The 55,749-nt window shown below is 69.4% G+C and carries 58 protein-coding genes (1 of these 58 only partly in view); 18 read left to right on the top strand and 40 right to left on the bottom strand.

Annotated elements, in window-relative coordinates; translation table 11 throughout:
* The 6 genes in view from carB to pyrR are tightly spaced (each overlapping or abutting the next) and all read right to left on the bottom strand, a layout consistent with a single transcriptional unit that may run on beyond the window.
* Positions 1 to 1,165, bottom strand: the 5' end (the start) of a protein-coding gene (gene carB, locus JF781_RS17590; protein ID WP_225328446.1) for a carbamoyl-phosphate synthase large subunit. It extends 2,201 nt beyond the left edge of the window; the window shows 1,165 of its 3,366 coding nt (coding positions 1–1,165); the start codon lies at positions 1,163 to 1,165; its stop codon lies beyond the left edge, outside the window.
* A complete protein-coding gene (gene carA / locus JF781_RS17585) occupies positions 1,165 to 2,301 on the bottom strand; it encodes a glutamine-hydrolyzing carbamoyl-phosphate synthase small subunit (protein ID WP_225328447.1) in 1,137 nt (378 codons plus the stop codon). The genes carB and carA overlap by 1 nt, the downstream gene beginning before the upstream one ends.
* On the bottom strand, positions 2,298 to 2,816 hold the full coding sequence (locus tag JF781_RS17580) for a transporter (protein WP_225328448.1): 519 nt from the start codon (positions 2,814 to 2,816) through the stop codon (positions 2,298 to 2,300). Before JF781_RS17580 ends, carA begins: the two co-directional genes overlap by 4 nt.
* On the bottom strand, positions 2,813 to 4,105 hold the full coding sequence (locus JF781_RS17575; RefSeq protein WP_225328449.1) for a dihydroorotase: 1,293 nt from the start codon (positions 4,103 to 4,105) through the stop codon (positions 2,813 to 2,815). Before JF781_RS17575 ends, JF781_RS17580 begins: the two co-directional genes overlap by 4 nt.
* Positions 4,102 to 5,070, bottom strand: coding sequence for an aspartate carbamoyltransferase catalytic subunit (locus tag JF781_RS17570; protein WP_225328450.1), 969 nt, complete (start codon positions 5,068 to 5,070; stop codon positions 4,102 to 4,104). The genes JF781_RS17575 and JF781_RS17570 overlap by 4 nt, the downstream gene beginning before the upstream one ends.
* Positions 5,067 to 5,639, bottom strand: a complete 573-nt coding sequence (pyrR, locus tag JF781_RS17565) for a bifunctional pyr operon transcriptional regulator/uracil phosphoribosyltransferase PyrR (RefSeq protein ID WP_225328451.1) — start codon at positions 5,637 to 5,639, stop codon at positions 5,067 to 5,069. The genes JF781_RS17570 and pyrR overlap by 4 nt, the downstream gene beginning before the upstream one ends.
* Positions 5,640 to 5,936: 297 nt before the next feature.
* On the opposite strand from pyrR, the gene JF781_RS17560 reads away from it, so the two are divergent.
* On the top strand, positions 5,937 to 7,151 hold the full coding sequence (locus tag JF781_RS17560; RefSeq protein ID WP_225328452.1) for a serine hydrolase: 1,215 nt from the start codon (positions 5,937 to 5,939) through the stop codon (positions 7,149 to 7,151).
* A 13-nt stretch (positions 7,152 to 7,164) separates the two neighbouring features.
* A complete protein-coding gene (locus JF781_RS17555; RefSeq protein WP_225328453.1) occupies positions 7,165 to 7,704 on the top strand; it encodes a GNAT family N-acetyltransferase in 540 nt (179 codons plus the stop codon).
* Here the strand turns inward: JF781_RS17555 and JF781_RS17550 are convergent, their stop codons facing one another.
* The 6 genes from JF781_RS17550 to JF781_RS17525 are packed head-to-tail and all read right to left on the bottom strand — an operon-like array spanning position 7,705 to position 14,412.
* A complete protein-coding gene (locus JF781_RS17550; protein ID WP_225328454.1) occupies positions 7,705 to 10,407 on the bottom strand; it encodes a fumarate reductase/succinate dehydrogenase flavoprotein subunit in 2,703 nt (900 codons plus the stop codon).
* The gene (locus JF781_RS17545) at positions 10,404 to 11,153 is read right to left on the bottom strand and encodes an ABC transporter ATP-binding protein (protein ID WP_225328455.1); all 750 of its coding nucleotides are present in this window, start codon (positions 11,151 to 11,153) and stop codon (positions 10,404 to 10,406) included. Before JF781_RS17545 ends, JF781_RS17550 begins: the two co-directional genes overlap by 4 nt.
* Complete coding sequence (locus tag JF781_RS17540) at positions 11,150 to 12,007, bottom strand: ABC transporter permease (RefSeq protein WP_225328456.1); 858 nt, start codon at positions 12,005 to 12,007, stop codon at positions 11,150 to 11,152. The genes JF781_RS17545 and JF781_RS17540 overlap by 4 nt, the downstream gene beginning before the upstream one ends.
* Positions 12,004 to 13,401, bottom strand: coding sequence for an ABC transporter substrate-binding protein (locus JF781_RS17535; protein ID WP_225328457.1), 1,398 nt, complete (start codon positions 13,399 to 13,401; stop codon positions 12,004 to 12,006). Before JF781_RS17535 ends, JF781_RS17540 begins: the two co-directional genes overlap by 4 nt.
* A 25-nt stretch (positions 13,402 to 13,426) precedes the next feature.
* A complete protein-coding gene (locus tag JF781_RS17530) occupies positions 13,427 to 13,657 on the bottom strand; it encodes a ferredoxin family protein (protein ID WP_008258228.1) in 231 nt (76 codons plus the stop codon).
* Complete coding sequence (locus tag JF781_RS17525) at positions 13,654 to 14,412, bottom strand: GntR family transcriptional regulator (protein ID WP_225328458.1); 759 nt, start codon at positions 14,410 to 14,412, stop codon at positions 13,654 to 13,656. The genes JF781_RS17530 and JF781_RS17525 overlap by 4 nt, the downstream gene beginning before the upstream one ends.
* Before the next feature lie 228 nt (positions 14,413 to 14,640).
* On the opposite strand from JF781_RS17525, the gene JF781_RS17520 reads away from it, so the two are divergent.
* Complete coding sequence (locus tag JF781_RS17520) at positions 14,641 to 15,441, top strand: hypothetical protein (protein ID WP_225328459.1); 801 nt, start codon at positions 14,641 to 14,643, stop codon at positions 15,439 to 15,441.
* A 4-nt stretch (positions 15,442 to 15,445) separates the two neighbouring features.
* Here the strand turns inward: JF781_RS17520 and JF781_RS17515 are convergent, their stop codons facing one another.
* From JF781_RS17515 to JF781_RS17490, 6 genes are all read right to left on the bottom strand, one after another.
* The gene (locus tag JF781_RS17515) at positions 15,446 to 18,307 is read right to left on the bottom strand and encodes an aminotransferase class I/II-fold pyridoxal phosphate-dependent enzyme (RefSeq protein WP_225328460.1); all 2,862 of its coding nucleotides are present in this window, start codon (positions 18,305 to 18,307) and stop codon (positions 15,446 to 15,448) included.
* A 96-nt stretch (positions 18,308 to 18,403) separates the two neighbouring features.
* Positions 18,404 to 18,805 carry an antitermination protein NusB gene (locus JF781_RS17510; protein ID WP_225328461.1) on the bottom strand — a complete coding sequence of 134 codons (402 nt, stop codon included), beginning with the start codon at positions 18,803 to 18,805 and terminating at the stop codon, positions 18,404 to 18,406.
* A complete protein-coding gene (gene nusB / locus JF781_RS17505) occupies positions 18,802 to 19,311 on the bottom strand; it encodes a transcription antitermination factor NusB (RefSeq protein WP_225328462.1) in 510 nt (169 codons plus the stop codon). The genes JF781_RS17510 and nusB overlap by 4 nt, the downstream gene beginning before the upstream one ends.
* Positions 19,308 to 19,871 (bottom strand): elongation factor P, encoded by a 564-nt coding sequence (gene efp, locus JF781_RS17500; protein WP_225328463.1) that lies wholly within the window; start codon positions 19,869 to 19,871, stop codon positions 19,308 to 19,310. The genes nusB and efp overlap by 4 nt, the downstream gene beginning before the upstream one ends.
* 125 nt (positions 19,872 to 19,996) lie before the next feature.
* Entirely contained in the window at positions 19,997 to 20,230 is a 234-nt protein-coding gene (locus tag JF781_RS17495) for a hypothetical protein (RefSeq protein WP_225328464.1), read from the bottom strand.
* Positions 20,231 to 20,265: 35 nt separating this feature from the next.
* On the bottom strand, positions 20,266 to 21,384 hold the full coding sequence (locus JF781_RS17490; protein ID WP_225328465.1) for a Xaa-Pro peptidase family protein: 1,119 nt from the start codon (positions 21,382 to 21,384) through the stop codon (positions 20,266 to 20,268).
* A 33-nt stretch (positions 21,385 to 21,417) separates the two neighbouring features.
* On the opposite strand from JF781_RS17490, the gene JF781_RS17485 reads away from it, so the two are divergent.
* The gene (locus JF781_RS17485; RefSeq protein WP_225328466.1) at positions 21,418 to 22,101 is read left to right on the top strand and encodes a B-4DMT family transporter; all 684 of its coding nucleotides are present in this window, start codon (positions 21,418 to 21,420) and stop codon (positions 22,099 to 22,101) included.
* On the opposite strand, the gene aroQ is transcribed toward JF781_RS17485, so the two are convergent.
* From aroQ to aroC, 4 genes are read right to left on the bottom strand one after another with little or no spacing between them, the layout of a single operon-like run.
* The gene (aroQ, locus tag JF781_RS17480) at positions 22,098 to 22,556 is read right to left on the bottom strand and encodes a type II 3-dehydroquinate dehydratase (RefSeq protein WP_225328467.1); all 459 of its coding nucleotides are present in this window, start codon (positions 22,554 to 22,556) and stop codon (positions 22,098 to 22,100) included. The two genes, JF781_RS17485 and aroQ, sit on opposite strands and share 4 nt — an antisense overlap.
* Positions 22,553 to 23,641: a 3-dehydroquinate synthase gene (gene aroB / locus JF781_RS17475; RefSeq protein ID WP_225328468.1), complete on the bottom strand. Its 1,089-nt coding sequence runs from the start codon at positions 23,639 to 23,641 to the stop codon at positions 22,553 to 22,555. The genes aroQ and aroB overlap by 4 nt, the downstream gene beginning before the upstream one ends.
* 31 nt (positions 23,642 to 23,672) lie before the next feature.
* On the bottom strand, positions 23,673 to 24,197 hold the full coding sequence (locus tag JF781_RS17470) for a shikimate kinase (RefSeq protein WP_225328469.1): 525 nt from the start codon (positions 24,195 to 24,197) through the stop codon (positions 23,673 to 23,675).
* Positions 24,197 to 25,402 (bottom strand): chorismate synthase, encoded by a 1,206-nt coding sequence (gene aroC / locus JF781_RS17465; RefSeq protein ID WP_225328496.1) that lies wholly within the window; start codon positions 25,400 to 25,402, stop codon positions 24,197 to 24,199. The genes JF781_RS17470 and aroC overlap by 1 nt, the downstream gene beginning before the upstream one ends.
* 145 nt (positions 25,403 to 25,547) lie before the next feature.
* On the opposite strand from aroC, the gene JF781_RS17460 reads away from it, so the two are divergent.
* On the top strand, positions 25,548 to 26,639 hold the full coding sequence (locus JF781_RS17460; RefSeq protein WP_225328470.1) for an LLM class flavin-dependent oxidoreductase: 1,092 nt from the start codon (positions 25,548 to 25,550) through the stop codon (positions 26,637 to 26,639).
* A gap of 5 nt (positions 26,640 to 26,644) precedes the next feature.
* On the opposite strand, the gene JF781_RS17455 is transcribed toward JF781_RS17460, so the two are convergent.
* The 6 genes from JF781_RS17455 to JF781_RS17430 all read right to left on the bottom strand — a co-directional run bounded on the left by JF781_RS17455 (position 26,645) and on the right by JF781_RS17430 (position 32,888).
* Complete coding sequence (locus JF781_RS17455; protein WP_225328471.1) at positions 26,645 to 27,073, bottom strand: A24 family peptidase; 429 nt, start codon at positions 27,071 to 27,073, stop codon at positions 26,645 to 26,647.
* Between the two features lie 10 nt (positions 27,074 to 27,083).
* Positions 27,084 to 27,911, bottom strand: a complete 828-nt coding sequence (locus JF781_RS17450; protein WP_225328497.1) for a shikimate dehydrogenase — start codon at positions 27,909 to 27,911, stop codon at positions 27,084 to 27,086.
* Positions 27,898 to 29,142: an endolytic transglycosylase MltG gene (mltG, locus tag JF781_RS17445; protein ID WP_225328472.1), complete on the bottom strand. Its 1,245-nt coding sequence runs from the start codon at positions 29,140 to 29,142 to the stop codon at positions 27,898 to 27,900. Before mltG ends, JF781_RS17450 begins: the two co-directional genes overlap by 14 nt.
* Positions 29,135 to 29,653 (bottom strand): Holliday junction resolvase RuvX, encoded by a 519-nt coding sequence (gene ruvX / locus JF781_RS17440; RefSeq protein WP_225328473.1) that lies wholly within the window; start codon positions 29,651 to 29,653, stop codon positions 29,135 to 29,137. Before ruvX ends, mltG begins: the two co-directional genes overlap by 8 nt.
* Positions 29,654 to 32,368 carry an alanine--tRNA ligase gene (gene alaS / locus JF781_RS17435; RefSeq protein ID WP_225328474.1) on the bottom strand — a complete coding sequence of 905 codons (2,715 nt, stop codon included), beginning with the start codon at positions 32,366 to 32,368 and terminating at the stop codon, positions 29,654 to 29,656.
* 130 nt (positions 32,369 to 32,498) lie between these two features.
* The gene (locus JF781_RS17430) at positions 32,499 to 32,888 is read right to left on the bottom strand and encodes a secondary thiamine-phosphate synthase enzyme YjbQ (RefSeq protein WP_225328498.1); all 390 of its coding nucleotides are present in this window, start codon (positions 32,886 to 32,888) and stop codon (positions 32,499 to 32,501) included.
* Between the two features lie 165 nt (positions 32,889 to 33,053).
* On the opposite strand from JF781_RS17430, the gene JF781_RS17425 reads away from it, so the two are divergent.
* Positions 33,054 to 33,674, top strand: a complete 621-nt coding sequence (locus tag JF781_RS17425) for a putative quinol monooxygenase (protein ID WP_225328499.1) — start codon at positions 33,054 to 33,056, stop codon at positions 33,672 to 33,674.
* Positions 33,675 to 33,827: 153 nt separating this feature from the next.
* Complete coding sequence (locus JF781_RS17420; RefSeq protein ID WP_225328475.1) at positions 33,828 to 34,451, top strand: hypothetical protein; 624 nt, start codon at positions 33,828 to 33,830, stop codon at positions 34,449 to 34,451.
* A 16-nt stretch (positions 34,452 to 34,467) separates the two neighbouring features.
* On the opposite strand, the gene JF781_RS17415 is transcribed toward JF781_RS17420, so the two are convergent.
* Together JF781_RS17415 and JF781_RS17410 are read right to left on the bottom strand one after the other, a co-directional pair.
* Entirely contained in the window at positions 34,468 to 34,803 is a 336-nt protein-coding gene (locus JF781_RS17415) for a hypothetical protein (RefSeq protein WP_225328476.1), read from the bottom strand.
* A gap of 7 nt (positions 34,804 to 34,810) precedes the next feature.
* Positions 34,811 to 36,166, bottom strand: coding sequence for a replication-associated recombination protein A (locus JF781_RS17410; protein WP_225328477.1), 1,356 nt, complete (start codon positions 36,164 to 36,166; stop codon positions 34,811 to 34,813).
* Positions 36,167 to 36,284: 118 nt separating this feature from the next.
* Between JF781_RS17410 and JF781_RS17405 the strand changes: the two genes are divergently transcribed.
* Positions 36,285 to 37,250, top strand: coding sequence for a hypothetical protein (locus JF781_RS17405; RefSeq protein WP_225328478.1), 966 nt, complete (start codon positions 36,285 to 36,287; stop codon positions 37,248 to 37,250).
* Between the two features lie 55 nt (positions 37,251 to 37,305).
* Positions 37,306 to 39,963 (top strand): circularly permuted type 2 ATP-grasp protein, encoded by a 2,658-nt coding sequence (locus tag JF781_RS17400; RefSeq protein ID WP_225328479.1) that lies wholly within the window; start codon positions 37,306 to 37,308, stop codon positions 39,961 to 39,963.
* 68 nt (positions 39,964 to 40,031) lie between these two features.
* On the opposite strand, the gene JF781_RS17395 is transcribed toward JF781_RS17400, so the two are convergent.
* From JF781_RS17395 to JF781_RS17385, 3 genes are read right to left on the bottom strand one after another with little or no spacing between them, the layout of a single operon-like run.
* Positions 40,032 to 40,700 carry a DUF6629 family protein gene (locus JF781_RS17395; RefSeq protein WP_225328480.1) on the bottom strand — a complete coding sequence of 223 codons (669 nt, stop codon included), beginning with the start codon at positions 40,698 to 40,700 and terminating at the stop codon, positions 40,032 to 40,034.
* Between the two features lie 14 nt (positions 40,701 to 40,714).
* A complete protein-coding gene (locus JF781_RS17390; protein WP_225328481.1) occupies positions 40,715 to 41,770 on the bottom strand; it encodes a putative zinc-binding metallopeptidase in 1,056 nt (351 codons plus the stop codon).
* Positions 41,763 to 42,716, bottom strand: coding sequence for a transglutaminase family protein (locus JF781_RS17385; RefSeq protein WP_225328500.1), 954 nt, complete (start codon positions 42,714 to 42,716; stop codon positions 41,763 to 41,765). The genes JF781_RS17390 and JF781_RS17385 overlap by 8 nt, the downstream gene beginning before the upstream one ends.
* A gap of 87 nt (positions 42,717 to 42,803) precedes the next feature.
* On the opposite strand from JF781_RS17385, the gene JF781_RS17380 reads away from it, so the two are divergent.
* Positions 42,804 to 43,193 carry an MmcQ/YjbR family DNA-binding protein gene (locus JF781_RS17380; RefSeq protein ID WP_008258269.1) on the top strand — a complete coding sequence of 130 codons (390 nt, stop codon included), beginning with the start codon at positions 42,804 to 42,806 and terminating at the stop codon, positions 43,191 to 43,193.
* 3 nt (positions 43,194 to 43,196) lie between these two features.
* Here the strand turns inward: JF781_RS17380 and JF781_RS17375 are convergent, their stop codons facing one another.
* Genes JF781_RS17375 through aspS form a run of 3 tightly spaced genes read right to left on the bottom strand, consistent with a single transcriptional unit; the run spans position 43,197 to position 46,492 of the window.
* The gene (locus JF781_RS17375; RefSeq protein WP_225328482.1) at positions 43,197 to 44,264 is read right to left on the bottom strand and encodes an aromatic acid exporter family protein; all 1,068 of its coding nucleotides are present in this window, start codon (positions 44,262 to 44,264) and stop codon (positions 43,197 to 43,199) included.
* Between the two features lie 3 nt (positions 44,265 to 44,267).
* Positions 44,268 to 44,702: a nitroreductase family deazaflavin-dependent oxidoreductase gene (locus JF781_RS17370; RefSeq protein WP_225328483.1), complete on the bottom strand. Its 435-nt coding sequence runs from the start codon at positions 44,700 to 44,702 to the stop codon at positions 44,268 to 44,270.
* The gene (aspS, locus tag JF781_RS17365; RefSeq protein WP_225328484.1) at positions 44,699 to 46,492 is read right to left on the bottom strand and encodes an aspartate--tRNA ligase; all 1,794 of its coding nucleotides are present in this window, start codon (positions 46,490 to 46,492) and stop codon (positions 44,699 to 44,701) included. The genes JF781_RS17370 and aspS overlap by 4 nt, the downstream gene beginning before the upstream one ends.
* 44 nt (positions 46,493 to 46,536) lie before the next feature.
* Here aspS and JF781_RS17360 point away from each other — a divergent pair, with 44 nt between their 5' ends.
* From JF781_RS17360 to JF781_RS17350, 3 genes are read left to right on the top strand one after another with little or no spacing between them, the layout of a single operon-like run.
* The gene (locus tag JF781_RS17360) at positions 46,537 to 47,424 is read left to right on the top strand and encodes an oxidoreductase (RefSeq protein ID WP_225328501.1); all 888 of its coding nucleotides are present in this window, start codon (positions 46,537 to 46,539) and stop codon (positions 47,422 to 47,424) included.
* Between the two features lie 9 nt (positions 47,425 to 47,433).
* Positions 47,434 to 47,931, top strand: coding sequence for an SRPBCC family protein (locus JF781_RS17355; RefSeq protein WP_225328485.1), 498 nt, complete (start codon positions 47,434 to 47,436; stop codon positions 47,929 to 47,931).
* Between the two features lie 9 nt (positions 47,932 to 47,940).
* The gene (locus tag JF781_RS17350) at positions 47,941 to 48,819 is read left to right on the top strand and encodes a neutral zinc metallopeptidase (protein WP_225328486.1); all 879 of its coding nucleotides are present in this window, start codon (positions 47,941 to 47,943) and stop codon (positions 48,817 to 48,819) included.
* 110 nt (positions 48,820 to 48,929) lie between these two features.
* On the opposite strand, the gene JF781_RS17345 is transcribed toward JF781_RS17350, so the two are convergent.
* Together JF781_RS17345 and JF781_RS17340 are read right to left on the bottom strand one after the other, a co-directional pair.
* The gene (locus tag JF781_RS17345; RefSeq protein ID WP_225328487.1) at positions 48,930 to 49,811 is read right to left on the bottom strand and encodes a dihydrodipicolinate synthase family protein; all 882 of its coding nucleotides are present in this window, start codon (positions 49,809 to 49,811) and stop codon (positions 48,930 to 48,932) included.
* A 36-nt stretch (positions 49,812 to 49,847) separates the two neighbouring features.
* Positions 49,848 to 50,645 (bottom strand): aldolase, encoded by a 798-nt coding sequence (locus JF781_RS17340; protein ID WP_225328488.1) that lies wholly within the window; start codon positions 50,643 to 50,645, stop codon positions 49,848 to 49,850.
* A 76-nt stretch (positions 50,646 to 50,721) separates the two neighbouring features.
* Here JF781_RS17340 and JF781_RS17335 point away from each other — a divergent pair, with 76 nt between their 5' ends.
* Positions 50,722 to 51,246: a helix-turn-helix domain-containing protein gene (locus JF781_RS17335; RefSeq protein WP_225328489.1), complete on the top strand. Its 525-nt coding sequence runs from the start codon at positions 50,722 to 50,724 to the stop codon at positions 51,244 to 51,246.
* Here JF781_RS17335 and JF781_RS17330 read toward each other — a convergent pair.
* Positions 51,221 to 51,664, bottom strand: coding sequence for a hypothetical protein (locus JF781_RS17330; RefSeq protein WP_225328490.1), 444 nt, complete (start codon positions 51,662 to 51,664; stop codon positions 51,221 to 51,223). The two genes, JF781_RS17335 and JF781_RS17330, sit on opposite strands and share 26 nt — an antisense overlap.
* A gap of 101 nt (positions 51,665 to 51,765) precedes the next feature.
* Here JF781_RS17330 and JF781_RS17325 point away from each other — a divergent pair, with 101 nt between their 5' ends.
* The gene (locus JF781_RS17325) at positions 51,766 to 53,349 is read left to right on the top strand and encodes a metallophosphoesterase family protein (RefSeq protein ID WP_225328491.1); all 1,584 of its coding nucleotides are present in this window, start codon (positions 51,766 to 51,768) and stop codon (positions 53,347 to 53,349) included.
* Position 53,350: 1 nt separating this feature from the next.
* Here JF781_RS17325 and JF781_RS17320 read toward each other — a convergent pair whose 3' ends face one another.
* Positions 53,351 to 54,376 carry an Rv2578c family radical SAM protein gene (locus JF781_RS17320; protein WP_225328492.1) on the bottom strand — a complete coding sequence of 342 codons (1,026 nt, stop codon included), beginning with the start codon at positions 54,374 to 54,376 and terminating at the stop codon, positions 53,351 to 53,353.
* 143 nt (positions 54,377 to 54,519) lie between these two features.
* Here JF781_RS17320 and JF781_RS17315 point away from each other — a divergent pair, with 143 nt between their 5' ends.
* From JF781_RS17315 to JF781_RS17305, 3 genes are all read left to right on the top strand, one after another.
* Positions 54,520 to 54,819 carry a hypothetical protein gene (locus JF781_RS17315; RefSeq protein ID WP_225328493.1) on the top strand — a complete coding sequence of 100 codons (300 nt, stop codon included), beginning with the start codon at positions 54,520 to 54,522 and terminating at the stop codon, positions 54,817 to 54,819.
* Positions 54,820 to 54,891: 72 nt separating this feature from the next.
* Positions 54,892 to 55,386, top strand: coding sequence for an SRPBCC family protein (locus JF781_RS17310; protein ID WP_225328494.1), 495 nt, complete (start codon positions 54,892 to 54,894; stop codon positions 55,384 to 55,386).
* Positions 55,387 to 55,408: 22 nt separating this feature from the next.
* Positions 55,409 to 55,633, top strand: a complete 225-nt coding sequence (locus JF781_RS17305; RefSeq protein WP_225328495.1) for a deoxyribodipyrimidine photolyase — start codon at positions 55,409 to 55,411, stop codon at positions 55,631 to 55,633.
* Positions 55,634 to 55,749: the final 116 nt, after the last annotated feature.

Here is a 55,749-nt window from a genome sequence, read left to right as displayed (position 1 = left end):
TTGCCTCACCGACGGATTTCATCGTGGTGGTCAGGGTGGGATCGGCGCCCGGGAACTTCTCGAAGGCGAACCGCGGCGCCTTGACCACCACGTAGTCCAGGGTGGGCTCGAAGCAGGCCGGGGTTTCCTTGGTGATGTCGTTGACGATCTCGTCGAGGGTGTAGCCGATGGCCAGCTTGGCGGCGATCTTGGCGATCGGGAAGCCGGTGGCCTTGGACGCCAGCGCGCTTGACCGCGACACCCGGGGATTCATCTCGATGACGATCAGCCGGCCGTCGGCCGGGTTGACCGCGAACTGGATGTTGCAGCCCCCGGTGTCCACGCCGACCTCGCGCAGGATCGCGATGCCGAGATCGCGCATCCGCTGGTATTCGCGGTCGGTCAGCGTCATGGCCGGCGCGACGGTGACCGAGTCGCCGGTGTGCACGCCCATCGGGTCGAAGTTCTCGATCGAGCACACCACGACCACGTTGTCGTTGCCGTCGCGCATCAGCTCGAGCTCGAATTCCTTCCAGCCGTAGATCGATTCCTCGATGAGCACGTTGGCGCTGGGGCTCTCGGCCAGCCCGGCGCCGGCCATCCGGTCGACCTCCTCGACGGATCGCGCCATCCCCGATCCCAGGCCGCCCATGGTGAAGCTGGGCCGCACTACCACCGGCAGGCCCAGCTCCTCGACCGTCTCGCGGACCTCTTCCATGGTGAAACACACTCGGCTGCGGGCGGATTCACCGCCCACCTTGGCGACGATGTCCTTGAACATCTGCCGGTCCTCGCCGCGCTGGATGGCGTCGAAGTCGGCGCCGATGAGCTCCACGCCGTGGCGCTCGAGCGCCCCGTTCTCGTAGAGCGCGACCGCGGTGTTGAGCGCGGTCTGCCCGCCCAGGGTGGCCAGCAGGGCGTCGATCTTGTTGCCCCGCTCGGCCTGTTGCGCGATCACCCGTTCGACGAAGGCGGGGGTGATGGGCTCGACGTAGGTGTGGTCGGCGTACTCGGGGTCCGTCATGATGGTGGCCGGGTTGGAGTTGACCAGGCTGACCTGCAGCCCCTCGGCGCGCAGCACCCGGCAGGCCTGGGTGCCCGAGTAGTCGAACTCGCAGGCCTGCCCGATCACGATCGGACCCGAACCGATCACCAGCACGTGACGCAAGTCGGTACGACGCGGCACTACCGCCCCTTTCCGCGGTTTGGGGCCGCCATCAACTCGATGAATTGGTCGAACAGGTAATTCGCGTCGTGAGGGCCGGCGGCGGCCTCCGGATGGTATTGAACCGAAAAGGCCTGTCCGTCGGCGAGTTTGACGCCCTCGACGACTCCGTCGTTGGCGCAGGTGTGGCTGACGATCGCTTGGCCGAACGGCGTGTCGAACGACTGGCCGGCCTCCCCCTCGAGCGCGAAGCCGTGGTTCTGTGCGGTCACCGCCACCCGCCCGGTGGCGTGGTCCATGACCGGGATGTTGATACCGCGGTGGCCGAACACCATCTTGTAGGTGGACAGGCCCAGCGCCCGGCCCAGGATCTGGTTGCCGAAACAGATGCCGAACAACGGGATTCCGGCCCCCAGCACCTCGCGGGTGACCGCCACGATGTGATCGGCGGTGGCGGGGTCGCCCGGGCCGTTGGACAGGAACACTCCGTCCGGATTGATGTCGGCGATCTGCTCGTAGGTCGCCGACGACGCCAGCACGTGGCTGCGAATGCCGCGCCGGGCGAAATTGCGCGGCGTGTTGGTCTTGATGCCCAGGTCCAGCGCGGCCACCGTAAACCGGGGTGTCCCTTCGGGTTCCACGATGTAGGTGTCCGGCGTGCTGACCTCGCCGGCCAAGTCGGCGCCCAGCATGGACTGCTGTCCCGTTACCCGCTGCAACAACTCGTCCGGGTCGGCGAGCGCGTCGCCGGAGAACACGCCCGCCTTCATCGAGCCGCGGGTGCGCAGATGCCGGACCACCGCCCGGGTGTCGATGCCGGCGATCCCCACGATGTGCTGGCGGATCAGCTCGTCCTCCAGGGTTCCGGTGGCCCGCCAGTTGGATGGGCGCGGCGAGGGATCGCGCACCGCGTAGCCGGCGACCCAGATCTTGTCACCGCGGCTCTCGGCGTCCTCGTCGTTCCACCCGGTGTTGCCGATCTGCGGCGCCGTGGCCACCACGATCTGCCGGTGGTAACTGGGATCGGTCAGCGTCTCCTGGTAGCCGGACATGCCGGTGGAAAACACGGCCTCGCCCAGCGCTTGACCGATCTTGCCGAACGGCGTGCCGGTGAAGACGCGGCCGTCTTCGAGTACCAATAGGGCCTTACTGCTCACGCGACCTCATTCTCCTGGCCATCCCGTCGTTCCTCTAGCCACTCGTCGTAGTCGTGGCGCTCATTCGCCCGGAAACCGGTGTCGATCTCGACGCCCGACGGCAGCCGCCAGCGGATCGCCAGTATGCCGATCCGGGCCGGCCGCACCGCCATGCCGCGCTCCATGCGGATGGCAGTGATCGAGTCCTGTGGAATCCAAATCGGTTGGGCCCGCAGGCGTTCCACCATGATGCCCCCGGCGTAGCGGGTCAGCACCGCTTTGCTGCGGTAACCGAGATCGCCTGCCGCGATTCGCTCGCTCCAGCCCGGCGCCATCATGGAACCGCAATAGTGGCCGCGGGTGGTGATGCTCGCCGCACCGACCTGGTCCGGGATCTGCGGTAGGTCGCCGATCAGCTCCGCCTGCCGCTGCGCGCGGCGCTGCCAGCTGCGCATCATCAGCTGGATCACCACCGTGATCACCACCACCAGCACCGCCGCGAAGATCAGCGACCCCACCAGCGTGCCCGAATTCATGCCGGGCACTTCCCGTCTCGGCAGGTGACCTTGCCGCGCAGCAGGGTCGCGGTCACGGTGGCGGGCAAGGTCATCGCTTCGTAGGGCGTGTTGGCCGACCGGCTGGCCAGGTCGGGCCCGGCGACGGTCCAGGTGGCGTCGGGGTCCACCACGGTCAGGTTGGCCGGCTCCCCCACCTCCAGCGGCCGGCCGTGATCGGGCAGGCGCGCGATGCGCGCGGGGTTTTCGCTCATCACCCGGGCGAGGCCACGCCAGGTCAGCAGCCCGGGGATGACCATCGTCTGCACCACGATCGACAGCGCCGTCTGCAGCCCCAGCATGCCGGGCCGCGCCGCGGAGAACTCCACGCACTTCTCGTGCTCGGCGTGCGGGGCGTGATCGGTGGCCACGCAGTCGATGACGCCGTCGGCCAGCGCCTGGCGCAGCGCCACCGCGTCGGCCGCTTCGCGCAGCGGCGGGTTGACGCGGTTGCGCCCGTCGTAGCTGGCCAGCCGGCTGTCGTCGAGCATCAGGTGGTGCGGGGTGACCTCGGCGGTGATCGAAATCCCTTGATCCTTGGCCCATTTCACGATCTCGACGGTGCCCGCGGTGGAGGCGTGGCAGATGTGCACCCGGGCGCCGGCGTCGCGGGCCAGCAGCGCGTCCCGGGCGACGATGGATTCCTCGGCCGCCCGCGGCCATCCGGACAGGCCCAGCCGGGCGGCGGTGGGGCCCTCGTGGGCGACGGCGCCGACGGTCAGCCGGGGCTCCTCGGCGTGCTGGGCGACGAGCACGCCCAGGCCGGTGGCGTACTCGAGGGCGCGGCGCATCACCAGCGGATCGTGCACGCAAATGCCGTCGTCGGAGAACATCCGCACCTGCGCGGCCCCGTTCGCCATCATGCCCATCTCGGTGAGCTCTTTGCCGGCCAGTCCGACGGTGACGGCGCCCACCGGGTGCACGTCGACCAGGCCGACCTGCTGGCCCCGATGCCAGACGTGGTCGGTGACCACCGGGCTGTCGGCGACCGGGTTGGTGTTGGCCATCGCGAACACCGCCGTGTATCCGCCCAAAGCCGCAGCGGCCGAACCGGTTTCGATGTCCTCGGCGTATTCTCGGCCCGGCTCGCGCAGGTGGGTGTGCAGGTCGACGAACCCCGGGAGCAGCACCTGGCCCGTCGCGTCGATGACGTCGGCTGAGTCGGGGATCTTCAGGCCCGGGCCGATCTCGGCGATCTGACCGTCATCCACCAACACGTCGACGCGGTCGCCTTCGCCGTACAGCCGAACCCCGCGCAGCAAAACGCTCATGCGGCCCCCTCGTTTCCGGCCGACTCGGCACCCACGAGCACATGGAACAGCACCGCCATCCGCACATGCACACCGTTGGAAACCTGTTGCAGCACCGCCGATTGCGACGAGTCGGCCACCGATGATGCGATCTCCATGCCGCGCAGCATCGGTCCGGGGTGCAGCACCACGGCGTGGCCGGGCAGCATCGCCTGGCGACGATCGGAAAGCCCGTACAGCGACGAGTATTCGCGCACCGACGGGAAGAAGCCGCCGTTCATCCGCTCGGCCTGCACGCGCAGCATCAGCACCGCGTCGGCGGCGGGCAGCTCGGCGTCGAAGTCGTTGGACACGGTGACCGGCCAGCCCTCGACGCCGACCGGCAGCAGCGTCGGCGGTGCCACCAGGACCACCTCGGCGCCCAAGGTGTGCAGCAACATGACGTTGGAACGAGCCACCCGGCTGTGCAGGACGTCGCCGACGATCACGACGCGCCGGCCATCGATGCCGCCGAGCCGCTGGCGGATGGTGAGCGCGTCCAGCAGCGCCTGCGTCGGGTGCTCGTGAGTGCCGTCCCCGGCGTTGATCACCGAGGGGCCGGAATCAGCGGAATCGCCTTCGGCGCATGTCCATTCGGCAAGCAGATGCGCGGCGCCCGACGCCGGATGTCGGATGATCAGCGCGTCCGCCCCGGCAGCCCGCAGCGTCAGTGCGGTGTCGCGCAGGGACTCGCCCTTGCCCACCGACGATCCGGTGGCACTGACGTTGATCACGTCGGCGCTCATCCACTTGCCGGCCACCTCAAAGGACACCCGGGTGCGGGTCGAGTTCTCGTAGAACATCGTCACGATGGTGCGGCCGCGCAGCGTCGGCAGTTTCTTGATCTCGCGGCCCACCAGCGCCTGGGCGAAGCGGTCGGCGTCGTCGAGGATGGCGGTCGCGTCGTCGAGGCTCAGGTCGCCGGCGGCGAGCAGGTGGCGCGTCATCGCGAGATCACCACCCCGTCGTCACCGTCGTTCTCCCTCAACAACACGTGCACGCTCTCGCCGCGTGAGGTGGGAACGTTCTTGCCCACGTAATCGGCGCGCAGCGGCAGTTCGCGATGGCCGCGGTCGACCAGCACCGCCAGCTGCACCACCCGGGGGCGGCCGACGTCGCGCAGCGCGTCCAGGGCGGAGCGCACCGAGCGGCCGGAGTAGAGCACGTCGTCGACCAGGATCACCAACGCGTCGTCGATGCCGCCGGCCGGGATCGAGGTTGCTTCCAGCGGCCGCGGTGGTTTTTGCATCAGGTCGTCGCGGTACAGGGTGATGTCCAGCGCGCCGTGGCCGACCTCGACGCCGCTGTATTCGCCGATGTTGCCGGCCAGACGCTTGGCCAGGATCACGCCGCGTGTGGGGATGCCCAGTAGCACGACCCGCGGCGCGTCGGGACCGTCGAGGGCCGTCTTTTCGATGATCTGGTGTGCGATACGGGAAATGGTGCGGCCCACGTCGGCCGCCGACATCAATTCCCGGGAATCACTGCCTGAGCGCGTGTCGCCCGCAGCACCCATACGAAACTTGACCTCCTTCTCCGCCTCACGGGACGGATCGTTAAAGGATGTCGACTGCACGGCAGCGTAGCACTTATTTCGGGGGCGGCGGCGCCAGGCGTGTGTGGCGCGCATCGCTTCGCCTCGTGCTCGTCACACCCGCCCCATGCGTCTCTCCCGGGAAGGACAGGATGTGTGCCCGCCTCACAGCGACAAGTCGCCGAGTGACGGTGGGACGGACGTGGACGGTCCTTGGGCACCCCTTCCGCGCGCAACGGCGCCAATCGGCTTTCGGCGCCGGCCCGCTAACCTGACCGAGTGAATCGCAGGACCCTGGATGGTAACGCGGCCTCCGTCCGCGAAGTGTGCGACGCCGGCCTGCTCGCCGGCGCCGTGACGGTGGTGTGGCAGCGCGGAGAACTGCTGCAGGTCAACGAGATCGGCTATCGCGACGTCGACGCGGGCCTGCCGATGCAGCGCGACACGCTGTTTCGCATCGCGTCGATGACCAAGCCGGTGACCGTCGCCACGATCATGAGCCTGGTCGACGAGGGCAAGCTGACGCTCAAGGATCCGATCGTGCGCTGGGCGCCGGAGCTGGCCGACGTGCGGGTGCTCGACGATCCGCACGGCCCGCTGGACCGCACCCACCCGGTGAACCGCGCCATCCTGATCGAGGACCTGCTCACCCACACCAGCGGCCTGGCGTACGGATTCTCGGTGTCCGGGCCGATCGCCAAGGCCTACATGCGGCTGCCGTTCAATCAGGGCCCGGACGCCTGGCTGGCCGAACTCGCCAAGCTGCCGCTGGTGCACCAACCCGGCGACCGGGTCACCTACAGCCATTCCATCGACCTGCTGGGCGTCATCGCTTCCCGCATCGAGGGCAAGCCGTTCCATCAGGTTCTCGACGAACGGATCCTGGGTCCGGCGGGCATGACCGACACCGGGTTCTTCGTCACCCCCGAGGCCCGGCGCCGCGCGGCGACCATGTACCGGCTGACCAACGAGCACCAGCTGCAGCACGGGGTGATGGGCCCGCCGCACCTGACGCCGCCGTCGTTCTGCAACGCCGGCGGCGGGTTGTGGTCGAGCGCCGACGATTACCTGCGTTTCGTGCGGATGCTGCTCGACGGCGGAACGATCGACGGCGTGCGGGTGCTCTCGGAGGAGTCCGTCCGGCTGATGCGCACCGACCGCCTGACCGACGAGCAGAAGCGGCACAACTTCCTCGGCGCGCCGTATTGGGTGGGCCGCGGCTTCGGGCTGAACCTGTCGGTGGTGACCGATCCGGCAAGGAGCACACCGCTGTTCGGGCCCGGCGGCGTCGGCACGTTCAGCTGGCCGGGCGCCTACGGGACCTGGTGGCAGGCGGACCCCACCGCGGATCTGATCCTGATCTACCTCATCCAGAACCTGCCGGACCTGACCGTCGACGCGGCCACGGCCGTCGCCGGCAACACGTCGCTGGCCAAACTCCGCACCGCCCAACCGAGATTTGTCCGCAACACGTATCGCGCGCTCGGCCTCTAAAGGGCGCACCGCCATGGCCGATTACCCACCCGACCGCATCAACGGGCCGCGGCTGACGCTGCGCCCGCCCACGCTCGACGACGCCGGGCCGCTGTACCAGCGGGTCGCGCGCGATCCACAGGTCACCAAATATCTGCTGTGGGCGCCGCATCCCGACGTGGCCGCGACGCGGCGGGTGATCACCGAAAAACTCAACGCCGGCGCCGACGAGAAGACCTGGGTGATCGAGCTGCGGCACCGCGGCGAGGTCGTCGGGCTGGCCAGCTGCCGGCGCGCGGCGCCGCACTCGGTCGAGATCGGCTACTGCCTGGGCCGGCGGTGGTGGGGCAAGGGTCTGATGTCCGAGGTGCTCGGCATGCTGCTCACCGCGCTCGACGCCGATCGCGAGGTGTATCGCGTCTGGGCCACCTGCAGCGTCGACAACGAACGTTCGGCGCGACTGCTCGAGCACGCCGGTTTCTTCCTGGAGGGGCGGCTGGCCCGGCACGCCGTCTACCCCACCATGGGGCCCGAGCCGCAGGACAGTCTGCTCTACGCCAAGATCCTGCGCTGACTAGTCGTTCGCCGGTGAGCCGTCGTGTCCCAGCGCCCGGCGCGCGTAGGCGCGCACGTCGGCGTCGCTGTCCTTGAGCGCGATCCCCAGGGCGTCCCGCGCGGCGGGTTCGGCCGCCCAGCGCGTCAGGCTGAGCACCGCCGCCTTGCGCACGTCCAGATGCGCGTCGCTGAGCGCCTCGGACAGCTGCGGAACCGCGAAGTCCGCCGCCGCGCCGGCCAGCGCCCGCGCCGCGCCTTCGCGCACCTGCCACGCCGGGGCCCGTAGCGCCAGCTTGACGGCGCTGTAATCGTCTTGGCCGCAACCTATCTCGCCCAACGCGGCGAGGCCGGCGGCACGGACCAACGGGTCCGTGTCGGCGACCAGCCCGCGCACGGCCTCGGCTCCGCCCCTTAGCGTCGCCAGCCCGGCGGCCGCGGCGATCCGGACCTCCCGGTTCTGGTCGGCGGCAGCGGCGACGACGCCGTGCACGTCGTCGACGGACACCAGCGCGCGCACGGCCTCGATACGCACCCGATGATCGGCGTCGGCGAGGGCCCGACGGTATTGGGCGCCGTCACCGGAGCGGCGTGCCGCCAGGACGTACAGCGCCGCCGCCCGCACCACGCGGTCGGCCGAATCCAGGTATTCCCCAGCCTTTTCGGGCTCGGGGAGCACCTCGACCAGCTCGCGGATCCCGTCGGCGCCGGTGCGGCGGACGGCGGCGTCGTCGTCGCCCAGCGCGGCCAACAGGGCGGGCGCATACCCGTCGGGGATGTGCTCGGTCAATGTTGCCACCGCCGTGCGGCGCACGCCGGGATCGGAGTCGGCGAGGTAGCGCGCCAGGTCGGTGACCGTCGGTTCCTCGAGCGCCAGCACCTCGGCGATGCGGGGCGAGGGAGGTTCGAACGCCGTTGTGGCCGAGGCGATCCGGGACACCGCCGTGGCCGGGGCCTGGCCGCCGATCAGCGGCGGCTCCTCCACCGGGTACACGGTCTGGTCGGTGGGCGGCAGCCCGTCCAGCTCGGGGACCGGCACGAAATACGGCGCCACCGGCCGTTTGAGGAACACCATCTCACCGCCGGGGCTCTTGCGCAGGTTGAGGTGGTAGCCCCATTGGTTGTCGTCGCGGCCGGGTAGATCGGCGCGGTCGTGGTAGAGGCCCCAGCGCGATTCGGTGCGGGTGTGCGAGGACCGGGCGGCCATCTCGGCGCAGTCCCGGATGAACGACACCTCCACCGCGCGCATCAGCTCGTGCGGGTTGCGGGCGCCCATCTCGGCGATCTCATCGCTCATCCGGTCGAAGGTGCGGATCGCGAGCGACAATTTGGCCGCCGTCTTCGGCGGGGCGACATAGTCGTTGACGAAGCGGCGCAGCTTGTATTCGACCTGGGGCTGCGGCGGGCCGTCCGGGTGGCGCAGCGGCCGGTAGATCAACTCGTGCGCCTCGCGCACCTGGTCCTCCGGAAGACGTTGCGGCGCAGCCACGTCGGCCAGAGTGGCCGCGGCGTGCGTGCCGGCCAGGTCGCCGAACACGAACGCCCCGATCATGTAGTTGTGCGGGACGCAGGCCATGTCTCCCGCGGCGTACAGGCCGGGCACCGTGGTGCGGGCCTGCTCGTCGACCCACACGCCGGAGGCGGAATGCCCACTGCACAAACCGATCTCGGAGATATGCATCTCGATGTCGTGGGTGCGGTAGTCGTGGCCGCGATTGGCGTGGAACGTGCCGCGGGTGGGCCGTTCGGTGGTGTGCAGGATGTTTTCCAGCGCGGTCAGCGTCTCATCGGCGAGGTGCGTCACCTTGAGATAGATGGGTCCGCGCGCGGAGTCGATCTCGCTTTTGACCTCGGCCATCATCTGCCCCGACCAGTAGTCGGAGTCCACGAACCGCTCGCCGAGCGCGTTGACCTGGTATCCGCCAAAGGGATTGGCCACGTACGCGCACGCCGGGCCGTTGTAGTCCTTGATCAACGGGTTGACCTGGAAGCATTCGATCCCGGACAGCTCGGCACCCGCGTGGTAGGCCATCGAGTACCCGTCGCCGGCGTTGGTCGGATTCTCGTATGTGCCGTACAGATAGCCCGAGGCGGGCAGCCCGAGCCGGCCGCACGCCCCGGTCGCCAGGATCACCGCCTTGGCGCCGACGGTGACGAACTCGCCGGTGCGCGTGTTGAGCGCCGCGGCGCCCACCGCACGGCCGCCGTCCACCAGCACCCGCACCGGCATCAGCCGGTTCTCGATCCGGATCTTCTCGCGCATCGACCGTTGCCGAAGCACCCGGTACAGCGCCTTTTTCACGTCCTTGCCCTCGGGCATGGGCAGCACGTACGAACCCGAGCGGTGCACCCGGCGCACGGCGTACTCACCGTGCTCGTTCTTCTCGAACTTCACCCCGTAGCGCTCCAGCCGCTGCACCATCGCGAACCCGCGGGTGGCGGTCTGATACACCGTGCGCTGGTTGACGATTCCGTCGTTGGCGCGGGTGATCTCGGCGACGTAGTCCTCGGGCTCGGCCTTGCCGGGGATCACCGCGTTGTTGACCCCGTCCATGCCCATCGCCAGGGCGCCGGAGTGCCGCACATGGGCCTTCTCCAGCAACAGCACCTGCGCGCCGTTCTCGGCCGCGGACAGCGCCGCCATGGTGCCGGCGGTGCCGCCGCCGATGACCAGGACGTCACAGTCGAGCCGGACCGGTGCCGCCGGGTCGGGAATCTGCATCATGGGACCTCCGCGTGGTTCAGCGCGGCGATGATCTGCGCGCGCAATTCCTGCTGCGGCCGGTCGCTGCGCGGATCCGGCACCTCGATCGAGGCTCGCAGTGGCTCACCGGCGCGGCCCAGCACCACGATGCGGTCGCCGAGCGCCAGCGCCTCGTCGACGTCGTGGGTGACGAACACGATCGTGGTCGGGTGGGTGCGCCAGGTGTCGATCAGCAAGCGCTGCATGGCCGCCCGCGTCTGGGTGTCCAGCGCGCCGAACGGCTCGTCCATCATCACCGCGCGGGGCGCGCCGGCCAGGCCCCGCGCGAGCTGGACGCGCTGGCGCATCCCGCCGGACAGGCTCTTGGGCAGGTAGTCGCCGAAGCCGGTGAGACCGAGTTCGTCGATCCAGCGTTCGGCGGCGGCGCGCCGGCCGGACCGGGGTTCGCCGCGCAGGCGCAGCGCCAGTTCGATGTTGGACCGCACGGTGCGCCAGGGCAGCAAAGCGTTGTCCTGGAACACCATTCCCCGGTCGCCCGAGGTGGTGTGGACGGCGCCGCCGTCGGCCAGCACGCGGCCGCCGTCGGGTGAGAGCAGGCCGGCCAGGGCGCGCAGCACCGTCGACTTGCCGCAGCCCGACGGCCCGGTCAGCACCAGGATCTCCCCCGGCCGCACCACCAGGCTCAGCTCGTCGATCACCGGAGGACCGTTGTAGGACAACCGAACCCGGTCCAGCTCGAGGGTCATCCCGGTTTTCGTCGCGGTCATCGTGCTCCCTCCTGTGCGCGGGGCAGCCAGCGGGTCACGCGGCGGCCCACCACCTCGACGGCCGCCGACGTCACGAACCCCAGCACGCCGATGGTGATGATGCCGACGAACACCTGCGGGTAGGCCAGCACGGTGTAGTCCTGCCAGGTGCGGTAGCCGACGCCGAGGCGCCCGGAGATCATCTCGGCGGAGATCACGCAGATCCACGCCACGCCCATGCCGACGGACAACCCGCCGAACACACCCGGCAGGATGCCGGGCAGCACCACCTGGGTCAGCACCTGCCAGCGGCCACCACCCAGCGTGCGCACCGAGTCCTCCCACAGCGTGGGCAGTGCGCGCACCGCGTGCCGGGTGGAGACCATGATCGGGAAATAGGCCGCCAGGAACGTGATGAACACGATGCCGGCCTCGTCGGTCGGGAACAGCAGGATGGCCACGGGCACCATCGCGATCGCCGGGATGGGCCGGGCCAGCTCCGCCAGCGGCCCGAAGACGTCGGCGAACAGCCGCGAACGGCCCAGCAGCACACCGGTCGCGACGCCGATGACGGCGGCCAGCCCGAAGCCGGTCAAAATGCGGATCAGCGACTGCGCCAGGTCGAGCCAGTATTCGCCGGTGCCGAGCCGGCGGTGCAGCGCGTTCACGATCTCGGTGACGGTGGGCAGCGTGTCGAACCGCAGCAACAGCCGCACCTTGTCCGCGGTGAGCAACTGCCACACCCCGATCGCGGCTGCCACCGACGCCACCCGCAGCAGCCGGGACTGCCACCGCGCCGTGATGCGCCGCGGCCGCGTCACCGCGGGCGTCGAGACCACGCCAAGGACTTGATCGGCCACCACTTGGGCAGTCATACCGAACCTCCCAGTGCCTCTTGGTAATCCATGACGACGCCGCCCGGGTGGGCGGCGAGGTACCGGTGCGCGCCGGCCGCGGTGCCGAACGGCAGGTAGTTCTGCCCGTCTTTGACCCAGAACGCCTTGTCCGCGAACCAGCGAGTGCCGAGTTCGGCGTCGGGAACGTAGGCCGCGCGGACCTTGGCGCCGTGGCCGACCGCATCCCGCACGGCCTGCAGCAGGCCGGTCGGGGTGGCGATCGTCTGCGTCGCGTCGGCTCCGTCCAGCCACAGCTCGCTGGCCAGCGCGGGGTCGCCGCGCAGCGCCGACGGGTTGGCGGTGCGCGCCCGCGACGCCGCGTAGTCGAGCCCGCGGGCGGTGAACACCGCGCGCAGCGGTTCGTCCACGACGAACTTCGCCACATCGAGGTCGGCGAAGTCGCCGATCGACTTCAGGTACGGCACATCGCTTTTCAACGCCTCGACGAGCGACGGCTTCAGCGTGGTGTCGAACGACGTGCCGCCGGGACCGTTGTAGAGGTACACCACCTCCTGGGGCAGCCCGCTTTCCTCGGCGACGATGCGGGCGGCCTGCAGCGGCTTGTTGTTCAGGAAGTCGGTGGCGTCCAGTTGCGCCTGCAGGAAGGCGCCCAGCACCTCCGGGTGCGCCGACGCGTAGGAGCGGCGCACCACCACGCCGTGCAGGGTGGGCAGGTTCAGCTCGGCCCCGTCGTAGAGCAGTTTGGCCTTGCCCTGGTAGACCAGCAGCCCCGGCCAGGCGACGAATTGCGAAAGCGCTTGCACCTGACCGGATTCCAGCGCCGACGCCCCGACCTGCGGTTGTTGGTTGAGCACCTCGACACCGCAGACACCGCCGCCGCAGGCCCGGCTCAGCGCCCGCACCAGGGTGCCGTGGCCGGCCGACCCGACGCTGGCGGAGACCTTGGTGCCCGCGAGGTCGGTCAGGCCCTTGGCGTGCGAATCCGGGCTCACCACCACCATGTTGAGGGCGCCCTTGGGGTTGTAGCCGGTGATGGAGACGATCTCGGTGCGGGCCAGCGGGTTGGCCTGCGTCTTGGAGCCGTTGATCAGCATCGGATAGTCGCCCATCGAGCCGATGTCGATCTTTTCGGCGAGCATCTGCGCGGTGATCGGGGCGCCGGTGTCGTAATCCTGCCACCGCACCGCGTATTTGGTGCCGGTGCGGGTGGTGATGTTCGCCAGGCGGCGTTCGAGGTAGCCCTGCGCGCGCAGCAGCGTGCCCGCGGTGACGGTGTTGATGGTCTTGGACTGGTACCCCACCACCACGTTGACCACACCGGATGACTGCGACAGGGATTCCAGCGAGCAACCCGAGGTGAGCGCGGCGACCGCGACCATCACCGACGCCGGCCATACGGCGTGACGTTTCATGAAAGATCCTGAGGCTAAACGCTTGTCAGCGAAGGAGATAGGGCATGTTGACGGTGACGGCGCCGGTCGGACAGCGGGCCGCGCAGGGGCCGCAGTACCAGCATTCGTCGACATGCATGAAGGCCTTGCCGGTGTCGGGGTTGATGGCCAGCGCGTCCAGGGGGCAGACCTCCACGCACAGCGTGCAGCCGTCGATGCACAGCGACTCGTCGATCGTCACGGGTACGTCCGCACGCGTGTTGTTGATCAGCGTCATGAGTTGCTCCTCGTTTCGGCTCTGACAAGATTGCCGCGCATGGTGATTCGGTCACCGCGCATCCGGATGTACTCGAGGTCGACGGGTGTGCCGTCCGCGAGGCTGGTGAGGCGCTCCAGCATCAGCAGGGCCGCACCGTCGGGCACCTGCAGCGTGGCCGCCGAATGCGCGTCGGCGGGGATGGCCTCGAGTGCCAGCGTCGCCGAGCCCAGCCGCTGCCCGCTGACGTCCTCGATGAGCGCGAACAAGTCGTCGGTCTCGAGGGGATGGTTCAACACCTGCCCGCCGATGTCCGGGGCGAGGTAGGTGAGGTCCAGGCTGAGCGGCAGGTCGCCGAGGTAGCGCAGCCGCTCGACGAACACCGCCTGCTCCCCCGGCTTCAGCCGCAACCGGCGGGCCACCGACGGCGGCGCGGTGACCGGCATGGCCGCCCGCACCTCGTTGCGCACCACGCCGAGGTCCTTGAACGTCTCCTTCAGGCCCAGCAGCGCGTCGAGCCCGTGGGCGTACTTGCGCTGCGCGACGTGGGTGCCGACCTTGGGCCCCCGGTCGATCAACCCCTCGTGCTTGAGGACGGTCAGCGCTTCACGAACGGTGTTGCGCGAGACCGAGAATTCGGCGGCCAAGTCCAGTTCGGCCGGCAGGCCGTCCGGGTAGGCGTCGGCGTGGATCTGCTGGCGCAACACGTCGGCGACCCGGCGGGCGCGATTGGCCCGCGAGCCCTGAGCATCCCCGACGGGTACTGGTTGCGCCACGCCGCCACGCTAACGCAGCTCAGGGGCCCTTTCCGGCCGACGACGGGGGCCAACGACGGCGGCCGAACGTATTGCGCCGGGCCCCATTCGGGCCCGACCAGCTAAAACCACGGGCCGCCACGCCATTGCGCCACCCGCGCCCACCCGCCGGCCTTGTGATCTTGGTGAGCAGAACCCGACGCGCGCTACCGTGGGCGTGCACAACCAGCGACAACGGAAGATGCCCGCATGACGGACGTTTCGAAACACGCGTTGACCAAGGTGCCGGCGGTCACCCTCGGCTTCTGGGTCATCAAGGTCTTGGCCACGACGTTGGGCGAGACGGGCGGCGACACCGTCACGATGACGCTGAATTGGGGTTACGCGGCCGGCGTCGGGATCTTCGGCGTCGCGCTGGTGGCGCTGGTTGCCGCGCAAATCCTGGCCAAGCGATTCCGCGCGGCCCTGTACTGGGCGACGATCGTGGCCTCGACGACGTTCGGCACCGTGCTGGCCGATTTCGCCGACCGATCGCTGGGCATCGGTTACACGGGCGGATCGCTGCTGCTGCTGGGCTGCCTGCTGGCCGCCCTGGGGCTCTGGCGCGCGACGCAAGGCAGCGTCTCGGTCTCCACCGTCTCGACGCCGAAAGTGGAGGCCTTCTACTGGGCAACCATCACGTTCTCGCAGACGCTGGGAACCGCGCTCGGCGACTGGCTGGCCGATACCCGCGATTTCGGTTACGAGCGCGGCGCGTTGGTATTCGCCGCCGGCCTCACCGTCGTCGCCGCCCTGTACTACTGGACCTCCATTTCTCGCGTCGCCCTGTTCTGGATCGCCTTCATCCTCACCAGGCCGCTGGGCGCGACCGTGGGCGACTTCATCGACAAGCCCGTCGCCGACGGCGGCCTGGCGTGGAGTCGCCCGCTCGCCTCGGCGGTGCTCGCCGCGCTGATCGCGGTATTGGTCGTGGTCATACCGCAGCGTCCCGGCCGCCACCCCGGCCGGCCCAAAGAGGATGCGGCGGAAGCCGAATCGGACACCGGCTGAGCGCTCAGCTGTTGTCGGCCACCGACGGCACCGCCCGGGCGTCGTCGGCGCCGTTGCGCGTCCCGTTCATGCCGGACGCGTCCGCGGGCAGCTCGAACGCCGCGGTCACCGACCCCACGGCGGCCGCCGCGGCGTTGCGTTGCGCTTCCATGCGCGCCAGCGCCGTCTCGGTGAACACCGACAACCCCAAATCCGGGTTGTACCCGTGGATTTCCTTGACGTCGAGCTGCGCGAGGAAGTAGACGATCTCCTTGGAGACCACCTGGCCGGGCACCAGCACCGGGAAGCCCGGCGGGTAGGGCACCACGAACGTGGTCGACACCAGCGTCTTGCCCTCGGCCAGCCGCCGGCCGGCCATGCCGATCAGCACGTGCTCGCGATCGGACTCTTCGTATCCGGCGTAGAACGCCGACCGCATGTCCCCGAAGTTGCATTGATCGACGGGACGGAACGCGACGTCGAACTCGCTGAAGTCGGGCAGGTGCGGCAGATCCTCGGTGATCTCCTCGACATGGCGCTCCTGCAGCGCCCGGTCCGCCACGCTCGCCGCCTTTTCGGTGCGGTCGAAATCGATTGCCACCCTTCGCAACACGTCGAGCAGGTAGTGCACGCTCGACCAGGTGACACCGATCGTGAAGATCAACAACACGCTGTTGATCGACGTCTTGTTGATCTGGATGCCGAACCGCTCCATCAGGATCTTCTCGCGGAAGTCGTAACCGTTCATCCCGGTCGCGCCGACGAACAGGGTCACCCGGGTCGCGTCCAGCACGAACTGGTCGGAGCGCCACGCCTCGTTCCACTCGGCCAGCGCCCCCTGCCTGACCTCGCGGTACGAACTGACCGACGACTCGCGGAATTCCTCTGGCACCAGGTCGGATTCATCGAGGATGCGGAACCACTTGCTGATCAGCCGGTCCTTGCGGACCCGGTGCCGGAAGACCAGCGCCATGTCGTAGACCTGCCGGACCAGTTGGAACCCTTCGATGTCGACCTGCCGGCGCGCCAAGTCCAGCGACGCGAGGAGCTGCTGGTTCGGTGAAGTCGAGGTGTGGGTCAGGAACGCCTCACCGAACGCGTCGCGGGTGAGCGCGTTGAAATCCTGGTCACGGACGTGGATCATCGACGCCTGCCGCAGCGCCGACAGCGATTTGTGCGTGGAGTGCGTCGCGTACACGCGCACCCGCGCGGTGGCCGGGTCGGGCATCAGCTCACGCTCGATCCACTCCGACCGGTCGAGGCCTTGCATCGACGCGGCCCACTTCCGGTATTCCTCAACGTATTCCGGTGACACCAGCATGTGCTCGAGGCGCTCGGCGGCCACCATCGCGGTCCGCTGCCGGGCCCACGGCACCGCCGTCGCGAAGGCGTACCATGCCTCGTCCCACAGGAAGCAGATGTCCGGCTTGATGGCCAGCACCTCCTGCATGACCTGCAGCGGGTTGTAGACGACGCCGTCGAAGGTGCAGTTGGTCAGCAGCAGCATCCGCACGCGGTGCAACTGGCCGGCCGCCTCCAGATCCAGCAGCGTCTGCTTGATGGTGCGCAGCGACACCGCCCCGTAGATCGCGAACTGCGGCAGCGGATACGCGTCCAGGTACAGCGGGTAGGCGCCGGCCAGCACCAGCCCGTAGTGGTGCGACTTGTGGCAGTTGCGGTCGATGAGCACGATGTCGCCGGGGCGGGTCAGCGACTGCACGACGATCTTGTTGGCGGTCGACGTCCCGTTGGTGACGAAGTAGGTGTGGTCGGCGTTCCACGTTTTGGCGGCCTTGTCCATCGCCTTCTTGATGTTGCCGTGCGGGTCGAGCAGCGAGTCCAGACCGCCGGAGGTGGTGGAGGTTTCGGCCATGAAGATGTTGCGGCCGTAGAACTCCCCCATGTCCTGCAGCGACCTGGAGTTGAAGATGCTGGCGCCGCGCGCGACGGGCAGCGCGTGGAACTGGCCGACCGGCGCCGCCGCGTACGCCCGCAGGGCATCGAAAAATGGTGTGGCATAACGGTTTCGCAGACCGGCGAGCACCGTGCTGTGCAGATCGGTGACGTCGTTGAGCCGGTAGAACGTCCGGTCGTAGACATCGGGTTCGCTGTCGTCGCCCGCCGCGATCGACTCGTCGGTGAGCAGGTACAGGTCGATGTGGGGCCGCAGCTCCCTGATCCACTCGCCGCACTCCACCCAGTCGTTGGCGCGGTCGGGAATGACTCCGTCCGCGTCCTCGTTGGGCCCGAGCAACGTGTTCATCAGCGGCAACCGGTCGCGGGAGCGCAGCGGCAGGTCGTCGCGGATGATCGCGGCCTGGATCTCCCCGTTGAGCGCGACCGCGGTGATGGCGTCCTCGACGCTGGGGACCACTAGGATCTCGAACTGCACGTCGTCGGACGGACAACGCAGCGCCCGCAGGCATTCGGCCAGGCTGTCCGGCGCCGTGCTCGGGGCGTCGTCGGCGAGCAACACGGTGTAGAAATGCTGCTGTTTGGCCTGCGCCACCAGCTCCTGGTCATCCAGCGGGGCCGAGGTGTCGAAAAGGCCTGCGCGGTCCCCATATTCGCTCAGCAGCCGCACGGCCAGGGAGACCTCTTCGGTGAGCCGCACCGTGGACAGGCTCTCCAGGTGCGCGCGGAAGACCGCCAGGTTTTCCGCACCCGGGTACAGCCAGTACCGCTCGTAGGCGGCGATGCGATCCATCAGGCGCTTCACCCGGGCGACGTCGTGGGTTTTGTCCAGGCCGGCGAGATCCACCTCGGCGAGGTGACGGCACGCGTCGTCGAGCAGGTTCCAGGTGTCGACACGGGCGTACGACGGGTTGGCCACCGCCGCCAGCGCGGACACTCGAAGTCGTCGCGGCTGGGTGCTGTATCGAATCATGACCTCACCTGTTCTTCTCGGATCGCCGCCGCTGCAGTCCAGCTCGTATTGTCAACCCGCCGCGCCCCGCCCGTGGTCATTTCACCTCAGCATTGGTCAGCGATCCGGTTCTTCGTGGCTATCCCTGTCACTTTCGATCATCCGCCTGTTGCCCCTGGCGCCGTCCGCCCACCGCAGCACGGGCAACTCCCGGCGGCGGGCCGGCAGGTCGGTGACGTCGCTCAGCGCTCGCACCACGCCCTGCGTCAGGCCCATGATCGCGGCCATCACCGGCAGCAGCGGCTGCAGCGGCCGGGCCGCCGAACGCACCGTGCTGATGCGGCGGGCGACGGCCACCCGTTCGGCGCAGTGATAGAGCCAGGCGCCCACCGCGAGCGCGAAGATCGAGAGCACCGAGGCGACGATGGTCCACCCGTAGGCGGCGCACACCACCGCGACCACCACCACCGTCGCAGCCAGCACGGCCGCAACGACCAGGCGCAGCTCCAACCGGCTCATGGCTGCGGTCCGCGGTCCTCCGCTGTGCCTGCGGCGTCGGAACCCACCGCCCCCCGGACGGCCTGGGCGGCCGCCCTGATCTGCGGGGTCACCAGCATGACGTGGCCGAGCACCCCGTTGACGAAGCCCGGAGAGTCGTCGGTGGACAACTCCTTGGCCAGCTGGACGGCTTCGTCGACGGCGACCGGCTCCGGCACGTCGTCGGCGTACAGCAGCTCCCACACCGCGACCCGCAGGATGGCGCGGTCCACGGCGGGCAGCCGGTCCAGCGTCCAGCCCTGCAGGTGCGAGCTGATCAGGTCGTCGATGTGCGCGGCGTGTTCGCCGACGCCCCGCGCCGCCGCGGCCGTATACGGCTGCAGGGGCGCGATTTCGGGGTTCGCCTCGGCCAAACCGGTGCGGACGTCGACAACCTCCGCGGGGCTCAGTCCGCGCGCCTCGGCTTCGAACAGTAGGTCGACGGCGCGCTTGCGAGCCTGATGTCGCCCTTTAACGGGCCGGCTCACGCGTTGACACGTCCCAGGTAGCTGCCGTCACGGGTGTCCACCTTCAGCTTGTCCCCGGTGTTGATGAACAGCGGCACCTGGATCTCCGCCCCGGTTTCCACGGTCGCGGGTTTGGTGCCGGCGCTGGACCGGTCGCCCTGCAGGCCGGGCTCGGTGTGGGTGACCTCCATTTCGACCGACACCGGCAGCTCGAGGTACAGCGGCGCCCCGTCGTGGAACGCCACCTGCACCGGCAGGCCCTCGAGCAGGAACCGGGCGGCGTCGCCGACCAGCGATTCCGGCAGCGGATGCTGTTCGTAGTCCTGGCTATCCATGAACACGAAGTCCGAGCCGTCGCGGTACAGGTAGGTGGCGTCGCGCCGGTCCACGGTCGCGGTCTCCACCTTCACCCCGGCGTTGTAGGTCTTGTCGACGACCTTGCCCGAGAGCACGTTCTTCAGCTTGGTCCGCACGAACGCGGGGCCCTTGCCGGGCTTGACGTGCTGGAACTCGACGATCTGCCACAGCTGGCCGTCGATCACCAGCACCAGTCCATTCTTGAAATCGGCAGTGCTTGCCACGGTTCGGTATGTCTCCTCGGGGATGGACAGTCGGCTACGGAACTGTCTGCGACTTGTCGGCCAGTTTAGAGTGCTCGCCGGTCAAGGCCCGCGGCACGGGGTCGGGGGCCGGCGGGCGGAACGCGTCAGCGGTGGGCCCGCTGGCCGTCGACCCGGGATGGCTCCTCGGACTTCTCATTCGAAGGCAGCGGTTTGATCATCGTCAACAGCGGGACGCGCAGCGTGAGCCCGCTGGCCAACGGCAGGTGCACGGCGAAGTAGACGACGTGCAACTCCACCCGTGTCTCCCGTAGGGGCTGGGCGTACATGTCCCACCGGAAATCCCGCAGGCGCACCAACCCCCGTGCCACCCCGTTCACGCCCCCGACCTTACTCGCGGGCACAACCCCCCGAGCTAGGAGAGGACGGCCAGCTCCTTGGGGAATTTGGTCAGCAGTTCCGGGGCCTGGGCGCGGCCCTTTTCCGGCACCACCAAGGTGTCCTCGATGCGGACACCGCCGCGGCCGGGCAGGTAGACGCCGGGCTCCACGGTCACCACGGAGTCGCCCAGCAAGGTGCCGGTGGACGTGGCGCCGATGCCCGGCGCCTCGTGGATCTCCAGGCCCACGCCATGGCCCAGGCTGTGGCTGAACTGCTCGCCGTAGCCGGCGTCGGCGATCACCTGGCGGGCCGCGGCGTCCACCCCGCGCAGGTCGGCGCCGGCGTGCAACGCCTCCCGGCCGGCCCGCTGCGAGTCGGCGACCAACTGGTAGATCTCCAGCTGCCAGTCGGCGGCCTTGCCGAGCACGAACGTGCGGGTCATGTCGGAGTGGTAACCGCCGACCAGCGCGCCGAAGTCGATCTTGACGAAATCGCCGACCGCCAGCGCCGCGTCGGTGGGGCGATGATGCGGGATCGCCGAGTTCGGCCCCGCGGCCACGATGGTCTCGAACGAGATCCCGTCGGCGCCGTGACCGAGCATCAGGGCCTCCAGCTCCCGGCTGACCTCGCGTTCGGTGCGGCCGGGCCGCAGCCCGCCACGCGCCACCAGGTCGGTGAGCGCGGCGTCGGCGGCCTCGCAGGCCAGGCGCAGCAGAGCGACCTCGCCGGCGTCCTTGACCTCGCGTAACGCCTCGACCGTTCCGGCGGCCTTCACCAGCTCGGTGGGCGCCTTCCGGCCGTCCAGCTCGGCGGCCAGGGCGTCGAATCCATCGACGGTCACCACGTTGCTTTCGAAACCCAGCTTCCGCGCGCCCGCCTCGGCCGCCTGGCCGACCAGATAGCGTCCCAGCGCGCGTTCGATGGCGACTTCCACGTCCGGCGCCTGTTCGGCGGCCTGGGTTCGGTACCGGCCGTCGGTCGCCAACACGGGCCTTCCCTCGTTGAAATCATCGGCGAACACCAGCAACGCGCCGTTCGATCCGGTGAATCCGGAGAGATAACGGACGTTGACCAGGTCCGTGACCAGCAGCGCATCCAGTCCGCTGGTCTCGAGCTGCGCTCTGAGCCTGTCTCGACGCTGTGAATGTGTCACGGGTCTTGACGGTACTCGCTACGCTTTTGGGCCATGAGTAACTGGATGCTGCGCGGATTGGTGTACGCCGCGGCGATGGTCGTCGTTCGATTGTTCCAAGGTGCGCTGATCAACGCGTGGCAGACGCAGGCTGGTCTGTTCAGCGTGGTGCTGCTGCTTCTGTTCGTCATCGGGGTCGCCGTGTGGGGTGTGCTGGACGGCCGGGCCGACGCCACGGCCAACCGCGATCCGGATCGCCGCGGCGATCTGGCGATGACCTGGCTGCTGGCCGGCCTGGTCGCGGGCCTGCTCAGTGGCGCCGTCTCCTGGCTGATCGCGCTGGTGTACACCGGGCTGTACACGGGGGGGTTGATCAACGAGGTGACGACGTTCGCGGCGTTCACCGCGCTGTGCGTCTTCCTGCCCGGCATCATCGGCGTGACCATCGGCCGCTGGCGGGTGGACCGGCAGTTCGAGAAGACGCCGGAGAAGCACCACGGCCTCGGCGAAAAACACGAGCGGGACGGTGACACGGACGTGTTCTCCGCGGTGCGCGCCGACGACGCTCCCACCGGTGAGATTCCCGCGGCCGGCGCCCACGCCGAGGAGCGGACCGCGGCGGTCGCCACGGCCGAGCGCGAGGGCCCCACCGAGACCATCGCCAAGTCCGAGGACGACCCGAAGACCGAGACCATCCCGACCGCCGGCGAGCCCGGCACGGAGCCGAAAAGGGACTAGCCGGCAGCGTTCGGCGCCGCGGCCAGGTAGCGCAGGGCGAGCAGATAGCCCTGCACGCCCAGACCGACGATCACTCCGGTCGCGACCGGGCTGAGGTAGGAGTGTCGCCGAAACTCTTCGCGCGCATGCACATTCGAGATGTGCACCTCGATCAGCGGCGCGCTCAATTCGGCGCACGCGTCGCGCAGCGCCACCGAGGTGTGGGTCAGGCCGCCGGCGTTGAGGATGACCGGTTCTTTCGCGTCGGCCGCCGCGTGGATCCAGTCCAGTAGCTGCGCCTCGTTGTCGCTTTGCCGCACAACGGCTTTGAGGCCGAGCTCGGTGGCTTCCCGTTCGATCAGCGTCGCCAGCTGCTCATGCGTCGTGTCGCCGTACACGTCGGGCTCGCGCCGTCCCAGCCGCCCCAGGTTGGGGCCATTGATCACCTGCACGTTCACGTTCGCCGTCGTGCTCATGAGACCTCCGCGAGTCCGGCGTACGCCGCCGCCAGCAGCGACGGGTCGGGCCCGGCCAGCCGGCCCGGCTTGGCCAGCCCGTCGAGGACCACGAACCGCAGCACACCGGCGCGCGACTTCTTGTCTCCCGCCATGTATTCCAGCAGCTGCGGCAGCGCGTCGGCGTCGTAGCTGACCGGCAGACCGAGCGCGGACAGGATGGTGCGGTGGCGCTGGGCGGTGGCGTCGTCGAGGCGCCCGGCGAGGCGGGCCAGTTCCGCGGCGAAGACCAGGCCCACCGAGACCGCCGCACCGTGCCGCCATTCGTAGCGCTCACGGCGTTCGATCGCGTGCCCCAATGTGTGCCCGTAGTTGAGGATTTCGCGCAGCTCCGACTCCTTCTCGTCGGCGGCGACGACCTCCGCCTTGACGGCGATCGCGCGGCGGATCAGCTCCGCGAGCACCTCGCCCGACGGATCCACCGCGGCCTTCGGGTCGGCCTCGATGAGGTCGAGGATCACCGGGTCGGCGATGAAGCCCGCCTTGACGATTTCGGCCATCCCGGCGACGAGTTCGTTGGGCGGCAACGTCTGCAGCGTCGCGAGGTCGACCAGGACCGCGCGGGGCTGATGGAACGACCCGACCAGGTTCTTGCCCGCGTCGGTGTTGATGCCGGTCTTGCCGCCGACGGCCGCGTCGACCATGCCCAGCAGCGTCGTGGGCACGTGCACGATGTCGACGCCGCGCAGCCAGGTGGCCGCCGCGAAACCCGCGACGTCGGTGGCCGCGCCGCCGCCCAGGCTGACCAATGCGTCCTTGCGCCCAATCCCGATGCGGCCCAACACTTCCCACAAGAAGCCCACGACGGGAAGATCCTTGCCGTCTTCGGCGTCCGGGATTTCGATGCGGTGCGCGTCAACGCCCTTGTCCGCCAACCGGCTTCGGATCACCTCAGCGGTCTCCGCCAGCACCGGTTGATGCACGATGGCCACCTTGTGCCGGCCGCCCAGGAGCTCTTCGAGCTCGTTCAGCAAGCCGGTGCCGATGATCACCGGGTACGACGGGTCGACGGCGACCTCGATGGTCACCGGGTCGGGCGTGGTCATATGGCGCCGCTCCTCCCCGTCGCCGGCGCGGTCACGTGGCGGCCCCCGCCGGGGCTTGTAACCGCGAGACGATGTAGCGGACCACCGCGCCAGGGTTGCGCCGGTTGGTGTCGACGCGGATGGTCGCCGCCCGCCGGTACAGCGGGCTGCGTTCGGCCATCAACGCGCGGAATTTGTCGGCGCGATCGGGCCCGGCCAGCAGCGGCCGCACCGTGTTCCCGCCGGTGCGGCGGACGCCTTCGGTGGCGCTGATCTCCAGGTAGATGACGGTGTGGCCGGCGAGCGCCTCGCGCACGCCGGGGCTGGTGACGGCGCCGCCGCCCAGGGACAGCACGCCGTCGTGGTCGGCCAGCGCCGCGCGCACCACGTCCTCCTCGATGCGCCGGAATTCCCGCTCCCCGTCGGTGGCGAAGATTTCGTCGATACGGCGCCCGGTGCGCTGCTCGATCGCCGCATCGGTGTCGAGGAAGCGGACGTCGAGCGCCTTGGCGAGCCGGCGCCCGATGGTGGACTTGCCCGACCCCGGCAACCCGATCAGGACCGCTTTGGGCGCCATCACGCGGTGCCCCGGGCGGCCGGCGATTCCCGCTCGGCGACCGCCCTCCGGTAGGCCTCGGCGTTGCGGCGGGTTTCGGCCAGCGAATCGCCGCCGAACTTCTGCAGCGCCGCGCGGGCCAACACCAGCGCGACCATGGCCTCGACCACCACGCCGGCGGCCGGCACCGCGCACACGTCCGAGCGCTGGTGGATCGCGACGGCTTCGTCGCCGGTCGCCATGTCGACGGTGGCCAGCGCCCGCGGCACCGTGGAGATCGGCTTCATCGCCGCGCGCACGCGCAGCGGCTGGCCGTTGGTCATGCCGCCTTCCAGGCCGCCCGCGCGGTTGGTCGAGCGGACCACGCCGTCGGGGCCGGGGTACATCTCGTCGTGGGCGGCGCTGCCACGGCGGCGCGCCGTCTCGAATCCGTCGCCGATCTCGACGCCCTTGATCGCCTGGATGCCCATCACTGCGGCGGCGAGCTGGCTGTCGAGTCGGTTGTCGCCGCTGGTGAACGAGCCCAGCCCGACGGGCAGGCCCACGACCACCACCTCGACCACACCGCCGAGGGTGTCGCCGTCCTTCTTGGCGGCCTCGATCTCGGCGATCATCGCCTCCTCGGCCGCTTTGTCGTACGCGCGGACCGGGCTGGCGTCGATCGCGGCCAGGTCCCCGGGACCCGGCGGCGGGCCGTCGTAGGGCGCCGACGGGCCGATCGCGATCACGTGCGAGAGCACCTCGACGCCCAGCGCCTGCCGCAGGAACGACCGGGCGATGGTCGCCGCGGCGACGCGGGCCGCGGTCTCGCGGGCGCTGGCCCGTTCCAGCACCGGCCGGGCGTCGTCGAAGCCGTACTTGAGCATGCCCGCGTAATCGGCGTGGCCGGGCCGCGGCCGGGTGAGCGGCGCGTTGCGCGCGCTATCCGCCAGCTCCCCCGGGTCGACGGGGTCGGCGGCCATCACGGTCTCCCACTTGGGCCATTCGGTATTGCCGATCTCCACCGCGATGGGCCCGCCCAGCGTGACACCGTGGCGCACCCCGGACAGCACGCTCACCGCGTCCCGTTCGAACGCCATCCGGGCCCCGCGGCCGTAGCCGAGCCGGCGGCGGGCGAGCTGTTCGGAAATGTCGAGGGAGGTGACCTCCACTCCGGCGACCATCTCTTCGAGCACGGCCACCAGCGCACGACCATGCGACTCCCCGGCGGTGATCCAACGCAACACGCGTCCCATCTTCCCATGGCGGCTTCCGAAAGCCGATTCGCGCAGCCTGCGGCCGCGAGGACCCGATGCGCGGACTTTCATCCGCCCTGATTCCAGGGGTGACCACGCGATTCGGTCCGCGGCCGGGCCGGGCCGCCGCGGTCGTATGCCAGCATCTTGTCTGGTGGGTCAATTTCTCTGGTACATACCGAATACCGTCGAGCCCGGCCATCGCGGCGACGACACCGTCGACGGCTGGGGAAGCCTCGACTATTCCGTCGACCTGGCGCAGCGCGCCGAGCAACACGGCTGGGACGGCGCGCTGATCGGCACCGGCTGGGGACGTCCGGACACCTTCACGGTCGCGACCGCAATCGCCGCGCGCACCAACCACTTCGCGCCCCTGGTGGCGGTCCGTCCCGGGTACTGGCATCCGGCGCATTTCGCCAGCGCGGCGGCCACCCTCGACCGGCTCAACGACGGCCGGCTGCTGGTCAACATCGTCAGCGGCGCCGACGATCCGGCCGCCTACGGCGACGCCGAGGTCGACAAGTCACGCCGCTACGACCGCACGCGGGAATTCATCCGGTTGCTGCGCCGGTTGTGGCGCGAGGACGACGTCACCCACCGCGGCGAGTTCTACACCGTCGAACACTCGACCCTGCAGCCGCGCCCGCTCGGCGCGGCCGAGGGCCGGCACCCGACGCTGTACTTCGGTGGAGCATCGGCGGCCGCCGAGCAGGTCGCCGCGACCGACGCCGACGTCCAACTGTTCTGGGGGGAGCCGCTGGACGGGATCGCCGAACGCATCGACCGGCTGAAGTCGTTGTCCACCAAGCTCGGTCGCGAGCACGCGCCCCTGGAATTCGGCCTCCGGGTCACCACCCTGGTGCGCGACACCTCCGAGCAGGCCTGGCGCGACGCCGAGGCCAAGGTCGCCACCCTGGCCGGAACGCCCACCATGCAGCTGCTGCACGACCCGAAGGGATCCGCGGGCCAGCGGCGGCTGTCCGACCTCGCCGCGCGCGGCGAGGTGCTCGATTCCTGTCTGTATACGACGCCGAGCAAGTACGGCGGGGAAGGCGCCGGGACGACGTGGCTGGTCGGGTCGGCCGCCGAAGTCGCCGCCGCGCTGCGCAAATACGCCGACCTGGGGGTCAGCCATTTCGTGTTTTCGGACACCCCGTACAAGTCGGAGACGGTCCGGCTCGGCGAGGAGCTGTTGCCGCTGCTGCGCCCCGTCGTCGTCGGAAACTGAGGGCCTCACAACAGCGACAGGCCGACCCCCGCCGCGCTGGCCAGACACATGGACGGGCCGTGCGGCACCGTGCGGCCCGACCGCCGCGCCATCGAGACCACCCCGATCAGCACGGTCAGCAGCGGCGCACCCAGCGCCGCCAAAAACCACACGCCGACACCGCACCAGCCGGTCAGCGCGCCCAGGCCGATGGCCAGCTTGACGTCGCCGGCGCCCATCCCGCCCGGCGCCACCCCGTGGACCAGCAGATAGATCGCGGTCAACGCCGCGGCCCCGGCCAGCGCCGGCCACCCACGCCCGGCCAACGCGGCCGCCGCCAGGATCGCGACGGCCCCGGTCAGGGTCAGCGCGTTGGGCAATCGTCGTTCGCGGATGTCGTAGCAGCTCAACGCCGCCAACCAGACCAGCACCAGGCACACCGCCGCAATCCGCATGCGCGGCAGGCTAATCCGAAGCCTCCAGCGCGCAAGCCATGGCCTCGCGGGGCGCGGGCAGCCCGGTGAACTGTTCGACCTGCGCGAACGCCTGGTGCAGCAGCATCTGCACGCCGCTGATCACCCGGCCCCCCGCGGCCGTCACCGCGGCGGCCAGCGGCGTCGGCCACGGATCGTAGACGGCGTCGAGCAGCACACCGATGCCGGACAAGGTGCCCACGTAGCGGGCGGCCACGTCCGCCGGAATGGTGCTGACCAGCACGTCCGCGGCCGCGACCTCGTCGGCCAGCCCGCCGCCGTCGAGGTCGCAGAACCGCGTCGCCACGCCCATCGCGGTTCCCAGCTCCACCAGCCGGGCCGCCTTGTCGGGGTTGCGGGCCACCACGGTGATGCCGCCGACGCCCAGTTGCGCCAGGCCGGCGACGGCCGCGGGCGCGGTGCCGCCCGATCCACAGACCAGCGCCCATCCCCAGGCCGACCCGGTCGACGCGAGCGCCCCCGCGACGCCGTCGATGTCGGTGTTGTCGGCCCGCCAGCCCGTCGGGGTGCGCACCAGGGTGTTGGCCGATCCCACCCGTCGGGCACGCTCGGTGCGCTCGTCGGCGAACGCCAGGGCGGCGAACTTGCCCGGCATGGTCACCGACACCCCGACCCAGTCGGGCCCGAGCCCGCCGACCACCCCGGGCAGCTGGTCGGCGTCGCATTCGATGCGCTCGTAGGTCCAGCCGGTCAGGCCCAGCGCGCGGTAAGCGGCCAGGTGCAGCTGCGGGGATTTCGAGTGGGCGATCGGCTTGCCGAGCACCGCCGCTTTTCTGGGCGCGCGCTCAGCGGGCGGAATCGAGGACACCGTTGTGCTTAGCCAGCTCGATGTTGGCCAGGTGCTGCTGATAATCCTTGGTGAACAGCGTCGTCCCCTGGCCGTCGATGGTGACGAAGTACAACCAGTCACCGGGCTCGGGATGCTCGGCGGCGTTCAGCGCGTCGACGCCGGGCGAACAGATCGCGGTGGCCGGCAGGCCCTGCGACACGTAGGTGTTCCACGGCGTCTTCTGGGCGCGATCGCCGTCGGTGGTGGCCACCTCGCGGCGGTCCAGCGGGTAGTTGACGGTCGAGTCGAACTCCAGCGTGTGGTGCGCGTGCAGCCGGTTGTAGATGACCCGGGCGACCTTCGCGAAGTCCTGCGACTTGGCCTCCTGCTGCACCAGCGATGCCACCACCAGGATGTCGTAGGGCGACAGACCCATCGCCTGGGCGGTGTCGACCAGCCCGGACTTCATGTACTCCACCGCCCCGGCGCCGATCAGGTTCGACAGGATGGTCGCGGCCGGCGCGGACGGATCGACGTTGAAGGTTCCCGGCGCGATCAGCCCCTCGATGCGGCGGTGGTCCTTGCCGAGCTCACCGACGGGTTCGGTGGCCCATGGCGGCACCGCCAACGCCAAGGGAGAACTGTTGGCGGCGGCCGCGCGCAGGTCCTGCACGGAGACGCACCGCTGGTTCCCGTCGAAATCCACACAGGTGGCCCGCGAGATCAGGGTGAAGATGCCGGGGTTGACCACGTTGGTCTTCATGTCGGTGGTGTCGTCGAGCTGCCGGCCCTCCGGGATGACCAGCCGGCCCACCCGGCTGTCGGGGTCGGCCAGCCGCGTGACGGCGTTGGCGGCCGGGATCTCGGTGCGCATGCGGTAGAAGCCGGGCTGGATGGAGGAGATCTTGCTGTTGCCGTGCGCGGCGTTGACGAACGCGCGGACGGTCTTGATCACGTGCTCGTTCTGCAGCGTCTCCCCGACCATGGTGGTCGAGTCACCGTCCTTGATCTGAATCACGATGTCGCGCTTGCCGTTTCCGGTGTAGTCGTCACCGGGCCCGAACACGGCGTGCCACAGCTTGCCGCCCGCGAACACACCCGCCACCACGATCACGGCGACCAGCGCCAGCGCGGTGCGCAGGGCGACGCGCCTCCGCCGGCGGCCGCGCTGCGCCTTATTGCGGGCGGTGCGGCTCGACCTGCGCCCGGGTGGACCCACGGCCTCGGGTTCGGCTCGTTCACGCCGCGCGCTGTCAACCATCGGTGCGCTCCCCCGCCACCGGTCCCGTCAGGGTCGCGCGGCGTTGATCCAACCAACTCTGCAGGATGGCCACCGCGGCCGCCTGATCGATCACCGCCCGCTGCTGTTTGGCCCGCACCCCGGCCGCGCGCAGCGATCGCTGCGCGGTCACCGTGGTGAGCCGCTCGTCGGCCAGCCGCACGGGCGTGGGTGCGATGCGGTCAGCCAGCGCGTCGGCCAGCTCGATCGCGTCGATCGCGGACGGGCCGGTCCGGTCGGCCAGCGTGCGCGGCAGCCCGACGACCACCTCGACCGCCTCGAGTTCGGCGACCAGCGCCGCCAGCCGCCGCAGGTGTTTGCCGGAGCGGTCGCGGCGCACGGTCTCCACCGGGGTGGCCAGGATGGCGTCGGGGTCGCTGCAGGCCACGCCGATGCGCACGCTGCCCACGTCGACGCCGAGCCGGCGGCCCCGCCCGGGGTCCTGGTCAGGATCGCCGGGCCGGTCGGGCGCGCGGTGCTGTGCGGAAACCACTCAACCGACCCGCGCTATCGCGGCGATCTCGGAGCGGATCGCATCGAGGGCGGCGTCGATGCCGGCCGCGTCCTTGCCGGAGCCCTGCGCCAGGTCCGCCTTGCCGCCGCCGCGGCCGTCGACCGCCGCGGCCAGCTGCTTGACCAGGTCGTTGGCGCGAAGGCCCAGATCGTGGGCGGCCTGGTTGGCCGCGACCGCATACGGCACGCTTCCGTTTTCGCCCTCGGCGATCAGCGCGACCACCGCGGGATCGCTGCCCAGCTTGCCGCGGATGTCGCCGACCAGCGAGCGCAGGTCGGCCGCCGTCATTCCGCCGGACATGCGCTGCGCCACCACCCGGACGTTACCGATGCGCTCCGCGCCCGCCGCGGCGTCGGTGGCGGCGGCCTTCGCGCCGGCCAGCCGGGCGCGCTCGAGTTCCTTCTCCGCCGCCTTGAGACGCTCCACCAGATTGGCCACCCGGGCGGGCACCTCGTCGGACGGCACCTTCAGCGACGACGCCAGCCCGGCCATCAGCGCGCGTTCCTTGGCCAGGTGCCGGAAGGACTCCAGCCCGACGTAGGCCTCCACCCGGCGCACCCCGGAACCGACCGAGGATTCGCCCAGGATCGTCACCGGCCCGATCTGCGCGGAGTTGTGCACGTGGGTGCCGCCGCACAGCTCCAGCGAGAAGGGCCCGCCGATCTCCACCACCCGCACCTCGTCGGGATAGCGTTCGCCGAACATCGCGATCGCCCCCATCGCCTTGGCCTTCTCGAGCTGCTCGGTGAACGTGTGCACCTCGAAGTCGGCCTGCACGGCCTGGTTGGTCACCTCTTCGATCTGGGTGCGCTGCTCGTCGGACAGGGCGCCTTGCCAGTTGAAGTCGAAGCGCAGATATCCCGGCCGGTTCAGCGATCCGGCCTGAACGGCGTTGGGGCCCAGCACTTGTCGCAGCGCCGCGTGCACCATGTGGGTTCCCGAGTGGCCCTGGGTGGCGCCCCGCCGCCATTGCGGGTCGACCGCGGCGATGACGGTGTCGCCCTCCACGAATTCCCCGGACTCGACGTTGACCCGGTGCACCCACAGGGTTTTGGCGATCTTCTGCACGTCGGTGACCGCGGCGCGGGCGCTTCCGCCGGCGCCCGTCCCGCTGATGGTGCCCTCGTCGGCGATCTGGCCGCCGGCCTCGGCGTAGAGCGGGGTGCGGTCCAGCACGAGTTCGACGCGATCGACCCCCTCGGCGCCGTGCGTGACAACCGGCACCCGCTTCCCGTCGACGAAGATTCCCAAAATCCTTGCCTCGGAAGTCAATTCGTCGAAGCCGGTGAACTCGGTGGGGCCGGCGTCGACCAGTTCGCGGTACGCGGTCAGGTCCGCGTGCGCGTGCTTGCGGGCGGCGGCGTCGGCCTTGGCGCGGCGGCGCTGTTCGGCCATCAGCTCCCGGAAGCCGACCTCGTCGACCTGCAGGCCGGCCTCGGAGGCCATCTCCAGCGTGAGCTCGATCGGGAACCCGTAGGTGTCGTGCAGGGTGAAGGCGTCCGAACCCGAAATCGCCTTCGCTCCTGCGGCTTTGGTGGTTCCGGCGACCTCGTCGAACAGCTTCGATCCCGCCGCCAAGGTGCGGTTGAACGCGGTCTCCTCGGCGACGGCGATGCGCCTGATCCGGTCGAAATCGGCGACGAGTTCCGGATATGAGGGGCCCATCGCGTCGCGCACGGTGGCCATCAGGTCGCCGACGATGGGGCCCTCGATGTCGAGCAGCTTGGCCGAGCGGATCACCCGGCGCAGCAACCGGCGCAGCACGTAGCCGCGGCCGTCGTTGCCGGGAGTGACGCCGTCGCCGATCAGGATGGCGGCGGTGCGGCTGTGGTCGGCGATGACCCGGTAGCGCACGTCGTCGTCGTGGTTGCCTTCTGGACCTGACAAGCCGTATCCGCGCGGCGCCCGTGCGGCCACGGCGTCGATGACCGGGCGCAGCAGGTCGGTCTCGTAGACGTTGTGCACGCCCTGCAGGATGAACGCGACCCGCTCCACACCCATGCCGGTGTCAATGTTCTTGCGCGGCAACGGCCCGAGGATTTCGAAGTCCTCCTTGCCGGTCCCCTCGCCGCGCTCGTTCTGCATGAACACGAGGTTCCAGATCTCGATGTAGCGGTCTTCGTTGACCACCGGGCCGCCCTCGACCCCGAATTCCGGTCCCCGGTCGTAATAGATCTCCGATGACGGGCCGCACGGCCCGGGGATGCCCATCGACCAGTAGTTGTCCGCCATGCCGCGGCGCTGGATCCGCTCTTCGGGTAGTCCGGCGATTTCCCGCCACAGCTGCACGGCCTCGTCGTCGTCGAAATAGACCGTCGCCCAAATTCGTTCGGGATCCAGGCCGTAGCCGCCCTGCTCGACGCTGTTGGTCAGCAGGGTCCACGCCAGTTCGATCGCGCGGCGTTTGAAGTAGTCGCCGAACGAGAAATTGCCGGCCATCTGGAAGAACGTGTTGTGCCGGGTGGTGATACCGACCTCGTCGATGTCGGGGGTGCGGATGCACTTCTGGATGCTGGTGGCGGTCGAGTATTCCGGTGTGCGCGCGCCCAGGAAGTAGGGCACGAACTGGACCATGCCCGCGTTGACGAACAGCAGGTTGGGGTCGTCGAGGATCACCGATGCGCTCGGCACCTCGGTGTGGCCCGCCTTCACGAAATGATCAAGAAACCTTTTCCTGATCTCGTGTGTCTGCACTTTGAAGTCCGCTTCTTCCTTCTACTTCGACGTCTTGTTCCCAGCCTATTCGCCGGGGTATGGGAAGCCCGTCTAACGACGCATTTCGACCGCTCACAGTACCTGCTCCGTGGCGACGGCTACCGGCCCGCTAACCCTCCAGGAAGCTCAGCCGGACCGAGCGTTGCGGGTTGTCGCGGTTCAGGTCGACCAGGACGATGCTTTGCCAGGTGCCCAGCATCGGCTCCCCACCCGAGACCGGAACCGTCACCGACGGCGCGACGAGCGCGGGCATCACGTGGTCGGCGCCGTGGCCCTGGGAGCCGTGCGCGTGCCGGTACCGGTCGTCGCGCGGCAGCAGCCGTTCCAGCGTGTCGACCAGGTCGTCGTCGGAACCGGCGCCCGTCTCGATGATGGCCACCCCGGCCGTCGCGTGCGGGATGAACACGTTGCACAGGCCGTCCCCGCGCGACCAGCAGAACCCGCGCACCGCCTCGGTGAGATCGACGATGCGGCGGCGTGACGTGTCCACGTCCAACACATCGGTATGCATCCGGACCAGCCTACCGGTGCGGGCCCGCCGACCAGCCAATCGTTTGTGAGCGCGACCACATTTGGGCATTGCGGGGCGCAACCCGCCGGAGGAAGGTAATTCATGACCGGTGGCGCCACCGGGGCGCTGCCCCGAACAAAGAGGGGGTGGATCGTGTACGCGCGCTCTACCACAATTCAGGCGCAACCCTCGTCCATCGACGCCGGACTTGCGCATGTTCGCGATGAGGTCATGCCCGCGCTGCACGGTATGCCGGGGTGCATCGGGCTGTCCCTATTGGTCGATCGTCGCTCCGGCCGGTGCATCGCCACCACCGCCTGGGAGAGCGACGAGTCCATGCGCGCCAGCGGTGAAGCCGTGACGGGCATCCGCGATCGGGCGGCAGAAATGTTCGAGGGCACGGCGAACGTCGAGCAGTGGGAGATCGCGGTGCTGCATCGCGACCACCGCGCGCCTGACGGTGCGGGCGTGCGAGCGACGTGGGTCGAGGTGCCGCCGGAGACCATGGACCAAGGGATCGAGTACTACAAGTCGTCCGTCCTGCCCCAGCTCGAAGGCCTCGACGGGTTCTGCAGTGCGAGCCTTCTGATCGACCGCGCCTCCGGGCGCGCCGTGTCCTCGGCGACGTTCGACAGCATCGAGGCGATGGAACGCAACAGGGAGCAGGCAACCGCGCTGAAGAGCTCCTCGATGCAAGAGGCGCGCGCCGAGGAACTCGATGAATGCGAGTTCGAGCTGGCGCTGGCGCACCTCCGGGTGCCCGAGCTGGTCTGATCGAGATGGGCGGTGGGACCGGCCGAACCAGGCATTCGGCCGGTCGCCGATCTGCGCCCCGAAAGCATTGCGGCGCGCTACCGGCAGGAGGAAGGTAGCGGGTGGGACCGGTGGCGCCACCGGGGCGCCGCCCCGATATGGAAGGGGTCGACCGTGTACGCACGCTCCACCACCATCCAGGCGCAGCCGCTGTCGGTCGACATCGGGATTGCGCACGTTCGCGATGTCGTCATGCCCGCCCTCAAGGAGATCGACGGGTGGTTGGGGCTGTCGCTGTTGGTCGACCGGCAGTCCGGCACCTGCATCGCCACCAGTTCGTGGGAGACCATCGAGGCGATGCGCGGCAGCGCCGAGCGGGTCGCGCCCATCCGTGACCGGGCCGCGCTGATGTTCGACGGCAGCGCCCGGGTCGAGGAATGGGACATCGCCCTGCTGCACCGCGACCACCCCTCCCGCCAGGGCGCCTGCGTGCGCGCCACCTGGCTCAAGGTGGTGCCGGATCAGCTGAGCCGCTCCCTGGACTTCTACCGGATGGCGGTGCTGCCCGAGATGGAGGACCTCGACGGGTTCTGCAGCGCCAGCCTGCTGGTCGACCACCCCGCCTGCCGCCGCGCGGTGACCTGCTCGACGTTCGACTCGATGGACGCGATGGCCCGCAACCGCGACCGGGCCACCGAGCTGCGCAGTAGGCGCGTCCGCGAGCTGGGGGCCGAGGTGATCGACGTCGCCGAATTCGAGCTGGCGATCGCCCACCTGCGGGTGCCCGAGCTGGTCTGAGCGCCGGCGCCGCGGGTCAGGGCAGCGCGTCGCCGGGGAAGCCCCGGCAGGCGTGCACCTGGTAGACGAACACCCCCGCCGCCACTCCCGGGTCGTCGGCCATGAGGGCCGCGGTCTCGTCGAGGCTCGCGGCGAAAACACCGATGCCGCAGACGTCGGACTCGTCGGCGACCGGCAGCACCACCGCGAGGACGCCGTCGTCACGCAGTCCGAAGTTGCGCCGGCCGTGCTCCCAGATGATCTCCGCTGACGACTCGTCCCCGAACCTCGGGCCGCGCTTGAGGATGACGACGCTGTATTGCTTGGCGGTGGGCAGCAGTTGGCCCATCTCCTCGTCGGTGAAGGTTTTCATTCCTTCCTCACCCCCGTTTCCTACGGATGATCGCGCGCAGCCGCTCCAGCCGACCCGCCATGTCGCGCTCGAAGCCCCGGCCGGTGGGCCGATAGTAGTCGGTGCCCACCAGCTCGTCGGGCGGATACTGTTGCGCCGCAACACCATCCGGCTCGTCGTGGGAGTATTTGTAGCCCTGCGCATTGCCCAGCGCCTGGGCGCCCGAATAGTGGCCGTCGCGCAGATGGGGCGGCACGAGGCCGGCCTTGCCCGCCCTGATGTCGGCCATCGCCGCTCCCAGTGCCGTGGTGACCGCGTTCGACTTGGGCGCGGTGGCCAGGTGAATCGTGCAGTGCGCCAACGTGAGCTGGGCCTCGGGCAGGCCGATCAGCGCCACCGTCTGCGCCGCCGCGACCGCCACCTGCAGCGCGGTCGGGTCCGCCATGCCGATGTCCTCGCTGGCCAGGATCATCAGCCGGCGCGCGACGAACCGCGGATCCTCCCCGGCGACGAGCATGCGGGCCAGGTAGTGCAGCGCGGCGTCGACGTCCGAGCCGCGCACCGACTTGATGAAGGCGCTGATGACGTCGTAGTGCTGATCGCCGTCGCGGTCGTAGCGCACAGCGGCTTCGTCGAGGGACTGCTCGATGGCGGTGACCGTCAGCTCGCCGTCGGGTGGCACCGCCTCGGCGGCGACCTCCAGCGCCGTCAGCGCGCGCCGCGCGTCACCCGCGGCCAACCGCACCAGCAGGTCGACGGCCTCGGGCGCGACCGCGACCTGCCCACCCAGGCCGCGCGGGTCGTCGATCGCGCGCTGCACGACGGTGCGGATGTCGTCGGCGCTCAGCGGCCGCAACTGCAGGATCAGCGAGCGGGACAGCAGCGGCGCCACCACCGAGAACGACGGGTTCTCCGTGGTCGCCGCCACCAGCAGCACCACCCGGTTCTCCACCGCGGACAGCAGCGCGTCCTGTTGGGTCTTGGAGAACCGGTGCACCTCGTCGATGAACAGCACCGTCTGCTCACCACGAAGGAGCGCGGTTCGCGCCTTTTCGATCACCGCCCGAACGTCTTTCACGCCGGCCGACAACGCCGAGAGCGCCTCGAACCGGCGGCCGGTCGCCTGTGAGATCAGCGCGGCCAGCGTGGTCTTGCCGCTGCCGGGCGGCCCGTACAGGATGGCCGACGCCACGCCGGAGCCCTCGACGAGGCGGCGCAGCGGTGACCCGGGCGCCAGCAGGTGGTCCTGCCCGACCACCTCGTCCAGCGACGCCGGACGCATGCGGACGGCCAGGGGCGAGCCACTCGACACGCCCAAGCCATGATCGTCTGGCCGCGGCGCGCCGGGCAGGTCAAACAGACCGTCGGACACGGCTTCAGGCATACCACGACGGGCGGACGTCCGCGCCGGCCCCGGCGACCCGCGCGCCCCGGCCGCATCTTTGCTAAGTTCCGGTTTGCCAAGTTCAGCGCGCGTTCCTCTCCGGATAGCAAGGACGGACATGAGCCAACCCCCCGAATATTCAGGCCCGCCGGACCCTCAGGGCGGTAGCGAGAATCCTCCCGGCTATCCCCCACCGCCCGGTTACGGCGCACCACCCCCGCCGCCCCCGGGGTACGGCCCACCCCCGGGTTACGGCGCTCCGCCTCCGGGTTACGGCCCACCCCCGGGCTACGGGCCGCCCCCGGGCTACGGCGCACCGCCTCCCGGCTACGGACCCCCACCCGGCTACGGCGGCCCGCCCACGCCGGCGTTCAGCATCGGTTACGCGTTCGGCTGGGCCTGGAACGCATTCACCAAAAACCCGGTGGCACTGATCGTTCCGGCTCTGGTCTACGGGCTGCTGATCGGCGCCGCCTCGGCCATGGTCGGCCTGAGCCAAAGCGTGGGCACGACGACGAGCGGCTCCGACGACGACTACTTCACCTTCACGGCGAACCTCAACGGCGGCGGAATGACGCTGCTGATCCTCGGCTACCTGGTCGCGTACCTCGTGGGCGCGTTCGCCCAATCCGCGTTCCTGTCCGGCTGCCTGGATCTGGCCGACGGGCGCCCGGTGACGATCGGGAGCTTCTTCAAGCCGCGCAACTTCGGCATGGTGTTCCTGGCCGCGCTGCTGGTCGGCATCCTCACCTCGATCGCCTCGGCGCTGTGCTTCCTGCCGGGCCTGATCCTGGGCATCTTCGCCCAGTTCACCATCCCGTTCGCCATCGATCGGTCGGAGCAACCCATCAAGGCGCTGACCTCCAGCTTCTCCACCGTCACCGCGAACTTCGGCAACGCCCTGCTGGTCTGGCTGGTCGAGCTGGCCCTGTTCGTGGTGGGTGCGCTGGCGTGCGGCGTCGGGCTGCTGGTGGCGGCCCCGGTCGCCTCCCTGATCGGGATTTACGCCTACCGCAAGTTCTCCGGCGGGCAGGTCGCCCCGCCGCAGCAGGCGGGCTACCAACCCGGCCCGGCTCCGGCATAACGCCCGGCGCGCCGGGCCTCCTGGGCCTGTGCCGCGTGCGTACCGTGCAGCAGTAATGGCGTTTGCGGACATGACATTCGGCACCGGTGCGGCCTCGCCCGGCGCCGGCGGCCGCTACGACGCGGACCGGTTGCTGGCCGGCTACCGCGCCGCCCGGGCCCAGGAAGCCCTCTTCGATCTGCGGCACGGCCCGGCGAGCGGCTACGACGAATTCGTCGACCGCGACGGCAACGTGCGCCCCGCGTGGGCCGAGGTGGCCGACGCGATCGCGGAGCGCGGCCGCGCCGGGCTGGACCGGCTGCGCTCGGTGGTGCACGGCCTGATCGACAACGACGGCATCACCTACACGGCCGTCGAACCCGGCGGCCGCGGCCAGGAGCCGAGGCCCTGGCAGCTGGACACCCTGCCGATCGTGCTATCCGCGGCGGACTGGGAGGTGCTCGAGGCGGGGCTGCTGCAGCGGTCCCGGGCGCTCGACGCCGTGCTCGCCGACCTGTACGGGCCGCGCAGCCTGCTCACCGACGGCGTCCTTCCCCCCGAGCTGCTGTTCGCCCATCCCGGCTACGTGCGGGCCGCCAACGGAATCGAGATCCCCGGGCGCCATCAGCTTTTCCTGCACGCCTGCGACGTCAGCCGGCGTCCGGACGGGGCCTTCGTCGTCAACGGCGACCGGACCCAGGCGCCCTCGGGGGCCGGCTACGCGCTGGCCGACCGGCGCGTCGTCGCGCACGCGGTTCCCGACCTCTACGAACGGATCGGGCCGCGGCCGACCACCCCGTTCGCGCAGGCCCTGCGGCTGGCGCTGATCGACGCGGCACCCGACGACGCCCAGGACCCGGTGGTGGTGGTCCTGTCCCCGGGCATCTACTCCGAAACCGCTTTCGACCAGGCCTATCTGGCCACCCTGCTGGGCTTCCCCATGGTCGAGAGCGCGGACCTGGTGGTGCGCGACGGCATGCTGTGGATGCGCTCGCTGGGCACCCTGAAGCGCGTCGACGTGGTGCTGCGCCGGGTCGACGCCGACTATTCGGACCCGCTGGATCTGCGCGCCGATTCGCGCCTCGGGGTGGCGGGCCTGGTGGAAGCGCAACACCGCGGGACGGTGACCGTCGTCAACACGCTGGGCAGCGGGATTCTGGAAAACCCTGGGCTGCAGCGGTTCCTGCCCGCGATGGCCGAGCACCTGCTGTCGGAGACCCTGCTGCTGCCCAGCGCGCCGGCCTACTGGGGCGGCATCGCGGCCGAGCGTTCGCACTTGCTGGCGAATCTGTCGTCGTTGTTGGTGAGGTCGACGGTCGGCGAGAAAACCCTTGTCGGACCGGCACTTTCGTCTCCGCAGCTGGCGCGATTGGCTGCCCAGATCGAGGCGATGCCATGGCAGTGGGTCGGCCAGGAGCTGCCGCAGTTCTCGTCCGCGCCGACCGACCACGCCGGCGTGCTGTCGTCGTCGGGCGTCGGCTTCCGGTTGTTCACCGTCGCCCAGCGGGGCGGTTACGCGCCGATGATCGGCGGCATCGGCTACGTGCTGGCGCCCGGGGACGCCGCCTACACATTGAAAACCGTTGCGGCGAAAGATGTCTGGGTGCGACCCACCGAGCGGGCGCGGGCCGAGGCGATCAGCCCACCGAGCGTGGAACCTCCGGCGAAGACAGCCGCGGGCACCTGGGCCGTCAGCTCCCCGCGCGTGCTGTCCGACCTCTTCTGGATCGGCCGCTACGGCGAGCGCGCCGAGAGCATGGCGCGGTTGCTCATCGTCGCCCGCGACAGGTTCCACGTGTACCGGCACCACCAGCACAGCGAGGAAAGCGAGTGCGTGCCGGTGCTGATGGCCGCACTGGGCCGCATCACCGGAACCGACACCGCGGCGGACGGCGACGGCGATCACGCCGAAATGATCGCCGTCGCCCCCTCGACGCTGTGGTCGCTCACCGTCGACCCGCACCGGCCCGGCTCCCTGGTGCAGTCGGTGGAAGGCCTGGCCCTTGCCGCCCGCGCGGTGCGCGACCAGATGTCCAACGACACGTGGATGGTGCTGGCCGCGGTGGAGCGCGCGCTGGCCCTCGACAGCGAGCCGCCGGAGTCGCTCGCCGAGGCCGACGCCGCGCTGACCCGGGCGCAGGCCCAGACGCTGGCCGGGATGCTGACCCTGTCGGGCGTGGCCAACGAGTCGATGGTGCGCGACGTGGGCTGGACGATGATGGACATCGGCAAGCGGATCGAACGCGGCCTGTGGCTGACCGCGCTGCTGCAGGAGACGCTGACCGTGGTGCGCGGCGCCGCCGCCGAACAGACCGTCATCGAGTCCACCCTGGTGGCGTGCGAGTCCTCGGTCATCTACCGTCGCCGCACGGCGGGCAAGGTCAGCGTGGCCGCCATGGTCGAGCTGACGCTGTTCGACGCGCAGAACCCGCGGTCGCTGCTGTACCAACTGGACCGGCTGCGCACCAATCTGAAGGACCTGCCCGGCTCGTCGGGGTCGTCGCGCCCGGAGCGGCTGGTGGACGAGATCGGCACCCGGCTGCGCCGATCCCATCCCGCGGTGCTGGAACGGGTCAGCGACGACGGGCGGCGCGCCGAGCTCGCGGGCCTGCTCGGCGCGGTCCACGCCGGGCTGCGCGACCTGGCCGAGGTCATCACCACCACCCAGCTGGCCTTACCCGGTGGGATGCAACCACTTTGGGGTCCCGACGTGCGCCGGGTGATGCCCGCCTAGCCGTACGACGATGCACCCCGCGAGGCGGGGTGAGGAGGAGTGCGGCAATCCCCCCTAGCCGTACGACTTCACGCGTTCGATGTCTCCCGCTCCGCGGCGATGCCGTGGTAGCGGTGTGGATCGGGCAGGCGCCGACGCCGCACCATGTGCACCAGCGCCAGGACCGAGAGCGTCGCGGCATAGATGCACCACAGTGACGCGAACGCCTGCACGTAGAGGACGGCGACCACCGTCAGCCCCACCAGGTTGGCTATCCCGAACACCACGATGGAGCGATAGCCCGACAGCACCGCCGGCCCGATGACGGCGATGATGTAGAGCGCCGCCCACACGTAGCCGTCGTGAACCGCGGTCTGGTACTGCAGCGCATGGGGGCACTGCGTCACTTTGACTGGTTCGGTGAGCACGATGACAGCCAGATACGCCGACACGGCGGTGCCGAGCACCGCAAAAGGCGCCACCCGTAGCCGGGCACCGCGCGGCTCCAGCATCAAGATCGCCCACGGAACCCAGGCGGGAAGCAGCGGCAGCGCGATGAAGACATAGGCAAGCATCGCCAGGTGGGCCATCCCGGGGGAGACCAATTCGTTGGGCCACACCGCCGCCTCGATGAACTGATGGACCGAGAACACCGTCGGCAGCAAGGCGAAGGGCACTTCGCGCCAGTGCTTCACCTCGCGCAGTGTTGCCACGGCGACCGGCACCAGGGCGGCGCCGACCACCAGATCCGCCGTCATCGAGAAGCACATCGCTAACCCGCCACCGACGCGGGGCCCCGGGACTCCGACGTCGCCTCGTCGACGACGGTGTGGATGAACTTCATCTTCTCGAGCACCGCGGTCGGCAGCACGAACGGGTACAGGTCGTCGTGCCCCATCGACCGGTTCACCATGTTCAGTGACCACGACAGCGGCAGCCACATGTCGATGATCGTCTGAAATGCGCTGGGCCCCAGGGCCGGCCGGTCGAAGGTGGCCGAGGCCGCCGCCAGTCCGCACCACGCCGAGGTGTCCAGCGCGTCCCGGATGTGCAGGTAGTGGGCGAACGTCTCGGCCCAGTCCTCGCTCGGGTGCATGGTGGCATAGGACGAGACGAAGTCGTTCTGCCAGCCCTCGGGCGCGCCCTCGCTGTAGTGGCGGTCGAGCGCCTCGGAGTAGTCGGCGTCGGGGTCGCCGAAGAGCTCGTTGAACCGCTCCAGGTGTTCGCGGTAGGGGGCGACCAGCCGGTAGAAGTAGTAGTGCCCGATCTCGTGGCGGAAGTGCCCCAGCAGGGTCCGGTACGGCTCGTCCATTTCGACCCGCAGCTGCTCGCGATGCACGTCGTCACCCTCGGCCAAATCGATGGTGATGATCCCGTTCGCGTGCCCGGTCATCACGTTTTCGTGTGCGCTGGACAACAGCCGGAACGCCAGCCCGTAGTCGGGATCCTTGTCACGCCCGACGATCGGCAGCTTCAGCTCGTGCAGCTCGGCGATCAGCCGTCGTTTGGCCGCCTCGGCCCGGGCGAATTCGGCCAGCCCGACGGTGTCGGCGTCGTTGGGGCGTTCGGCGGTCAGCGCACACGACGTGCACAGCAACCGCGGGGTGTTGACCGGAACCAGCCAATTGCATTCGGCCACTTGAAGATTGGCGCACAACTGGTACTCGCTGGCGGGCACGACACCGGCGTGCTCGGTTGACTCGCCGTCGGAGATCACCAGCAGCGCCATCTGCTCGAGCGAAAAGCCTAGCGCGCTACCGCAATTCAGGCACGTCGAGTTCTCGAACGTCAGGCGCTGGCCACAGTTGGGGCAGGTGAAGTCACGCATGCGAGAAGTCGCCTTCAATGGGGTCCGAGTAGGGCACGACGTCGACGGCGACGTCGATCACACTGTGCCGCGAGTCGGTGTAGATGATGCCGCGCAGCGGCGGGACGTCCGCGTAGTCGCGGCCGCGTCCCACCACGATGTAGCGCTGGTCGACCATCTGGTCGTTGGTGGGATCGAGCCCCAGCCACTCGAATTGGCCGGGGTCCTGCGGAGTCCACACCGCGGCCCAGGCGTGCGTGGCGTCGATGCCGATCATCCGATCCTTTCCGGGGGGCGGGTCGGTGGCCAGGTAGCCGGACACGTAACTGGCCGCCAAACCGTTGGCGCGCAGGCAGGCGATCGCCAGCCTGGCAAAGTCTTGACATACCCCCTCCCGGGCCGCCAGAACCTCCTTGACCCCGGTGGAAATCGTCGTCGACCCCGACCGGTACGTGAAGTCGGTGAAGATCCGCGACGCCAGGTCGCGCAGCACCTCGATCAACGGGCGTCCGGGCGTGAAGCTGGGCGCGGCGTACTCGCGGACCTCGTCGGTGATCTCCGGCGGATTCAGGTCCAGGGTGAACTCGGCTGCCAGCGCCCCGACGCGGCCCGCCGGCCGGGCCTCCTCCCAGGGCTTCAGCGCCGCCCCGCCGGAGTACAGGCCCGGCGCCGGCGGATAGACGTCGACGACGGAATCGCTGACCACCGTCAGGACGGTGTGCGGCTCGGTCACGTGGAAGTAGGAGCTGATGTTCCCGTAGGTGTCCGTGCTGGTGGAGCTGTCGGCGGGAGCCGGCTCGATGATCAGCCGATGCGCGACGCGACGCTGCCGCAGCGAGTCGCGCGGGGTCAGGAAGCCGCGACCGTACGAGCTGGTCACGACGTCGGAGTAGCGGTATTCGGTGCGGTGGGTGACTCGATGCCGGCGGGCGGCCCCGGCGTCTGCTTCAGACACAAGGCTGATCAGATCACACACCGCGTCGTTACGGACTGTCGGCAGCGGCGGTTTGCCGATACGACGGCAACGGCGCGGAAACGGGAGCACAATCGAGGAGTGGCCACGTGGGACGAGGTCGCCCGCATCGTCGGCGAGCTGGCCCTCACCTCCGAGCCGTCACCGCACGACTGGCGGGTCGGCAAGAAATTGCTGGCCTGGGAGCGGCCGCTGCGGCCCTCGGAACGCGAGGCCCTGGCGCGAAACGGCCCAGAACCCCCGCGGGGCGACATCCTCGGTGTTCGGGTGTCCGACGAGGGAGTCAAATTCGCGCTGATCGACGACGAGCCGCAAACCTACTTCACCACCCCGCATTTCGACGGCTATCCCGCCGTGCTGGTCAACCTGGCCGAGATCTCGGTGCGCGACCTCCAGGAGCTCATCACCGAGGCGTGGCTGACGCAGGCGCCGCGGAAACTGGTGCAGGAGTTCCTGGCCGACTCGCGGTGAGATTCACACGTGCCGAAGGTCGATGACCCGTTGCAGGTCGTCGATGCAGGCGGTGACGGCGTCGGCGAGCATCACCTGGGTTTTCTCGCCGGCACCCGACGGCAACTGCGACGCGTGATGGCGGGCCGACGCCGCATACGCGCAGGCGCCGGCGGCGTCGCGGTCGGCGAGTGCGGTTGCGGCGGCGAGCACGACCAGCACCGTGTGCACGGGCTGGGCACGCTGTTCGCGGCCGCCGTCCGGGAGGGGGCCGATCGCCCGGGCCAGCTGCAACACGGAGCCGGCCAGCAGGGCCACGTGCACGGCCTGGTGATCGGCGGCGTGCACGGCCTCGCGCAGGCCCCATCGGCGCGGGGCGATGGTGACGACGTGGCGGGCGGTGGTGCGCGCCTCGAGCAGGCCGCTGAGCTGTTCGTGCACCCGGTCGACGGCCGTCAGCGGCCAGTCCGGCGAGGCGGCTTTGCGTCCGGCGGCGACGTCGGCGGCGCGCGTCAAGACGTCGTGCAGCACGGCCAGCACGCCGACCCGCGCGGCGCGCAGCAGCTGCAGTGGGTCGGCGGGAAACAGCAGCACGGCGAAGACGATGGCCACCGCACCGCCGATCAGCGCGTCGAAGATGCGTTCCAGCCCGACGCCACCGTGGTAGAGGGCCAGCACCAGGATCGCCGACACGATGGTCTGGTTCGCGAACATCATCCCGTGCCCGATGAAGCCGCCCCCGATGAAGACCGCGGCGCCGAGCGCGATCAACGCGGCGACGGCGATCGGCACCGCGCCGGGCCCGAGCAGGCCCTGGACCGCCGAGCCCAGCCCGATGCCGAGGGTCACCCCGATCATCATCTGGATGGCGCGTTGCGCGCGGAGCACGTTGCTGGTCGACAACGACACCGCGGCGGCGATCGGCGCGAAGAACGGCTGCGGGTGGCCCAGGACGTCGTGCGTCAGGTACCAGGACACCCCGGCGGCCGCCGACGTCTGCGCCAGGTTGAACCACACCGCGCGCAGCCGCTTGCCGCCCGCGCGCGCGGCGGCGAGGACCCTCGAGGGCACCGCCGGCCGCGAAGCGCCCACCGGCTAGGTCCGGATTAACTCGAACAGCGGAATCACCCTGCTGGTCTTGGCCTGGTACTCGGCGAAGCCGGGCGCCGCGGCGGTGACCTTGTCGAAGAGAGCGTCGCGCTCGTCGGTCGGCAGCTCGCGCGCGGTGACGTCGAATGCGTCGGTTCCGACCTCGACGCGGGCGCTCGGGTTGGCCCGCCGGTTGTGCACCCAGGCCGGGCTGACCGGGGCGCCGGCGAAGGAGCCGATGACGATGAGCTTGCCGTCGATGTGGAAGTACGCCAGCGGCGACACCCGGGGCTGGCCGGACTTGGCGCCGGTCGTGTGCAGCAGCAGCAGGTTGGCATTGGCGAACTGGCCGCCGACCTTGCCGCCGTTGGCGCGGAACTCGTCGGCGACGGACTGGTTGAACGCGTTGATGGTCTCGGTGTCCGGGAGGTGTTCGCTCATGCCCGGTCAACCTTCTCGGGCTTGGCGTCTATTCCGGACTCCTTGCGCTGCTGGGCGGTGATCGGCGCCGGCGCATCGGTGAGCGGGTCGACGCCGCCGCCGGTCTTCGGGAACGCGATCACCTCGCGGATGGAGTCCACCCCGGACAGCAGGGCGTTGATCCGGTCCCAGCCGAAGGCGATCCCGCCGTGCGGAGGTGCGCCAAAGGTGAACGCCTCCAACAGGAACCCGAACTTTTCTTCGGCCTCGGCGTGGTCCAGTCCCATCACCGCGAACACCCGCTCCTGGATGTCGCGGCGGTGGATACGAATCGAGCCGCCGCCGATCTCGTTGCCGTTGCAGACGATGTCGTAGGCGTCGGCGAGCACGTTGCCCGGATCGGTGTCGATCGCGTCCTCGTGACCCGGCTTGGGTGAGGTGAACGCGTGGTGCACCGCGGTCCACGCGCCCGAGCCGACGGCCACGTCGCCGGCCGCGGTCGCGTCGTCGGCGGGCTCGAACAGCGGCGGGTCCACCACCCAGACGAACGCCCAGGCGTCCGGGTCGATCATGCCCAGCCGGTGCGCGATCTCACCGCGCGCCGCCCCCAGCAGGGCCCGCGACGGCTTCGACGGGCCCGCCGAGAAGAACACGCAATCCCCCGGCTTGGCCCCCACGTGGGCGGCCAGGCCGTCGCGTTCGGCGTCGGACAGGTTCTTGGCGACCGGGCCGCCCAGCGTGCCGTCGTCGGCGATCAGCACGTAGGCCAGGCCGCGGTGGCCGCGCTGCTTGGCCCACTCCTGCCAGCCGTCCAGCGTCCGCCGGGGCTGCGAGGCACCGCCCGGCATCACCACGGCACCGACGTACGGTGCCTGGAAGACGCGAAATGTGGTGTCGGAGAAGAACTCTGTGCAGTCGACGAGTTCGAGCCCGAAACGCATGTCGGGCTTGTCGGAGCCGAACCGTTGCATCGCCTCGGCGTAACTGATCCGCGGGATGGGCGTCGGGATCTCATACCCGATCAGCGCCCACAGCGCGGACAGGATCTCCTCGGAGATGGCGAGGATGTCCTCGGCGTCCACGAAGCTCATCTCCATGTCGAGCTGGGTGAACTCCGGCTGGCGGTCGGCGCGGAAATCCTCGTCGCGATAGCAGCGGGCGATCTGGTAGTAGCGCTCCATCCCGGCGACCATCAGCAGCTGCTTGAACAGCTGCGGGCTCTGCGGCAGGGCGTAGAACGAGCCGGGGTGCAGCCGGGCCGGCACCAGAAAGTCGCGCGCTCCTTCGGGGGTCGAGCGGGTGATCGTCGGTGTTTCGATCTCCACGAAATCGTGCTGCGCGAGCACCGCGCGCGCGGCGGCATTCACCTTGGAGCGCAACCGAATTGCTTCCGAGGGGCCGTCGCGCCGCAAATCGAGGTAGCGGTACTTCAGCCGCAGTTCCTCGCCGGCGGGCTCGTCGAGCTGAAAGGGCAGCGGCGCGCTCTCCCCCAGCACGGTCAGCGCGGTGGCGTTGACCTCGATGTCGCCGGTGGCGATCTCGGGGTTGGCGTTGCCTTCCGGGCGGATCTCGACCACACCGGTGACCGCGACGCAGAACTCGGCGCGCAGCCGGTGCGCCTGGGGCAGCACGTCGTCGGCGCGGAACACCACCTGGGTGATCCCGGAGGCGTCGCGCAGGTCGATGAAGATGACGCCGCCGTGGTCGCGGCGGCGGGCCACCCAGCCCGCTAGCGTCACCTGCTGCCCGGCGTCGCTACTCCTCAGCGACCCGGCGGCGTGGCTGCGCAGCACAAAAACACTCCCCTTCACGTTGGACGACAGATCAGTCTAAGGGGCGGTGTAGTTTCGCTCGTATCGCCACAAACATCGCACTCGTCGGTCCGGGCGCCGTCGGTACGACGGTCGCCGCGCTGCTGCATCGGGCCGGACATTCGGTCGTGGTGTGCGGCCGCACCCCGCGCGAGAGCATCGAACTGCGGCCCGACGGCGCCGACCCGATCGTCGTCCCCGGCCCGGTGCACACCGATCCCGCGGAGGTTTCCGACCCGGTGGACGTGGTGCTGTTGGCCGTCAAGGCCACCCAGAACGAGCGGGCGGCCGGCTGGCTGGCCCGGCTCTGCGACGTCCACACCATCGTCGTGGTGCTGCAAAACGGTGTGGAGCAGGTCGAACAGGTGCAGCCGCACTGCCCGCAATCGCCCGTCATCCCCGGCATCGTCTGGTACTCGGCCGAGACCCAGCCCGACGGCTGGGTGCGGCTGCGCGGCGAGGCGGCCCTGGTGCTGCCCAGCGGGCCCTCGGCGGCGACGGTCGCCGACCTGCTGCGCGGCGCCGGCTGCCGGGTGGACTGCGACCCCGACATCATCACCGCGGCCTGGCGCAAGCTGCTCACCAACGCGCTGGCCGGGTTCATGGCGCTGTCGCGGCGGCGGTCCGGGATGTTCCGCCGCGACGACGTGGCCGCGCTGTCGCGCGGCTATGTCGCCGAATGCCTGGCCGTCGCCCGCGCCGAGGGCGCCCGCCTGCCCGACGGCATCGTCGACGAGTTGGCCGACATGTTCCGCAACGTCGCCGAGGACATGAGCACGTCGATCCTGGCCGACGCGGAAAATCACCGGCCGATGGAATGGGACGTCCGCAACGGCGTCATCATTCGCAAGGCCCGCGCCCACGGCCTGGCCACACCGATCAGCGACGTCGTGGTGCCCTTACTGGCCGCGGCCAGCGACGGCCCCGGCTAGATTATTTTCATGTTCCCCTGCGAGCGCGTCGACGTGAACTTCATCGATACGGCGCCATTTGCGTTCCGCAACAGCGTCGACCTGGCCATCACCCCCGAGCAGCTGTTCGAGGTGCTCTCCGACGCGGGATCCTGGCCGCGCTGGGCGAAGGTGATCACCAAGGTGACCTGGACCAGCCCCGAGCCGCGCGGCGTCGGCACCACCCGCGTCGTCGAGATGCGCGGCGGCATCGTCGGCAACGAGGAATTCCTCGCGTGGGAACCCTTCACGCACATGGCGTTTCGGTTCAATGAATGCTCGACCAAATCCGTGGCGGCCTTCGCCGAGGACTACCGGGTCGAGGTCATCCCGGGCGGCTGCCGGCTGACGTGGACCATGGCCCAGAAGCCGGCCGGCCCGGCGAAGCTGGCGATGGTGGTGGTCGGGCCGCTGCTGAACCTGGCCCTGCGCCGATACCTGCGCAATCTCCGCAGCTACACCGACTCCCTTGCGACCCGGCAACCTTAGGAGCGTGTCATGACCTTCAACGAGGGCATGCAGATCGACACCAGCGCAGCGTCGTCGTCCGGCGGCGGCGGGATGGGGATGGCCGTCGGGGGCGGCGGCCTCGGGCTGATCATCCTGCTCGGGGCGCTGTTTTTGGGCGTCGACCCCGGTCGCGTGATGAACCAGCCGCAGACCAACACCGGCGGCTATTCCGCGCCCGGCTTCGACCTGAGCCAGTGCAAGACCGGCGCAGACGCCAACAAGTACGTGCAGTGCCGCGTGGTCGCCACCGGTAACTCCGTGGACGCGGTGTGGCATCAGCTGATGAACGGTTACACCCGTCCCCATGTGCGGCTGTTCACCGCCCGGGTGAGCACCGGCTGCGGGGCGGCCACCACCGCGGTCGGGCCGTTCTACTGCCCGGCCGACCAGACGGCGTACTTCGACACCGATTTCTTCCAAGAGCTGGTCGACCGATTCGGTTCCAGCGGTGGGCCATTCGCCCAGGAGTACGTCGTTGCCCACGAATACGGCCACCACGTGCAACAGCTGCAGGGCCTGCTCGGCCGCGCCCAGCAGGGCGCGCAGGGCTCCGGCGGCAACGGCGTGCGCACCGAGCTGCAGGCCGACTGCTACGCCGGGATCTGGGCGCACTACGCCTCGACGGTCAAGCAGGAGAGCACCGGTGTGCCCTACCTGGAGCCGTTGAGCGACAAGGACATTGCCGATGCCCTCTCGGCCGCGGCATCGGTGGGCGACGACCGCATCCAGAAGCAGGCGACCGGACGGGTCAACCCCGAGTCCTGGACGCACGGTTCCTCGGACCAGCGCCAGCATTGGTTCACCGTCGGCTATCAGACCGGTGACCCGAAGCAGTGCGACACCTTCTCCGCGCCGGAATTGGGCTAGCCCTACGACGATGCACCCCGCGCAGCGGGGTGAGGAGGAGTAGGGCAATCGGGCTAGCCCTACGACGATGCAGCCCGCGCAGCGGGGTGAGGACGAGCAGCGCAATCGGGCTAAGCCAGTAGGCCTTTCAGTTCGGTGCGACCCTGCTCATCGAGCGGGAGCAGCGGCGCGCGCGGGTCCCCGACCGGGAAGTCGAGCAGCTCCAGACCGGCCTTGACGGTGGTGGCCAGTCCGCCCGCGACGATGAAGGTGAGCAGCGGCTTGAGATCGTCGTACAGCTTCTGGGCCGTGTCGAGGTCGTTCGCGCGCACCGCCTCGTAGAGGTCGATGCACGGCTGGGGCCGCAAACACGGTGCGGCCGTGCACCATCCGGACGCGCCGGCCTTGAGCGCGTCGAGCACCAGCGGGTTGCTGCCGTTGTAGAAGGGCAGCCGGTTGCCGGACAGTTCGGCGATGCGCTGCATGCGGGTCAGGTCGCCGGTGGACTCCTTGACCATGGTCACGTTGTCGATGGATTCGAACATGCGGACCAGCAACTCCGGCGGCATGTCGACGCCGCTGGTGGCCGGGTTGTTGTAGGCCATGATCGGGATCGAGATGGCGTCGCCGATGCTGCGGTAGTGCTGGAAGATCTCCCGCTCGGTCAGCTTCCAGTAGGACACGGGCAGGATCATCACGGCGTCGGCCCCGGCCTGCTGGGCGTAGGTGGCGCGACGAACGGACTTGGCGGTGGTCACATCCGACACGCCGACGACCACCGGCACCCGGCCCGCGACGGTGGCGATGGTGGTGTCGACCACGGTGTCGAATTCGGGTTCGTCCAGATAGGCGAGTTCACCGGTGCTGCCCAGCGGCGCGATCGCATGAACACCCGTGGACACCAGCCGGTCGACCAGCGCCGCAAGGCGTTTCGTGTCGATGCCGTCCCCAGAGAACGGTGTTACCGGGTAGGCGATGATGCCGTGGATCTTGGGCTCGGACGTTTGCACCACAGGCGGACTCCTCGGATTCGGTTGGTGGGTAACGGTTTAGCCGGTCAGCACGTCCGGGTGCCGGGCCAGGGCCCGGCGGGCGTAGTAGGCGAAGTTGGCGCGACTACGCTGCGGCGACAGCGTCCAGTCGTGGGCCTCGCGGGCCAGTTCTTCGGGTAGCTCTTTGACGGTGCCGGCGGCCATCGCGGCCAGCTGCAGTTTGGCGGCGCGCTCGATGAGGACTCCCAACGAGCACGCCTCCTCGACGCTGGCGCCGGCGATGACGTGGCCGTGGTGGGCCAGCAGGACCGCCTTCTTGTCACCGAGCGCGGCGGAGATGATCTCCCCCTCTTCGTTGCCGACCGGCACGCCCGGCCACTTGGCCAGAAACGCGCAGTCGCCGTAGAGCGGTGTGGTGTCCATGTGGGACACGATCAGCGGAACCTCCAGCATCGACAGCGCCGCCACGTGGAACGCGTGCGTGTGCACGATGCATTGCACGTCGGGGCGGGCGCGATAGATCCAGCTGTGAAAACGGTTGGCGGGGTTGGCCATCCCGTCACCATCGAGGACGTTGAGGTCCTCGTCGACCAGGAGCAGGTTGGCGTCGGTGATCTCGTCGAAACCCAGGCCGAGCCGCTGGGTGTAGTAGGTGCCGTCCGTCTCGGCGCGGGCGGTGATCTGTCCGGCCAGCCCGGAGTCGTGCCCGGCGTCGAACAGCGCGCGGCACGTCAGGGCCAGCTTCTGGCGCGTGGTCAGCTGCGAATCGGCGGCGTCTTTGGCTTGAAAGGCCGTCAACTGTTCGGCGGCCCGCCGCATCAAGTCGGATTTCGAATCGGTGAACGTGCTGGCCATAACGGGCTCCCTCGGCGCGAACGTGTGACACAATAGTATCACTATAGGAAACCTTGTGTCATGAGAGGGGCGGCCGGTGACCGCACTGCTGCGCGCGGTCCGCAAGCAACGCGGCCTCACCCTGGAGGCCCTGGCCCAGCAGACCGGGCTGACCAAGAGCTACCTGTCGAAGATCGAACGTCGGCGCAGCACGCCGTCGATCGCGGTCGCCCTCAAGGTCGCCAAGGCGCTGGACGTCGACGTCGGGCGGCTGTTCTCCGACGAGGCGGCGCACGAGAAGATCACCGTCGAACGCGCCGCGACCGCCGAGGGCGAGCGCTACCGGGTGCTGGCCACGTCGCTGCTGGGAAAGTCGATGTCGCCGTTCGTGGTTCGCCCGACGGAGATGCTGGCCGATGACCCTCATCCCGAGCACGCGGGTCAGGAATTCATGTTCGTGCACGCCGGGACCGTCGAACTCGACTACGGGGATCAGACGTACACGCTCGGGCCCGGCGACAGCGCCTATTTCGACGCGTCGATCAGCCACAAGGTCCGGGCCGTGGGCGCCGAACCCGCCGAAGTCGTCGTCGTGGCTACCAGGGACGCGTCGAGCAGGTGACGCCAGTGGTGGCGCTCTGGGTCACCACGACCTGGCCGTCCACCGCGATCTGGCACTGAATCTGCGGCATGTTCGACGAGTCGCAGTCCGGCCAGTGGCATCCGCCGCTGGCGTTGACGAACGCCCACTGGTTGGGGTCCGCCAGGGTGGCGTTGTAGACGAGCGGCTGCCCGGCGGCGAACGCCGTCTGCACGGTGTTCAGGAACTGCGACGCGTTCGAGTTGAAGGCCGCCTGGCTGGGCGGATCGCTGTTCATGTACCTGACGTTGCCGGTCAGGTTGCCGGTGGCGGTGATCGTGTACGTCACCTGGTGGCCGGCGGGATCCGCATGGGAGGTCGCGGGCGTCGCAATCATCGCAGCGGCCGCGGCAAACGTCGCCGCCGCGATCCCCGTGGTCGCTATTCGCACGTTCGTCATATCTCAAACGCTACCGAATCCGTTACAGCCGCATCCGGGAAACGGCTCCTACCATGCGGGGCGTTCACCTTCAGGTTGCTCGGCTCCGGTATGAAGCAAGGGTGAGCACCGATTCGGAACCCGCCGGCATCAGCCGCCGCCGGTTACTCACATCGAGTGCGGCCTCCGCGGTCCTCGGCGGCGTCGGGGTGGGCGGCGCCACGCTGCTGTGGTCGCAGTCCGCAAGCTCCCGCGGGCCGTCGGCCTGGTTGCAGCCCGACCGCAACGGCGCGCCGCCGATCGGCGGCCTGCACCTGCAATTCGGCAAGGACGCCGCGACCGAGGTGGTGGTCTCCTGGCACACCACCGACGCCGTCCGCAATCCGCGCGTCATGCTCGGCACACCGACATCCGGCTTCGGCCGCACCGTGGCCGCCGAGACCCGCACCTACCGGGACGCGAAGTCCAACACCGAAGTTCGCGTCAACCACGCCCGGCTGACCGACCTGACCCCGGACACCGACTACGTGTACGCCGCGGTGCACGACGGCGCCGAACCGGAACAGGGAACCGTGCGCACGGCACCGTCAGGACGAAAGCCATTGCGTTTCACCAGCTTCGGCGACCAATCGACCCCGGCCCTGGCCAAGATGCCCGACGGTCGCTATGCCACCGACAACATCGGCTCGCCCGCCGCCGCCGACACCACCATGGCCATCGAGCGCCTCGGCCCGCTGTTCAACCTGGTCAACGGCGACCTGTGCTACGCCAACCTGGCCCAAAACCGGATCCGCACCTGGTCGAACTGGTTCGACAACAACACCCGCTCGGCGCGCCACCGGCCCTGGATGCCGGCGGCCGGCAACCACGAGAACGAATTGGGGAACGGCCCAATCGGTTACGGCGCCTACCAGACCTACTTCGCGGTGCCCGATTCCGGGTCCAGCCCCCAGACCCGCGGCCTGTGGTACTCGTTCAAAGCCGGGTCGGTGCGGGTGATCAGCCTGGCCAACGACGACGTGGCCTACCAGGACGGCGGCAACTCCTACGTGCACGGCTACTCCGGCGGAGAGCAAAAGCGCTGGCTGGCAAGCGAACTCGCCGCGGCCCGGAGCGATCCGGACATCGACTGGGTGGTCGTGTGCATGCACCAGACGGCGATCTCCACCGCCGACAAAACCAACGGGGCCGACCTGGGCATTCGGGAGGAATGGCTGCCGCTGTTCGACCGGTATCAGGTCGATCTGGTGGTGTGCGGCCACGAACACCACTACGAGCGCTCGCACCCGTTGCGGGGGACGCTGGGGACCGACACCCGAACGCCGATACCCGTCGACACCCGAAGCGATCTCATCGACTCCACCCGGGGAACGGTGCACCTGGTCATCGGCGGCGGCGGCACCTCGGCGCCGAGCAACGGGATGTTCTTCCCCGAACCCCGATGCCGGGTGGTCACCGGCGTGGGGGCGTTTGACCCCGGACTGCGGCGCAAGGCGCCGATCTACGTCCTCGAGGACGCGCCATGGTCGGCGTTCCGCGACCGCGACAACCCTTACGGCTTCGCGGCTTTCGACGTCGACCCGGGCCACCCCGGCGGCAACACCTCGATCAAGGCGACGCACTATGCGCTGCGGGGCCCGCTCGGCGCCATGGTCGTGATCGACGAATTCACGCTGACCAAGCCGCGCCGCGACAAGACCGGCTAGCTCAAAACAACGTCTGCTGAACGGGTTCCGGCGCCGCGGCCGAAACCGCCTGGGAGAACGGGCGGTGATCGCCGGCCAGCCGGTATTTGGCGATCAGCGGGGCGGCCCGCTCCCGCAGCATGTCGCGATAACCCTGCGGCAGGTAGGCGCCCCGCCGGTACAGCTCGCGGTAGCGGCCGACCAGTTCGGGATGGGAGCGCGCCAGCCAGGACATGAACCATCCGCGGGTCGAGCTGCGCAGGTGCAGACCGAAAACCGTCACGCTGCCGCCGCCGGCCGCCGCGATCTGGCCGAGCAGCCCGTCGAGATGCTCGACGGAATCGGTGAGATACGGCAGCACCGGCGCGACCATCACATGACAGTCCAGCCCCGCGGCGCGGATCGCGCCGATCAGACCCAGCCGGGCCTGCGGGGTGGGCGTGCCGGGCTCGACGTCGCGGTGCAGCTCGGCATCCCCGACCGCCAGCGACACCGCGACCGACACCGGGACCTGCGCTGTGGCGTCGGCGATCAGCGGCAGGTCGCGGCGCAGCAGGGTGCCCTTGGTCAGGATCGAGAACGGCGTACCCGATTCGGCCAGGGCGCCGATGATGGCGGGCATCAACGCGTAGCGCCCCTCGGCCCGCTGGTAGGGATCGGTGTTGGTGCCCAGGGCGACGGTCTCGCGCTGCCACGACGGGCGGCGCAGTTCGCGGCGCAGCACCTCGGCCACGTTGGTCTTGACGACGACCTGGGTGTCAAAGTCGTTGCCGCAGTTCAACTCCAGATATTCGTGGGTGGGCCGGGCGAAGCAGTACCGGCAGGCATGCGAGCAGCCGCGGTAGCCGTTGACCGTATAGCGAAACGGCAGGGCCGCCGCGTTCGGCACCTTGTTCAGCGCGGACTTGCACAGCACCTCGTGAAAGGTGATCCCCTCGAACTGCGGCGAGCGCACGCTGCGGACGAAACCGATACGTTGCAGCCCCGGCAGCGCCCCGTCCTCCACCGGCTTCCCGTTGACCGCGACGGCCTGGTTTGCCCACCGCATCCCTTCATTCGAACATCAGTTCGAGATCGAGTCAAGCGCCGGCGGCTCATCCGACCCTGTGTGCGCCTTCGAAAGTCGGCCTTGTGCGAGGTAGCAAACCAGATTAGTTTCGGTTAACCGAGGCGAAGGCGGGGTGTTCAGGCATGCGTTTGATCCATGTCGCGGCGGCGGTAGGCATTCCCGTCGTCGTACTGATGGGGGCGTCGCCCGCTCACTCGGAAACCGGCGCCAATGGCTACGCCCAATGCATCGGAGGCGACGCGAAGCCCCCACCGCCGGGGGTGAGTGCAGACCTGTGGTTCCCCAGCGTCCATGTGATTGACAACGACATTATTTCGGGTGTGCCAGCTGCCGAAGTCGTTGAGAGGTTGGTGAACATGGGAGTCAAGCGCGAGGACGCCGTTCGCCGCGTGCAGTGTTATCTGGTCAACTCACCGCATTAGCCCTCTTCTGATGAAGGCCGGACCCGGGGCTAAGCTTCGGATCGTCGCCCTCCACGTCAGCCACGAGGACTTATGACCGAACGCATCGAGACTTCCCGCACAATCGCCGCACCCGCGTCGGACATCTTCGCCGTGCTGTGCGACCCGCAGGGCCACGTGGCGATCGATTCGTCCGGGATGCTCCAAGACGCCGAGGGTGATCCGGTGCGCGGCGTCGGCGACACCTTCGTCGTCCACATGGACCGCGAATCCTTGAATGATTTCCCGCAATTGGGCAGATACGACGTCACCGTCGACATCAAGCAGTTCGAGCAGGATCGCCTGATTGCGTGGACGGTTCTGGGGCAGATCCAACCGCCGATCGGCCATGTGTACGGCTACGTGCTGGCGCCCACCGAAGACGGCGCGGCCACCGTGGTCACCTCGTTCTACGACTGGTCGGACATCGACCCCAAGTGGCGGGAAGCCGGGATTTTCCCGATCCTGTCTGAGGGCGCGCTGCGGGCGACCCTGGGGATTCTCGACCGCACCGTCCGCCGCGGTTATCCCCGAGGAATAATCCTGTAGCCGGGCGGCAGAAAGGATCGACATGTTGCATTCGATGATTCTGGCGAGTTCGGATCCCGTCGCGGCCGGCTTCATTCTGCGTGGCATCAAAGGGATTTTCGTCGCGATCGGCAGCATCATCGCCGCAATAGTCTGCGGCGTCATCGCCATGATGAAGGGCCGCAACCCACTGGGATGGGGAATCCTTGGACTGTTCTTCTCCATCCTCACCCTGATTGTGGTGATCGTCATTCCCAGCAAGAAATGACCGGACCGCGCCGTCCGACGCCGGCGCGTTAGAACGGCGGCGGCTCCCCATCCCCGACGGCGTGGGTCGAATCGGAATACCAAGCGTACGAAGGCCTTTCGGCCTGGCGCGCCAGT

Source organism: Mycobacterium sp. WUMAC-067 (assembly GCF_020217485.1).
Classification (GTDB): Bacteria; Actinomycetota; Actinomycetes; order Mycobacteriales; family Mycobacteriaceae; genus Mycobacterium.
This window is presented reverse-complemented; position numbering and strand designations above follow the sequence as displayed.

Bases quoted from the DNA above. Each gene is read 5' to 3' on its own strand.
- JF781_RS17540 (WP_225328456.1), bottom strand. From the start codon at position 12,007: ATGACTGCCCAAGTGGTGGCCGATCAAGTCCTTGGCGTGGTCTCGACG.
- JF781_RS17575 (WP_225328449.1), bottom strand. From the start codon at position 4,105: ATGAGCGTTTTGCTGCGCGGGGTTCGGCTGTACGGCGAAGGCGACCGC.
- JF781_RS17580 (WP_225328448.1), bottom strand. From the start codon at position 2,816: ATGAATTCGGGCACGCTGGTGGGGTCGCTGATCTTCGCGGCGGTGCTG.
- JF781_RS17370 (WP_225328483.1), bottom strand. From the start codon at position 44,702: ATGAGCGAACACCTCCCGGACACCGAGACCATCAACGCGTTCAACCAG.
- JF781_RS17460 (WP_225328470.1), top strand. From the start codon at position 25,548: ATGCCAGCATCTTGTCTGGTGGGTCAATTTCTCTGGTACATACCGAAT.
- JF781_RS17320 (WP_225328492.1), bottom strand. From the start codon at position 54,376: ATGCGGTGGGCAAACCAGGCCGTCGCGGTCAACGGGAAGCCGGTGGAG.
- JF781_RS17510 (WP_225328461.1), bottom strand. From the start codon at position 18,805: ATGAGCCGGTTGGAGCTGCGCCTGGTCGTTGCGGCCGTGCTGGCTGCG.
- JF781_RS17545 (WP_225328455.1), bottom strand. From the start codon at position 11,153: ATGACCGCGACGAAAACCGGGATGACCCTCGAGCTGGACCGGGTTCGG.
- aroB (WP_225328468.1), bottom strand. From the start codon at position 23,641: ATGACCACGCCCGACCCGGTGACCATCGAGGTCGCCGTCGACCCGTCG.
- JF781_RS17355 (WP_225328485.1), top strand. From the start codon at position 47,434: ATGTTCCCCTGCGAGCGCGTCGACGTGAACTTCATCGATACGGCGCCA.
- JF781_RS17315 (WP_225328493.1), top strand. From the start codon at position 54,520: ATGCGTTTGATCCATGTCGCGGCGGCGGTAGGCATTCCCGTCGTCGTA.
- JF781_RS17485 (WP_225328466.1), top strand. From the start codon at position 21,418: ATGAGTAACTGGATGCTGCGCGGATTGGTGTACGCCGCGGCGATGGTC.
- JF781_RS17395 (WP_225328480.1), bottom strand. From the start codon at position 40,700: ATGACGGCGGATCTGGTGGTCGGCGCCGCCCTGGTGCCGGTCGCCGTG.
- JF781_RS17530 (WP_008258228.1), bottom strand. From the start codon at position 13,657: ATGACGCTGATCAACAACACGCGTGCGGACGTACCCGTGACGATCGAC.
- JF781_RS17350 (WP_225328486.1), top strand. From the start codon at position 47,941: ATGACCTTCAACGAGGGCATGCAGATCGACACCAGCGCAGCGTCGTCG.
- JF781_RS17555 (WP_225328453.1), top strand. From the start codon at position 7,165: ATGGCCGATTACCCACCCGACCGCATCAACGGGCCGCGGCTGACGCTG.
- JF781_RS17330 (WP_225328490.1), bottom strand. From the start codon at position 51,664: ATGACGAACGTGCGAATAGCGACCACGGGGATCGCGGCGGCGACGTTT.
- aroQ (WP_225328467.1), bottom strand. From the start codon at position 22,556: ATGAGCACGACGGCGAACGTGAACGTGCAGGTGATCAATGGCCCCAAC.
- JF781_RS17310 (WP_225328494.1), top strand. From the start codon at position 54,892: ATGACCGAACGCATCGAGACTTCCCGCACAATCGCCGCACCCGCGTCG.
- mltG (WP_225328472.1), bottom strand. From the start codon at position 29,142: ATGGTTGACAGCGCGCGGCGTGAACGAGCCGAACCCGAGGCCGTGGGT.
- JF781_RS17415 (WP_225328476.1), bottom strand. From the start codon at position 34,803: ATGAAAACCTTCACCGACGAGGAGATGGGCCAACTGCTGCCCACCGCC.
- JF781_RS17400 (WP_225328479.1), top strand. From the start codon at position 37,306: ATGGCGTTTGCGGACATGACATTCGGCACCGGTGCGGCCTCGCCCGGC.
- JF781_RS17410 (WP_225328477.1), bottom strand. From the start codon at position 36,166: ATGCCTGAAGCCGTGTCCGACGGTCTGTTTGACCTGCCCGGCGCGCCG.
- JF781_RS17405 (WP_225328478.1), top strand. From the start codon at position 36,285: ATGAGCCAACCCCCCGAATATTCAGGCCCGCCGGACCCTCAGGGCGGT.
- JF781_RS17515 (WP_225328460.1), bottom strand. From the start codon at position 18,307: ATGATTCGATACAGCACCCAGCCGCGACGACTTCGAGTGTCCGCGCTG.
- JF781_RS17455 (WP_225328471.1), bottom strand. From the start codon at position 27,073: ATGCGGATTGCGGCGGTGTGCCTGGTGCTGGTCTGGTTGGCGGCGTTG.
- JF781_RS17550 (WP_225328454.1), bottom strand. From the start codon at position 10,407: ATGATGCAGATTCCCGACCCGGCGGCACCGGTCCGGCTCGACTGTGAC.
- JF781_RS17570 (WP_225328450.1), bottom strand. From the start codon at position 5,070: ATGACGCGCCACCTGCTCGCCGCCGGCGACCTGAGCCTCGACGACGCG.
- JF781_RS17305 (WP_225328495.1), top strand. From the start codon at position 55,409: ATGTTGCATTCGATGATTCTGGCGAGTTCGGATCCCGTCGCGGCCGGC.
- pyrR (WP_225328451.1), bottom strand. From the start codon at position 5,639: ATGGGTGCTGCGGGCGACACGCGCTCAGGCAGTGATTCCCGGGAATTG.
- JF781_RS17520 (WP_225328459.1), top strand. From the start codon at position 14,641: ATGACGGACGTTTCGAAACACGCGTTGACCAAGGTGCCGGCGGTCACC.
- JF781_RS17535 (WP_225328457.1), bottom strand. From the start codon at position 13,401: ATGAAACGTCACGCCGTATGGCCGGCGTCGGTGATGGTCGCGGTCGCC.
- JF781_RS17390 (WP_225328481.1), bottom strand. From the start codon at position 41,770: ATGCGTGACTTCACCTGCCCCAACTGTGGCCAGCGCCTGACGTTCGAG.
- JF781_RS17340 (WP_225328488.1), bottom strand. From the start codon at position 50,645: ATGGCCAGCACGTTCACCGATTCGAAATCCGACTTGATGCGGCGGGCC.
- JF781_RS17470 (WP_225328469.1), bottom strand. From the start codon at position 24,197: ATGGCGCCCAAAGCGGTCCTGATCGGGTTGCCGGGGTCGGGCAAGTCC.